Annotated in this window: 54 protein-coding genes (1 of these 54 running past the window's edge); 37 read left to right on the forward strand and 17 right to left on the reverse strand. The window is 68.4% G+C overall.

Annotated features, from left to right (window positions below; translation table 11 throughout):
• Positions 1–327: 327 nt before the first annotated feature.
• The 3 genes from FHP25_RS31405 (at position 328) to FHP25_RS31415 (ending at position 2,722) form a co-directional block, all read left to right on the forward strand.
• A complete protein-coding gene (locus FHP25_RS31405; protein WP_147850947.1) occupies positions 328–525 on the forward strand; it encodes a hypothetical protein in 198 nt (65 codons plus the stop codon).
• Between the two features lie 108 nt (positions 526–633).
• Positions 634–1,335, forward strand: a complete 702-nt coding sequence (locus FHP25_RS31410; RefSeq protein ID WP_147850948.1) for an SDR family NAD(P)-dependent oxidoreductase — start codon at positions 634–636, stop codon at positions 1,333–1,335.
• Positions 1,336–1,867: 532 nt separating this feature from the next.
• The gene (locus FHP25_RS31415) at positions 1,868–2,722 is read left to right on the forward strand and encodes a hypothetical protein (protein WP_147850949.1); all 855 of its coding nucleotides are present in this window, start codon (positions 1,868–1,870) and stop codon (positions 2,720–2,722) included.
• A 12-nt stretch (positions 2,723–2,734) separates the two neighbouring features.
• Here FHP25_RS31415 and FHP25_RS31420 read toward each other — a convergent pair whose 3' ends face one another.
• Positions 2,735–4,402, reverse strand: coding sequence for a thiamine pyrophosphate-dependent enzyme (locus FHP25_RS31420; RefSeq protein ID WP_178133922.1), 1,668 nt, complete (start codon positions 4,400–4,402; stop codon positions 2,735–2,737).
• A 132-nt stretch (positions 4,403–4,534) separates the two neighbouring features.
• Between FHP25_RS31420 and pdeM the strand changes: the two genes are divergently transcribed.
• The 6 genes from pdeM (at position 4,535) to FHP25_RS31450 (ending at position 13,313) form a co-directional block, all read left to right on the forward strand.
• Positions 4,535–5,254: a ligase-associated DNA damage response endonuclease PdeM gene (pdeM, locus tag FHP25_RS31425; protein WP_147850950.1), complete on the forward strand. Its 720-nt coding sequence runs from the start codon at positions 4,535–4,537 to the stop codon at positions 5,252–5,254.
• A 243-nt stretch (positions 5,255–5,497) separates the two neighbouring features.
• Positions 5,498–8,830 (forward strand): adenylate/guanylate cyclase domain-containing protein, encoded by a 3,333-nt coding sequence (locus FHP25_RS31430; RefSeq protein WP_147850951.1) that lies wholly within the window; start codon positions 5,498–5,500, stop codon positions 8,828–8,830.
• Positions 8,831–8,978: 148 nt separating this feature from the next.
• Positions 8,979–10,607, forward strand: a complete 1,629-nt coding sequence (locus FHP25_RS31435) for an AMP-binding protein (RefSeq protein WP_147850952.1) — start codon at positions 8,979–8,981, stop codon at positions 10,605–10,607.
• A 121-nt stretch (positions 10,608–10,728) separates the two neighbouring features.
• Entirely contained in the window at positions 10,729–11,601 is an 873-nt protein-coding gene (locus FHP25_RS31440) for an amino acid ABC transporter substrate-binding protein (RefSeq protein ID WP_147850953.1), read from the forward strand.
• A 183-nt stretch (positions 11,602–11,784) separates the two neighbouring features.
• Positions 11,785–12,636, forward strand: coding sequence for a DUF2092 domain-containing protein (locus tag FHP25_RS31445; RefSeq protein WP_178133923.1), 852 nt, complete (start codon positions 11,785–11,787; stop codon positions 12,634–12,636).
• Positions 12,633–13,313 carry a hypothetical protein gene (locus FHP25_RS31450; protein ID WP_178133924.1) on the forward strand — a complete coding sequence of 227 codons (681 nt, stop codon included), beginning with the start codon at positions 12,633–12,635 and terminating at the stop codon, positions 13,311–13,313. The genes FHP25_RS31445 and FHP25_RS31450 overlap by 4 nt, the downstream gene beginning before the upstream one ends.
• A gap of 63 nt (positions 13,314–13,376) precedes the next feature.
• Here the strand turns inward: FHP25_RS31450 and cax are convergent, their stop codons facing one another.
• On the reverse strand, positions 13,377–14,447 hold the full coding sequence (cax, locus tag FHP25_RS31455; protein ID WP_147850956.1) for a calcium/proton exchanger: 1,071 nt from the start codon (positions 14,445–14,447) through the stop codon (positions 13,377–13,379).
• 66 nt (positions 14,448–14,513) lie between these two features.
• Positions 14,514–16,220, reverse strand: coding sequence for a SulP family inorganic anion transporter (locus tag FHP25_RS31460; protein WP_231712549.1), 1,707 nt, complete (start codon positions 16,218–16,220; stop codon positions 14,514–14,516).
• Positions 16,221–16,599: 379 nt separating this feature from the next.
• On the opposite strand from FHP25_RS31460, the gene pflB reads away from it, so the two are divergent.
• From pflB to FHP25_RS31485, 5 genes are all read left to right on the forward strand, one after another.
• Positions 16,600–18,879 carry a formate C-acetyltransferase gene (gene pflB, locus FHP25_RS31465; RefSeq protein WP_147850958.1) on the forward strand — a complete coding sequence of 760 codons (2,280 nt, stop codon included), beginning with the start codon at positions 16,600–16,602 and terminating at the stop codon, positions 18,877–18,879.
• A 4-nt stretch (positions 18,880–18,883) separates the two neighbouring features.
• Positions 18,884–19,705 (forward strand): pyruvate formate-lyase-activating protein, encoded by an 822-nt coding sequence (pflA, locus tag FHP25_RS31470; protein WP_147850959.1) that lies wholly within the window; start codon positions 18,884–18,886, stop codon positions 19,703–19,705.
• A 360-nt stretch (positions 19,706–20,065) separates the two neighbouring features.
• Positions 20,066–21,634 (forward strand): aspartate:alanine exchanger family transporter, encoded by a 1,569-nt coding sequence (locus FHP25_RS31475; RefSeq protein WP_178133925.1) that lies wholly within the window; start codon positions 20,066–20,068, stop codon positions 21,632–21,634.
• 82 nt (positions 21,635–21,716) lie between these two features.
• Positions 21,717–22,928, forward strand: coding sequence for a porin (locus FHP25_RS31480; RefSeq protein WP_147850960.1), 1,212 nt, complete (start codon positions 21,717–21,719; stop codon positions 22,926–22,928).
• Positions 22,929–22,955: 27 nt separating this feature from the next.
• Positions 22,956–24,563: an L-serine ammonia-lyase gene (locus FHP25_RS31485; protein WP_147850961.1), complete on the forward strand. Its 1,608-nt coding sequence runs from the start codon at positions 22,956–22,958 to the stop codon at positions 24,561–24,563.
• A 48-nt stretch (positions 24,564–24,611) separates the two neighbouring features.
• Here the strand turns inward: FHP25_RS31485 and FHP25_RS31490 are convergent, their stop codons facing one another.
• Entirely contained in the window at positions 24,612–25,169 is a 558-nt protein-coding gene (locus FHP25_RS31490) for a DUF2478 domain-containing protein (RefSeq protein WP_147850962.1), read from the reverse strand.
• A gap of 466 nt (positions 25,170–25,635) precedes the next feature.
• On the opposite strand from FHP25_RS31490, the gene FHP25_RS31495 reads away from it, so the two are divergent.
• The 5 genes from FHP25_RS31495 to FHP25_RS31515 all read left to right on the forward strand — a co-directional run bounded on the left by FHP25_RS31495 (position 25,636) and on the right by FHP25_RS31515 (position 30,117).
• Complete coding sequence (locus tag FHP25_RS31495; protein WP_147850963.1) at positions 25,636–26,004, forward strand: ArsR/SmtB family transcription factor; 369 nt, start codon at positions 25,636–25,638, stop codon at positions 26,002–26,004.
• Positions 25,979–26,470: an SRPBCC domain-containing protein gene (locus FHP25_RS31500; protein WP_178133926.1), complete on the forward strand. Its 492-nt coding sequence runs from the start codon at positions 25,979–25,981 to the stop codon at positions 26,468–26,470. Before FHP25_RS31495 ends, FHP25_RS31500 begins: the two co-directional genes overlap by 26 nt.
• Before the next feature lie 195 nt (positions 26,471–26,665).
• Positions 26,666–29,128 carry an FHA domain-containing protein gene (locus FHP25_RS31505; protein ID WP_147850965.1) on the forward strand — a complete coding sequence of 821 codons (2,463 nt, stop codon included), beginning with the start codon at positions 26,666–26,668 and terminating at the stop codon, positions 29,126–29,128.
• 36 nt (positions 29,129–29,164) lie between these two features.
• The gene (locus FHP25_RS31510) at positions 29,165–29,458 is read left to right on the forward strand and encodes a Pepco domain-containing protein (protein WP_147850966.1); all 294 of its coding nucleotides are present in this window, start codon (positions 29,165–29,167) and stop codon (positions 29,456–29,458) included.
• Between the two features lie 248 nt (positions 29,459–29,706).
• On the forward strand, positions 29,707–30,117 hold the full coding sequence (locus FHP25_RS31515; protein WP_147850967.1) for a DUF2442 domain-containing protein: 411 nt from the start codon (positions 29,707–29,709) through the stop codon (positions 30,115–30,117).
• Between the two features lie 128 nt (positions 30,118–30,245).
• Here the strand turns inward: FHP25_RS31515 and FHP25_RS31520 are convergent, their stop codons facing one another.
• The 6 genes from FHP25_RS31520 to FHP25_RS41020 all read right to left on the reverse strand — a co-directional run bounded on the left by FHP25_RS31520 (position 30,246) and on the right by FHP25_RS41020 (position 33,144).
• A complete protein-coding gene (locus FHP25_RS31520) occupies positions 30,246–31,043 on the reverse strand; it encodes a 2-keto-4-pentenoate hydratase (RefSeq protein WP_147850968.1) in 798 nt (265 codons plus the stop codon).
• A 278-nt stretch (positions 31,044–31,321) separates the two neighbouring features.
• Complete coding sequence (locus FHP25_RS31525; RefSeq protein WP_231712550.1) at positions 31,322–31,648, reverse strand: helix-turn-helix domain-containing protein; 327 nt, start codon at positions 31,646–31,648, stop codon at positions 31,322–31,324.
• Complete coding sequence (locus tag FHP25_RS31530; protein ID WP_147850969.1) at positions 31,629–31,916, reverse strand: BrnT family toxin; 288 nt, start codon at positions 31,914–31,916, stop codon at positions 31,629–31,631. The genes FHP25_RS31525 and FHP25_RS31530 overlap by 20 nt, the downstream gene beginning before the upstream one ends.
• A gap of 203 nt (positions 31,917–32,119) precedes the next feature.
• The gene (locus tag FHP25_RS31535; RefSeq protein ID WP_147850970.1) at positions 32,120–32,446 is read right to left on the reverse strand and encodes a type II toxin-antitoxin system PemK/MazF family toxin; all 327 of its coding nucleotides are present in this window, start codon (positions 32,444–32,446) and stop codon (positions 32,120–32,122) included.
• Complete coding sequence (locus FHP25_RS31540; protein ID WP_147850971.1) at positions 32,443–32,697, reverse strand: AbrB/MazE/SpoVT family DNA-binding domain-containing protein; 255 nt, start codon at positions 32,695–32,697, stop codon at positions 32,443–32,445. Before FHP25_RS31540 ends, FHP25_RS31535 begins: the two co-directional genes overlap by 4 nt.
• 276 nt (positions 32,698–32,973) lie before the next feature.
• The gene (locus tag FHP25_RS41020) at positions 32,974–33,144 is read right to left on the reverse strand and encodes a hypothetical protein (RefSeq protein WP_178133927.1); all 171 of its coding nucleotides are present in this window, start codon (positions 33,142–33,144) and stop codon (positions 32,974–32,976) included.
• Here FHP25_RS41020 and mobA point away from each other — a divergent pair.
• From mobA to FHP25_RS31575, 7 genes are all read left to right on the forward strand, one after another.
• Positions 33,143–33,838, forward strand: a complete 696-nt coding sequence (gene mobA, locus FHP25_RS31545) for a molybdenum cofactor guanylyltransferase MobA (RefSeq protein WP_178133928.1) — start codon at positions 33,143–33,145, stop codon at positions 33,836–33,838. The genes FHP25_RS41020 and mobA overlap by 2 nt on opposite strands.
• Positions 33,839–33,852: 14 nt before the next feature.
• Positions 33,853–34,695, forward strand: a complete 843-nt coding sequence (locus tag FHP25_RS31550; protein ID WP_218578743.1) for an acyl-CoA thioesterase — start codon at positions 33,853–33,855, stop codon at positions 34,693–34,695.
• A gap of 31 nt (positions 34,696–34,726) precedes the next feature.
• The gene (locus tag FHP25_RS31555) at positions 34,727–34,978 is read left to right on the forward strand and encodes a BufA1 family periplasmic bufferin-type metallophore (protein ID WP_147850973.1); all 252 of its coding nucleotides are present in this window, start codon (positions 34,727–34,729) and stop codon (positions 34,976–34,978) included.
• Between the two features lie 118 nt (positions 34,979–35,096).
• Positions 35,097–35,945, forward strand: coding sequence for an MNIO family bufferin maturase (gene bufB / locus FHP25_RS31560; RefSeq protein WP_147850974.1), 849 nt, complete (start codon positions 35,097–35,099; stop codon positions 35,943–35,945).
• Positions 35,942–36,781: an HvfC/BufC N-terminal domain-containing protein gene (locus tag FHP25_RS31565; RefSeq protein ID WP_147850975.1), complete on the forward strand. Its 840-nt coding sequence runs from the start codon at positions 35,942–35,944 to the stop codon at positions 36,779–36,781. Before bufB ends, FHP25_RS31565 begins: the two co-directional genes overlap by 4 nt.
• A gap of 164 nt (positions 36,782–36,945) precedes the next feature.
• Positions 36,946–37,356, forward strand: a complete 411-nt coding sequence (gene dksA, locus FHP25_RS31570; RefSeq protein WP_147850976.1) for an RNA polymerase-binding protein DksA — start codon at positions 36,946–36,948, stop codon at positions 37,354–37,356.
• A gap of 33 nt (positions 37,357–37,389) precedes the next feature.
• Positions 37,390–37,797 (forward strand): hypothetical protein, encoded by a 408-nt coding sequence (locus tag FHP25_RS31575; RefSeq protein WP_147850977.1) that lies wholly within the window; start codon positions 37,390–37,392, stop codon positions 37,795–37,797.
• A gap of 43 nt (positions 37,798–37,840) precedes the next feature.
• Here the strand turns inward: FHP25_RS31575 and FHP25_RS31580 are convergent, their stop codons facing one another.
• Genes FHP25_RS31580 through tcuA form a run of 3 tightly spaced genes read right to left on the reverse strand, consistent with a single transcriptional unit; the run spans position 37,841 to position 40,702 of the window.
• Positions 37,841–38,836 carry a Bug family tripartite tricarboxylate transporter substrate binding protein gene (locus FHP25_RS31580; protein WP_178133929.1) on the reverse strand — a complete coding sequence of 332 codons (996 nt, stop codon included), beginning with the start codon at positions 38,834–38,836 and terminating at the stop codon, positions 37,841–37,843.
• A 34-nt stretch (positions 38,837–38,870) separates the two neighbouring features.
• Complete coding sequence (locus FHP25_RS31585; RefSeq protein WP_147850979.1) at positions 38,871–39,215, reverse strand: cupin domain-containing protein; 345 nt, start codon at positions 39,213–39,215, stop codon at positions 38,871–38,873.
• Positions 39,212–40,702 carry an FAD-dependent tricarballylate dehydrogenase TcuA gene (gene tcuA, locus FHP25_RS31590; RefSeq protein ID WP_147850980.1) on the reverse strand — a complete coding sequence of 497 codons (1,491 nt, stop codon included), beginning with the start codon at positions 40,700–40,702 and terminating at the stop codon, positions 39,212–39,214. The genes FHP25_RS31585 and tcuA overlap by 4 nt, the downstream gene beginning before the upstream one ends.
• Positions 40,703–40,848: 146 nt before the next feature.
• On the opposite strand from tcuA, the gene FHP25_RS31595 reads away from it, so the two are divergent.
• From FHP25_RS31595 to FHP25_RS31620, 6 genes are all read left to right on the forward strand, one after another.
• Positions 40,849–42,237: an ethanolamine ammonia-lyase subunit EutB gene (locus FHP25_RS31595; protein WP_147850981.1), complete on the forward strand. Its 1,389-nt coding sequence runs from the start codon at positions 40,849–40,851 to the stop codon at positions 42,235–42,237.
• Complete coding sequence (gene eutC / locus FHP25_RS31600) at positions 42,234–43,019, forward strand: ethanolamine ammonia-lyase subunit EutC (RefSeq protein ID WP_147850982.1); 786 nt, start codon at positions 42,234–42,236, stop codon at positions 43,017–43,019. Before FHP25_RS31595 ends, eutC begins: the two co-directional genes overlap by 4 nt.
• 68 nt (positions 43,020–43,087) lie before the next feature.
• Entirely contained in the window at positions 43,088–43,771 is a 684-nt protein-coding gene (locus FHP25_RS41025; protein WP_178133930.1) for a hypothetical protein, read from the forward strand.
• A gap of 88 nt (positions 43,772–43,859) precedes the next feature.
• Positions 43,860–45,050: an FAD-dependent oxidoreductase gene (locus FHP25_RS31610; protein ID WP_231712551.1), complete on the forward strand. Its 1,191-nt coding sequence runs from the start codon at positions 43,860–43,862 to the stop codon at positions 45,048–45,050.
• Positions 45,051–45,083: 33 nt separating this feature from the next.
• Complete coding sequence (locus tag FHP25_RS31615; RefSeq protein WP_147850983.1) at positions 45,084–46,280, forward strand: CaiB/BaiF CoA transferase family protein; 1,197 nt, start codon at positions 45,084–45,086, stop codon at positions 46,278–46,280.
• A gap of 14 nt (positions 46,281–46,294) precedes the next feature.
• On the forward strand, positions 46,295–46,705 hold the full coding sequence (locus tag FHP25_RS31620) for a VOC family protein (RefSeq protein WP_147850984.1): 411 nt from the start codon (positions 46,295–46,297) through the stop codon (positions 46,703–46,705).
• Between the two features lie 56 nt (positions 46,706–46,761).
• Here the strand turns inward: FHP25_RS31620 and FHP25_RS31625 are convergent, their stop codons facing one another.
• Complete coding sequence (locus tag FHP25_RS31625; protein ID WP_147850985.1) at positions 46,762–48,312, reverse strand: sulfatase family protein; 1,551 nt, start codon at positions 48,310–48,312, stop codon at positions 46,762–46,764.
• Positions 48,313–48,477: 165 nt separating this feature from the next.
• On the opposite strand from FHP25_RS31625, the gene FHP25_RS31630 reads away from it, so the two are divergent.
• The 5 genes from FHP25_RS31630 (at position 48,478) to FHP25_RS31650 (ending at position 53,473) form a co-directional block, all read left to right on the forward strand.
• Positions 48,478–49,788 carry an ABC transporter substrate-binding protein gene (locus tag FHP25_RS31630; RefSeq protein WP_147850986.1) on the forward strand — a complete coding sequence of 437 codons (1,311 nt, stop codon included), beginning with the start codon at positions 48,478–48,480 and terminating at the stop codon, positions 49,786–49,788.
• A 169-nt stretch (positions 49,789–49,957) separates the two neighbouring features.
• Positions 49,958–50,710 carry an ABC transporter ATP-binding protein gene (locus FHP25_RS31635; RefSeq protein WP_147850987.1) on the forward strand — a complete coding sequence of 251 codons (753 nt, stop codon included), beginning with the start codon at positions 49,958–49,960 and terminating at the stop codon, positions 50,708–50,710.
• Positions 50,711–50,723: 13 nt separating this feature from the next.
• A complete protein-coding gene (locus tag FHP25_RS31640; RefSeq protein ID WP_147850988.1) occupies positions 50,724–51,428 on the forward strand; it encodes an ABC transporter ATP-binding protein in 705 nt (234 codons plus the stop codon).
• 126 nt (positions 51,429–51,554) lie between these two features.
• Entirely contained in the window at positions 51,555–52,424 is an 870-nt protein-coding gene (locus FHP25_RS31645; RefSeq protein ID WP_218578747.1) for a branched-chain amino acid ABC transporter permease, read from the forward strand.
• On the forward strand, positions 52,421–53,473 hold the full coding sequence (locus FHP25_RS31650; protein WP_147850990.1) for a branched-chain amino acid ABC transporter permease: 1,053 nt from the start codon (positions 52,421–52,423) through the stop codon (positions 53,471–53,473). The genes FHP25_RS31645 and FHP25_RS31650 overlap by 4 nt, the downstream gene beginning before the upstream one ends.
• 20 nt (positions 53,474–53,493) lie before the next feature.
• Here FHP25_RS31650 and FHP25_RS31655 read toward each other — a convergent pair whose 3' ends face one another.
• The 3 genes in view from FHP25_RS31655 to aroC are tightly spaced (at most 52 nt apart) and all read right to left on the reverse strand, a layout consistent with a single transcriptional unit that may run on beyond the window.
• Positions 53,494–54,066, reverse strand: coding sequence for a peroxidase-related enzyme (locus FHP25_RS31655; protein WP_147850991.1), 573 nt, complete (start codon positions 54,064–54,066; stop codon positions 53,494–53,496).
• A gap of 52 nt (positions 54,067–54,118) precedes the next feature.
• Positions 54,119–54,643 carry a PH domain-containing protein gene (locus tag FHP25_RS31660; RefSeq protein ID WP_147850992.1) on the reverse strand — a complete coding sequence of 175 codons (525 nt, stop codon included), beginning with the start codon at positions 54,641–54,643 and terminating at the stop codon, positions 54,119–54,121.
• 7 nt (positions 54,644–54,650) lie between these two features.
• Positions 54,651–55,538, reverse strand: partial view of a chorismate synthase gene (aroC, locus tag FHP25_RS31665; protein WP_147850993.1) — the 3' portion only. Its footprint extends 186 nt past the window's final position; 888 of the gene's 1,074 nt are visible here — the last part of the coding sequence; its start codon lies beyond the right edge, outside the window; the stop codon is at positions 54,651–54,653.

A 55,538-nucleotide genomic window follows, 5' to 3' on the forward strand; every position in this document is an offset into this window, starting at 1 on the left:
ACTTCACTCGCCGCTCCAAGCAGAGTCGCACCAACCGCCTCGTCAAACAGCTCGCAAGCCTCGGATATCATGTCGAAATCACACCCATGGCTACGACCGCGTGAGTTCTGTTTCCTTTCAGGCACAGCGTAGCCGCCGCAACCAAATGGGGGAGGAGTGCTTCATGGTGAGCACAGGTGAATGCGAAGCATTCACCTGTGCTCACCATGAAGCACTCCTCCGTGCGCGTCGTGCAAGATTTGCTTGCCCCCTCTGTTAGAAATCGCGATTTGCCGGCGATCGCGATCGGCGGCAGACTCCCGTGCGCGTCAATTCTGGAGGCATGCCATGGGTGCTGCGCTCGAAAGCGATCGCCGCGACCCGCATTCGCCGCAGCCGGAGGTGCTGGACTACGATGCGGTGCTGGTCGCGCATATCGAGCAGTTCGAGGCCCTGGGCGTCGACATCCTCGCGCTGCAGCGCGGTCATGTCGATGACGACCCGGTGTCCTGGCGCGCGTCGTCGTCGCCTGCACGACGCGGCTGATCCGTCGCAAGAATTTCCGTCGCGGCCCTGTGAGGATTTGTCGTTTGTCGCCGGCCGGGGCGGGCGACAAGCTGCACGCCATGATGGCCCGAAGGGCAGGAGGAGATCATGGCTGCACCGCGTTTCGAGAGGGCGCTCATCGTCGGCGCCGGTTCCGGATTGAGCGCGTCGCTGGCGCGGCTGTTCGCGAGCGAGGGCCTGCAGGTGGCGCTGGCGGCGCGCAACACCGACAAGCTGGCTGACTTGGCGCGCGAGACCGGGGCCAGCACCTTCGCCTGCGACGCCAGCGACACCGCCCAGGCGGCGCGTCTGTTCGACGACGTCGCGGCCCGGATCGGCGATCCTGATGTCGTCGTCTACAATGCCAGTGGCCGCAGCCGCGGACCGGTCGCCGAGCTGGTGCCGGCGGAGGTCGAGCGTGCGATCGCGGTCAGCGCCTTCGGCGGTTTCCTGATCGCCCAGCAGGCCGCCAGGCGCATGCTGCCCAAGGGCCATGGCGCCATCCTGCTCACCGGCGCCTCGGCCAGCGTCAAGGGCTACGCCCAGTCGGCGCCGTTCGCGATGGGCAAGTTCGCGCTGCGCGGCCTGGCGCAGAGCATGGCGCGCGAGCTGGCGCCCAAGGGCATCCATGTCGCGCACTTCGTGATCGATGGCGGCATTCGCAGCGCCAGCCGTGCCGTGCCGGCCGACAAGCCCGACTCCATGCTCGATCCCGATGCCATCGCCCAGAGCTACCTGCACGTGCTGCGCCAGCCGCGCAGCGCCTGGACCTGGGAAGTCGAGCTGCGCCCCTGGGTCGAGACGTTCTGAGCGGCCGTCGCCGAGGGTCATCGTCGACACCCAGACCATCCCGTCATCCCAGGGCATTCGCATACGACCTCGCTGTCATCCCGAGCGCCCCCTTCGACAGGCTCAGGAGAGGGGATCTCCTGCGGCAAGGCGCACGGTGCGCCATTCGCGGGAGATCCTCGCTACGCTCGGGATGACGGTAGGGGCAGATGCGAATGCCCTTCCCCGCGAGAGGGGGGAGGTAGTCGAAAACCGACGGCTCCCATCCATATGCGAATGCCCTGCCCGTCATCCCGGGCGCGCAGCGCGGGATGACGGCTGTTGCGCAGGACAGTTACTCGCTCTCCCGGATGTCCTCTGATTCTCTTCGGTGACGTGCTGCGCAAAGCAGCGCGAGGCACATCCGATGCAGGCGCCATCGATATCGGTTGCGTCGCGCGGCTTGACACGCTTGGTCAAATGAGTGAGTATATAATCACTTGGCGCGCATCCGACGATTGCGCGCCGTCCCGGCCCTGGACATTGCCAATGGCATGCCGCCGGAGGTTCCACCATGGATCGCAGCGATATCCGCGATGCCATCACGCTGTTCCAGTACAGCCGCACGGCGCAGCGTGGCGGCCGGGCCGCCGAGGTCGTGCGTGCGCTTTGGCGCCTCGAGGCGACCAACGAGATCGGCTTCGCCGACCGCGGTGCCGCCAACCATGAAGGCAGCTGGAAAGCCGGCCGCCCCGGTTTCGACCTGCGGCTCAACATCAACTATATCAAGACCATACCGCGGCCGGACCAGCTTGGCGTGCTGTCGCTGCTGCTGGTTCACGAAGGCACGCATGCGGCGCTGAAATGGACCCGCCTGCTGGAGGAGATGGCGGCCCGGCTCCTGCCGATCCAGTACTATCGCGAGCTGACCGGACCGGGCGTCTTCAACGAGGCCAACGATCCACCGCGGCCAGGCAAACCCTTCGGCATCGTCCGTATCGCCAAGGGCCGATACAAAAGTTACGACCAGGAGAGCGAGGCGCTTCAGCGCGATCAGCTCATCGACTATCTGCTGTCGATCGAGACCTACCAGAAGCGGAAGTACCTCTACCCGCGATGGATCGTCGACCATCTGTCGCTGTGGGGCGGCCTGGCCAACCGGCTGCCGGCCACCAAGGGCCTCTACGTGCGCATCCTGGCGCAGAGCGTCGACCGCTACCACGTCGTGCGCATCCTCGACATCCTGGAGAGCATCGGCAGCCGCGCCGAATGGGACGCCATGATGGCCGCGGAGAAGCGGCTGCCGCGCCTGCAGCTGGCGCTCGACGACCTGACGACCACGCGGCGCCTGTCCGAGCGCATCGCGGCGCTCGAGCGCCGCTGGGGCGTGACGCTGACCGAGACGCCGCCGGTGCCGGCCCGCCGTTGACGGGTGGGCTTCTCACGCCGCCGGCTTCGCGGCGGGACGCACCTTGGGCAGGGCCAGCAGCGGCCACGGATCGGGCATCTCGCCGACCGGAACCTCGATCAGCGCCGGGCCGCCTGACGCGAACGCCTTGCGCAGGGCGGCGCGCAGCGCCTCGGGCGTCGTGGCGCGCTGGCCCATGATGCCGAAGCTGTCGGCCAGCTTCATGAAGTCGGGGTTGGCGAGGTCGACGCCGATCGTGCGGTTGCCGTAGCTCTGCTTCTGGATGCGCATCACGTTGCCGAACGCGCCGTCGTTGAACACCACGATCACGGCGCCGATGTTGTGGCGCACCGCGCTCGACAGCTCCTGCACGTTGAACATGAAGCCGCCATCGCCGCACACCGCCAGCACCGGCGCGTCCGGCCGTGCCGCCTTGACGCCGATCGCGGTGGCGACGCCCCAGCCCAGCGTGCCCTGGTAGCCGGTCGAGATGTAGGTGCGCGGCTTGTAGGTCGGGAAGGCGAGCCGGCTGACATAGCCGATCTGGGTCAGCTCCTCGACATAGATGCCGTTCTCGGGCAGCTCCGCGCGCAGCGCCGCGATGAAGGCAAGCTGCGGCGCCAGCCGCGCGTGCCTGTCCGCTGACCAGGCCTTGAGCGCGTGCATCTCCTCGCTGCGCGAGTCGCGCTTCGCGTTGTGCTGCGGCAGCACCTCGCGCAGGCGCGCCATCACCGCGGCCGCGTCGCCCACGATGCCGACATCGGGCTTGCGCAGCCGGCTGTGCTCCTCCGGGTCGATGTCGATGCGCACGATCTTCAGCGCATCGTCGACGCCCCAGATCATCTGCTGCGTCTGCAGGCGCGTGCCCACGGCCAGCACCGCGTCGGCCTCGGCCCACAGGCGGTGCGCTTCGCCCAGGCCCACGGCAAGCGGATGGCGCCAATCGACGACGCCGCGGCCCATGCGGTGCGACGCCACCGGCGCCTGCAGCATCTCGGCCACGGCGGCGACGTGCTCGGCCGCGTCAAGCGCGCCGCCGCCGACGATGATCAGCGGCCGCCTGGCGCCGCCCAGCAGCCTGGCTGCCCGCTCGACGCCGTCGTCATCGACCGGGATGGCGGTGCCGGCGGTCGGCCCCTGCAAGGCGACGGGCGCCTGCTGTGCCCACACATCCATCGAGCATTCCAGCCCGACCGGCCGCTTGCGACCGCTCCTGAGCTGGCGGAACGCCTCGGCCACCGTGGCCGGCGCCTCGGCGGCGCCATGGATGCGCTGCGCCCACTTGGTGAGCGTGCGCATGATGCCGAGCTGGTCCGGGATCTCGTGCAGCAGGCCGAGGTTGCGGCCCAGCGCCGGCAGCGGGATCTGGCCGATCACCGCCAGCACCGGCGCATTGGCGCTGTAGGCCGTGGCCAGCGCCGCCGTGGTGTTGAGGAAGCCGGGGCCAGGCACGACGCCGTAGGCCGCCGGCTTGCCCGTGGCCATGGCGGCGCCCAGCGCCATGTAGGCGGCGCCCTGCTCGTGGCGCGCATGGATGGCGCGGATCTTGTCCTGCGAGTCGAACAGCGCATCGAAGAACGGATCGTTCTGCACGCCGGGCAGGCAGAACATCGTGTCGATGCCGTTGACCGCCAGCGAGCGCACGACCGCCTGGGCCGTGCTCATGCGTTCGGCGGCAGCCGGGGCAGGGGAACCATGCATGGCGTGCTCCATCGGCGTTTCCTCATTCAGGCGCGAACCATGGCCGAACCGCTGCCGCGCGTCGAGAGGCGTTCCTGCCGACGGCGCGGCGGAACCTCTTGAGTTGCGTGCAGGGGCGCGACATGGTGGGTCATGTCGTCGATCGCGTTCGAGTTCAATGGCGCGCATGTCGAGGCCTGCCCCGACGGCGCCTTGTGGTGGCCGGACGAGCGGCTGCTGGCGGTCGCCGACCTGCACCTGGAGAAGGGCACCTGGTTCGGCGCCCGCACCGGCCAGCTGCTGCCGCCCTACGACACGCGCACCACCTTGCGCCGCGTGGCGCACGCCGTTGCGGCCCTGAAGCCGCGCGCCGTGGTCTGCGTCGGCGATTCGTTTCACGACCGCGACGCCGCCGGGCGCGTCGATGCCGATGACGCGGCGGCGCTGGCCGGCCTGGTCGGCGGCGTCGCGGACTGGATCTGGCTGGTCGGCAACCACGACCCGCACCCGCCGCGCCGGTGGGGCGGCGTCGTGAGCCGCGAGCTGGCGTTCGGCCCGCTCGCCTTCCGCCACGAGGCCGATCGCACGCCGCTCGCCCGCGCCGACGGCGAGGTCTCCGGCCACTACCATCCCGTCGCCGCGCTCACGGTGCGCGGCCGCTTCCTGCGGCGGCGCTGCTTCGTGACCGACGGGCGGCGCCTGATCCTGCCGTCGTTCGGCGCCTATACCGGCGGCCTGAACGTACTCGACCCGGCCATCGCCGAGCTGTTCGACGGCGCCTATGACGCGCTGGCGCTGGGCGCCGCGACCGTGCACCGCCTGCCCAGCCGCATCCTGCGCGCCGACCCGGCTCTGGCCGAAGCCGCCGGCTAGCGCCGATCGGCCCGGGCTTCGACGTGTACCGGACCGCGCGCCTCCCGGGGCGCTCATGGCATCGCTGCGACAGGACGAAGGGCGCGTCAGGAGCCGCGCGGTCCGTCCACGCCATCACGCGTCAAAGTTGGACAGGTGAATATTCGCTCGCGGCAGCAGCGCCGCGGCAGCCGGCGGAAGTGGCTTGCCGCGGGCCGGGCGGCGTGGCTAGCTCCGTGCAAGGCTTCTGGCCGGAGGTCGCCGATGAAGTGTCCCCGGTGTCACCAGCTGAATCGCGACGGGGCGCGATTCTGTGACGGCTGCGGCGCGCCGCTGGCGGGGCGCTGCGCCGGCTGCGACGGCGATCTGCCGCCGGGCGCGCGGTTCTGCCCGCACTGCGGCCAGCCGGCCGCCGCCGCCACACCGGCGGCAGCCTCGTCGTTCGGATCACCGCAATCCTACACGCCCCGTTACCTGGCCGAGAAGATCCTGATCTCGAAGGCCGCGCTCGAAGGCGAGCGCAAGCTGGTGACAGTGCTGTTCGCCGACCTCAAGGGCTCGATGGAGATGCTGGCCGAGCGCGATCCCGAGGAGGCGCGCAAGCTGATCGACCCGGTGCTGGAGCGCATGATGGAGGCCGTGCACCACTATGAGGGCACGGTGAGCCTGGTGATGGGCGACGGCATCATGGCGCTGTTCGGCGCGCCGCTGGCGGTGGAGGATCACGCGGTGCGCGCCTGCTACGCCGCGCTGCGGATGCAGGAGCAGGTCCGGCGCTACGCCGACGAGGCGCGCCGCCGGCATGGCGTGAACGTGCAGATCCGCGTCGGGCTGAACTCCGGCGAGGTCGTCGTGCGCGCCGTCGGCAGCGACCTGCACATGGACTACTCGGCCGTGGGCCGCACGACGCATCTGGCCGCGCGCATGGAGCAGCTCGCCAGCCCGGGCAGCATCCTGCTGACCGCATCGACGCTGGAGATGGTCGAAGGCTTCGTTGCCGTCGAGAAGCTGGGCCGCGTGCCGGTCAAGGGGCTTGCCGATGCGGTCGAGGTCTACGAGGCGACGGGGGCCGGCCCGGTGCGGACCCGGCTGCAGGCTGCGGCCCGCCGCGGGCTGACGCAGTTCGTCGGGCGCGAGCACGAGCTGGAGCAGCTTCGCCGCGCGCAGAGGCTGGCCGCCGGGGGCCAGGGCCAGGTCGTGGCGATCGTCGCCGAGGCCGGCGTCGGCAAGTCGCGCCTGGTGCACGAGTTCATCCACGGGCACGACCTGCAGGACTGGCTGGTGGTCGAGTGTGCCGCGGTCTCCTACGGCAAGTCGACGAGCTATCTGCCGGTGATCAATCTGCTGCGCAGCTATTTCGATATCCACGATCGCGACGATCTGCAGGTGATCGGCGACAAGGTGGCGGCCAAGGTGCTGGCGCTGGATGCCGCGATGGCATCGGCGTTGCCGGCCCTGCAGGCGCTGCTCGACGTCCCGGTGCGCGATGCCGCCTGGCAGGCCGTCGCGCCCGGCCAGCGCCGCCAGGAGACGCTCGATGCCCTGCGCCGCCTGGCACTGGGCGAGGCGCGCAAGCGGCCGGTCCTGCTGATCTTCCACGATCTTCACTGGATCGACGGCGAGACGCAGGCGCTGCTCGACGGCCTGGTCGAGAGCCTTGGCTCGGAGCGCGTGCTGCTGCTGGTGACCTATCGGCCCGAGCACCGGGACGGCTGGGGCGGCAAGCCGTGCTACGGCCAGCTCCGGCTCGATGCGCTGTCGGCGGCGAGCGCCGAGCGCTTCCTGCAGGCGCTCCTGGGCGACGATCCCGGCCTGGCGCCGCTGAAGCAGCTCCTGGCCAGGAACGGCAATCCGTTCTTCCTCGAGGAGACCGTGCGCACGCTGGTGGAAACCGGGGCGCTGGCGGGTCAGCGCGGCCACTACCTTCTGGCCCAGCCGATCCAGGCGATCCAGGTCCCGCCGTCCGTCCAGGCGGTGCTGGCGGCGCGCATCGATCGGCTTTCTCAAGAGGACAAGCGCCTGCTGCAGACCGCTTCGGTGATCGGCAAGGAGGTGCCGCTGGCGCTGCTGCAGGCCGTGTCGGAGCTGTCGAACGAGTCGCTGCGGGGGGCGCTCGACCGGCTGAAGGCGGCCGAATTCCTCGATGAGACGGAGCTGTTTCCCGATCTGCTCTACGCGTTCAAGCATGCGCTCACGCTCGAGGTCGCCTATGGCGGACTCCTGCACGAACGCCGCCGCGACCTGCACGGCCGCATCGTCGGCGCGATCGAGACGCAGCATCGCGATCGCCTCGAGGAGCAGACCGAGCGGCTGGCCCATCATGCGCTGCGCGGCGAGCTGCAGCACAAGGCGGTCGGATATCTGCGCCAGGCCGGCGCGCGGTCGGCCGCGCGCTCGGCGCTGCTGGATGCGCAGGACTGGTTCGAGCATGCCCTGGGCGTGCTGCAGGCGCTGCCGCCGGACCGCGCCACGCTGGAGCAGGGCTTCGAGGTCCGCCTCGAGCTGCGGCACCTGCTGGTCCAGTTCGGCGAGGCGCGCCGCAGCTTCGAGCGCCTGCGCGAGGCCGAGGCTCTGGCCGAGCAGCTGGACGACGATGCCCGTCGCGGTCGGGTGTTCGCCTTCGCGACCAACGTCCTGTCGCTGCTGGGCCGGCTCGACGAGGCGCTGGCCGTCGGCATCCGCGCGCTGCAGATCGCCGAGCGCCAGCAGAACCTGCGGCTGCGCATCCAGACCACGACCTATCTCGAGCAGGTGCACTACCACCGCGCCGAGCATGAACGGGTCGTCGAGCTGGCGAGCGCCAACCTCGCATCGCTGCCCGGCGACTGGGTCTACGAGAACCTTGGCAGCGCGACGCCGGCCGCGGTCTTCGACCGCTGCTGGGCCGTCATGAGCCTGGCCGAGCTTGGCCGGTTCGATGCGGCGGCGCCGCTCGAGGCCGAGATGCTCCGCCTGGCGGCGCCGACGCATCACGCCACCACCATCTCCCAGGCCCATTTCGCCGCCGGCCGGCTGCGTCTCGCCAGGGGCGACTGGGATGCGGCGCGCGCGCATTTCGAGCGCGCGATGGCGGTGTGCCGGTCGGGGCATATCGACCTGGGCCTTCCCCGCGCCGTTGCCGCCTGCGCCTGGGTCCTGGCGCGGGACGGCGCGGCCGGCGCGGCGATGGACCTGCTGGGCGAGGGCAGGGTGCTCGTGGCGCGCCTGGCGGCGCAGGGCAGCGGCGGCCATCTCGGCTGGGCCTACGTGTCGCTGGGCCATGCCGCGCTGCTGCTCGGCCGGGCCGGCGCGGCGCGGGAGCTGGGCGGCCAGGCGCTCGACTGCGCCGCGGCGCATCCCGGGGTCCAGGCGCATGCGCACCATCTGCTGGGCGAAGCCATGCGTGATTCCGGCGACGGCGATGCGCAGCCGGCGGAGTCTCACTATCGGCAGGCGCTGGCGCTCGCCGCGCCGTGCGGCATGCGGCCCCTGATCGCCCATTGCCACCACGGCCTGGGCACGCTCTTGCGGGATCGCGGCACGCCGCAAGCGCAGACGCATCTCGATACCGCCACGGCGTTGTATCGCGAGATGGACATGCGCTCCTTCCTCGATTGAGCGCAGATTTCCCGTCATCCCGAGCGCAGCGAGGGATCTCCCGCGAATGGCGCACCGTGCGTCCGTCGGGCGCACGCGATGACAGATTGGCGCATGGCTTCAGCCGCTTGATTGTCCGATCGGCCTGGACCTGGGTAAGCTTGCAGGCATGAACGCAGCATCATTGCCGAACCCGCCCCAGACCCTGCCGCTCCTGCTGGCCCGCGCGCCCGACGCGGCGACCGCGATCGTGTCGCCGGCCGGCGCGCTCATCTACGGCCAGCTGGCGCAAGCCAGCGCGCGGGTGGCAGCCGGCCTGCGGCGCCTGGGCGTCGCGCCGGGCGATCGCGTCGCGATCTGGCTGCCCAATGTCGATGCGTGGCTGGCCGTGTTCTTCGCCTGCGCCCGCATCGGCGCGATCGCCGTGGCGGTGAACACGCGCTTCCGCAGCAGCGAGCTGGCCGACATCCTGGGCCGCTCACGCGCCAAGGTGCTGGTGTTCTGGCCGGCCTTCAAGCAGATCGATTTCGCCGGCATCCTGGGCGACTGCGCGCCGGCCGACCTGGCGCATCTGGCCGCGGTCGTGGCCTACGGCAGCGATGCGGCGGCAGGCGACGGCGGCACGCTGCTGGGCCGGCCCGTCGTGACCTATGCGGCGCTGGCGGATCATGCGCCACTCGAGGATGTCGCGGCGACGGGCGAGTCGGGCTGCGCCCTGTTCACGACCTCCGGCACGTCCAGCCGCCCGAAGTTCGTCCTCCACGACCAGCGCACCTTGGCGACGCATGCCTGCAACGTCGTGCGCGCCTGGAACCTGTCCGCCGACAGCGTCACCCTGCTGGTGCCGCCCCTGTGCGGCGTCTTCGGGTTGGCGACCACGCTGGCGACGCTGGCCGGCGGCGGCCGGCTGATCATGTCGCCGGTCTGGGACGCGCACAGCGACGGCGCCGCCATCGTGCGCCATGGCGTCACCCACCTGTACACCAGCGACACCGCGCTGGCGCAGCTCTTGCAATTGCCGCAGGCGCCGGCGTTTGCCCGCTCGCTGCAGCATGTCGGCTACGCCGCCTTCTCGCCGGGCGAGGCCGACATCGTGGCGCGGGCCGAGGCCATGGGCGTGCGCGTGGCCGGGCTGTACGGCTCCAGCGAGCTGCAGGCGCTGCTGGCCGCCCAGGACAGCGCCGCGCCGGTGGCGGAGCGCAGCCTGGGCGGCGGCTACTTCGTGAGCCCGGCGGCGCATGTGCGCGTGCGCGATCCTGAATCGGGCCGGCTGGCGGCGCCGGGCGAGACCGGCGAGCTCGAGTTCCGCGCTCCGCACAGCGTCATGCGCGGCTATTTCGAGAATCCCGAGGCCACCGCCAAGGCCTTCACCGACGACGGCTATTTCCGCAGCGGCGATCTCGGCTACGCGCGGCCCGACGGCAGCTTCGTGTACCTGGCGCGCATGGACGACACGCTGCGCCTGGGCGGCTATCTCGTCAGCCCGGCGGAGATCGAGGCCGTGGTGCAGGAATGCGACGGCGTCGCCGAATGCCAGGTGGTGGGCATCACGATGAAGGGCGAGCTGCGGCCCATCGCCTGCGTGATCGCGCGCGCCAGTCCCGCGCCGGGCGAGGCCGCGCCGGACGAGGCCGCGATCATCGGCCATGCCGCGCACCGCCTGGCGCGCCACAAGGTGCCGGTGCGGGTGCTGATGATGGACGCCTTCCCGGTCACATCGAGCGCCAACGGCACCAAGATCCAGAAGGCGAGGCTGCGCGAGCTGGCGCTGGCCGAGCTCGAGCCGGGGCGGGCATGACGGACTGACATCGGCGCAAAAGAACCTGGAACCAACAAGTAGGTGCTGACATCGCCTCGCCCGCAACGGCAGGATGGAGCGGAGCAGCATCTCGGCTGTAACGTTCTGAGGGGAGGCAGTGATGAGGGGCTTGGTAGGTAGTGGGCGCGGTTCATGGCTTGCGGTGCTGTTGCTTGCCGTGGCCACCCTGTGGTCGGGCGCAGCGATGGCGGGCGTCCTGGACCAGATCCGCAGCAGCAAGACGATCCGTATCGCCTACCGGGAGGATGCGCCGCCGTTCTCCTACAAGGGCAGCGACGGGCAGCCGGCCGGCTTCATGGTCGACCTGTGCCGCAAGGTGGCGCAACGTATCGGCAAGCAGCTCGATGTGGCCGACGTGAAGGTGGTGTACGTGCCGGTGACCGGCACGAACCGTATCGAGGCGGTCAGCCAGGCGCGTGCCGACATGCTGTGCGAGGCCACGAGCGTCACGCTGGCGCGCCGGCAGCAGGTCGACTTCTCGCTCATGACCTTCGTCGACGGTGCCAGCCTGATGATCCGCGCCGGCGGGCCGGATGACCTCAAGGCGATGGCCGGACGCAAGGTCGGCGTCCTGGCTGGCACGACCACCGAGGCTGCCCTGCGCAACACGCTCAAGCGCGATGGGACCAACGCCGAGGTGGTGCCGCTGCAGACTCATCGCGATGGCGTCGCGCAGCTCGATGATGAGAAGATCGTCGCGTACTTCGCGGACCGGTCGATCCTCATGTACCTGGCGCCGCAGAGCAAGGCGCCCGGCCAGCTGCAGATCGCCAACGAGTATCTCACCGTGGAACCCTACGCGCTCGCGCTGCCGCGCGGCGATACGGAATTCCGTCTGGCTGTCGACCGGGCGCTCAGCCAGATCTACCGCTCGGGCGAAATCTTCGCGTTGCTTCGATCTGTCTTCGGCGCCGAGGTCAAGCCGAGCGAGATCCTGCAAGCGCTCTACGTTGTCAGCGGGCTTCCGGACTAGATGCCAGCGCCAGAGAGGAAACGTCGCCTGGGCGGCAATACGGCCGCCGGAGCGCGCGGGCATGTGGTTTCGCTGCGATTGTTCGTTTTTCGGCTAGCGTTTCTTGCCGAATACTCGTCAGGATCATGGCAACGCCACGTGAGCGGTTGAATGGACGGCCTCTCAGCGAATAAACCTCTTTGGATGAAGCGGGCCATCGCCGCGATGGCCATCGCCGGTTGCGCGCTTGCGTCATCGCCCAGCGCAGCCGCGCCGGACGTTCTCGAGGCGCAGGCGCCGGCGCCGAAGCAGGCGCCGCAGACCAAGGCGCCGACGCGCCCTGGTGCGCCGCAGCCTCCCGCCGCGTCGGCGCCAGCAGTGGATCCGGCCGCCGTCGCCGCGCTGCGGCGCATGGGCGAGCATCTCGTGTCGCTGCGCTCGTTCGAGATCCAGACCACGATCTCGATCGAGTATGTCCTTGAGAACAACCAGAAGATCCTGATCGGCGGCACCAGCCACTATCGCGTAAGGCGGCCGGACCGGCTGCGAGTCGACCTCACCACCGACACGCTCGATCGCGTCTTCCAGTATGACGGCAAGCAGCTCGTCGTCACGGCGCCCAAGGAAAAGTTCTTCGCGCGTCTGGATGCCAAGCCGACGGTCAGGGAGACGTTGTCCTGGGTGGCCCAGACCTTCGGCGTCGAGGTGCCGCTGGCCGATCTCTTCGACTGGGGCACGCCCGATGCGCCGGAAGGCGACATCCGCGAAGGCTTCCGGATCGGCAAGGCGCTCGTCGGCGGTGTCGAATGCGATCACTGGGCGTTCCGCGGTGCCGATGTCGACTGGGAAGTCTGGATCCGCGCCGGTGACTCGCCGTTGCCGCTGAAACTCTCGATCGTCACGACCGCCGACACGGTCCGGCCGCGTTACGAGGCGGTCCTGTCCTGGTCGGAAGCCGTGGAGTTCCCCGACGATATCTTCGTGCATGCGCCGATTGCCGATGCGAAGCGCATCGAGTTCCTCCCGATCGCGCCCGTCCAGGGGCAGCGCAAATGACGGCGTCCGGCCTTGCCCGCCCGCTCCGGGCCGTGGCGATCGCCGTGATCGCGTCCGGCGGTCTCTTGTTGTGGAACCTCGCGGTGCTGGCGCCGGCCGATGCCCGGCCCGGCGGCGGCGGCGGGCGCGGCGCCCGGGTCAATATCGGTCCGCGCTTCAACGCCCCGCGCCCACCGCCAAGCCGGCCGCCCAGCGCCAGCCAGCTGCCGGCAAGGCCGCCGGCCGCGGGCCAGGGCCAGCGTCCAGGGGGCCCAGGCGGGGGCGACGGGGCGAGACCGGGCGTGCCCCATCCGGAACACCCGATCGCCGGTGTCAAGCCGCCGCGCCCGGGTGCGCCGGACCGGCCGGGCGATCGCCCGCCCGTCGATCGTCCACCGGTCGATCCTCCCTATTACCCGGGCTACTATCCACCGTACTATCCGGGCTACTATCCGCCTTATCCCGGATACTGGCCGCCACCCTATCCGCCCTACGACGACGCCTATCCGGCGCCGTCGCCGCCACCTGCGTCGCCGCCGCCCGCGCCCGCCAGCGGCACCATTGTCGGCTCGGTGCCCGCCGACTGCCGGCAGGTGGGGGTTGCCAGCACGACCTATCTGCTGTGCGGCGCGATCTGGTACGCGCCGCGCTTCTCGGGCAACCAGGTCGTCTATGTCGTGGTCGACGCGCCGACGTGAATTCCCGGCAACGGCCTTATCGGCAGGCGCGCGGGCCGCGGATCAAAGCCGCCATACCGGTCGTCAGCGCGGCGCCGTGTCCGGCAGGAAGAAGAAGGTCAGGCCGAGGACAACGTAGACCGCCAGCAGCTGAATGCCCTTGAGCCAGTCGGATCGACCGTCACCGGCAACCTGCCCCGTGATCAACACTGACAGGAGCATGATGAGGACAAGCCCGGCGGGAAACGCCAGGTCCATCGGCGCCGGGCCGAGAACCAGGCTGACTAGCATCAGCACCGGTGCGACGAAGAGCGCTACTTGGACGCTCGAGCCGATCGCGATGGACAGCGAGAGGTCCATGCGGCCTTTCATTGCAGCGGTGACTGCCGTCGCGTGCTCCGCCGCGTTGCCCAGGATGGCGACGACGAAGACGCCAACGAAGGTGCTGCTGAGGCCGAAGGCACGCGCTGTCGGCTGGATAGAGCCCACCAGAATCTCGCTCATCCACGCGATCACGGCCGTGGCCGCGCCAAGCACGAGCGCGGCGCGAGGAGCCGGCCACGGGGGCGAGTGGGCCTTCTCGTCGGCGGGCGCATGAGAACCCAGGAACAGGGAAGAGTGAGTCACCAGGGTGAAAGCGAGATACAGTCCGTACACGAGAAGCAGGACGATGGATATCGAAACGCTGAGCAGAACCAGCGCCTGCGCCGCGCCGGCTCCTACCGCGGATCGATATGCAGCGGGCAGGATCAAGGCGATCGCCGCCAGCGTCAACATCACGGCCTGAGCACGCGCACCTGTCGCATTGAACCGTTGCTCGCGATGAATTATTCCGCCGGCCAGCATCGCCGCGCCGAGGACAAGCAGAATATTCCCGACGATTGACCCGGCAATCGAAGCCTTGACGACGTCATGGAGCCCGGCGCGCATCGCGGCGATGGCGATGATGAGCTCGGCCGCGTTGCCGAATGTCGCGTTGAGAAGTCCGCCGGGCCCTTCACCCAGGCGTTCGGCAAGATGTTCGGTGGCCCGACCCATCCACGCGGCCAGCGGCAGAATGGCAAGGCTGGATACGAGAAAGATAAGGAGGTGGCGCTCGGGCGCGAAGTGCTCGAGGCCGACGGCGACAGGCACAAAGAGAAGTAGCCAGTTCATCGTGACGCGTCAGCCTCTGGTTCCGAGGCTGTCCCTTTGTCGGCTGAGCACGCGTATTAGCGGTTGCTATACCTCGCGCTCCTCCGAGTCAGTCCATCTCACCGCATGTGTCTCGAGATAGCGGTCAACGGCCGCGCTGATCGTGGGAAAAAAGAACTCTTCGCCGAAGCGCGTGAAAAGTCCGAACCGTTTCAGCTTGTCCTTGACGGGGTCCTTCAATTCCGCAAAGCAAAGCTCGATATCCGCGGCGTGCAGTGTCTCGTCCAGCTCGGCCAACATGTCGGCCGCGGTAACGTCGACGCTGGTCACCGGCTCGGCCGCGACGACCAGCCAGCGCACGGGCGTAGGTGATGCCGACACGGCGTCAAGGACGCGCTCCTGGAACAGCTCGGCATTGGCGAAGAACAGGGGCGCATCCCAACGGAACAGGACGAGTCCGGGGATCAGCCGGGCATCGGGATACCGCGTGATGTCGTGATAGCCCCTGACACCCGCGACGCGGCCCAGGACCGCCGAATGCGGACGCCAGCCGTCCCACAGGAACTCGATGACGGCGATCACGATCGCCAGGCCGATTCCGGGAATCGCGCCCAGCGCGGCCACGCCGACGAGGCAGGCCATCGACAGCCAGAACTCCCATCGCTGGATGCGATAGATCCGCCGCAGATCCGTGATCTCGATCAGGCCGATGGCCGAGGCGATGACGACGGCCGCCAGCGCGGTGGTGGGCAAATGCCTGAGAAGGTCCGGCGCCGCCACCAGCAGCAGGGCCACGGCCAGCGCGCCGACGATCCCGGTCACCTGGGTCTTGGCGCCGGCAGCCTCGGCGACCGGCGTGCGCGACGAGCTGCTGCTGATCGGGAATCCTTGAAAGAATCCGGCCGCCAGATTGGCGGCGCCAAGCCCCACCATCTCCTGGTTGGGGTCGACATAGGTGCCGCTGCGAGCGGCATAGGCGCGCGACAGCACGCTGGTGTCGGCAAACGACACCAGGGCGACGGCGCAGCCGCCGATCAGCACCGGTGTGATATCGGCGTAGGTGATCCACGGTATGGCGAGCATGGGCAGGCCCTGGGGCAGGGGGCCGAGGACCGAGACGCCCGCGCGTCCGCCCAGGTCCAATGCGCCGACGGCAACGGTCGCCCCGACGACCGCGATCAGGATGCCGGGCAGCCGCTTGCTGCCCTTGAGCAGAAAAATCGTCGACAGCGTCCCGGCGCCGACGAGAAAGGTCGTCCAGTTGGTTCTTCCCTCGAGGATCGCCTCGCCGGTGGCCCACACGCTTCTCAGCGGTCCGTCGGCGTCGATCGAGAACCCGAGCAGCTTGGGCAGCTGGCTGATCAGGACCGTCAGCGCAATCCCGTTCATGTAGCCGTAGCGGATCGGCTTCGACAGCAGCTCGGTGATGAAGCCCAGCCGGACGATGCCGGCCAGGATGCACGCGACGCCCGAAACGATGGCCATCATGCTGGCCAGGGCGATTGCCCGCAGGGGATCGCCGCCGGAGAGCGGCAGGACGACGGCCAGAATGATGGCGGCCAATGAAGAATCCGGACCGAGCACAAGGATGCGGCTGGGCCCGAACAGCGCATAGGCGAGCAGCGGGACGATGGTCGCGTAGAGCCCGTAGATGCCGGGCACACCCGACGCCACCGCGTAGGCGACACCGACGGGCACCAGCATCGTCGTGAGCACCAGCCCGGCAACGATGTCGTGCCGCAGCCAGGCCGTCTCATAACGACGCAACATGTCGAGCCCCGGCAGCCAGCGCATCCAGCCGCGATCCGCGCTCCGGCGCGGGCGTGGGACGCGCAGTCCGTCCGGCTTGATGGATGGTTCAGCCTGGCTCATGCGATCGCGTCAGGGCGGCACACACCTGTGGCTCGTGCTGTCATCAATGTACTTCCGACGGATAGCATAGTTCATAGAAATATATGCCACGTCTCTCATGCCTGGCGGCAGGAAGGTGTTCGACGGTTCTGGGTGCAGCTTTGCCCGGTTGCTGTCGAGGCAGTTCGTGCAAAATCGGGATAGGAAACAGGGGCTTCTGCAAGGAAGCGGGTGTGGTTGGATTGTGCTGGCCAATCCCCGCGATGATACCCTCCGCCGGCTCTCGACACCATGGCTCGCCGTTATGCCGACGGAGTTCTGCATGCCGACGCAAACGACCATTACCGGTTCAGAGGCTGATGCGCATCGCAGATCGGCACCCGAATGGTCCGGCTTCGCGCCGGGCGGATGGCAGCACGCGATCGACGTGCGTGACTTCGTTCAGCGCAACACCGTGCCCTACCTGGGCGACGAGACATTCCTGGCCGAGGCGACGGCGCGTACGAAAGCCGTATGGTCGAAGCTGCAGCCGCTGTTCAAGGAGGAGATCAAGAAGGGCGTGCTGGATGTCGATGCCAAGACGCCTTCATCGCTCACGTCGCACAAGCCGGGCTATATCGATCGCGCCAACGAGGTGATCGTCGGGTTGCAGACCGATGCCCCGTTCCGTCGCGCCATCATGCCGTTCGGCGGCTTGCGCATGGTCGAGAGCGGGCTGACGGCGGCGGGATTCCAGCCCGACCCGATCGTCCACGAGATTTTCACCAAGTATCGCAAGACCCACAACGACGGCGTGTTCGATGCCTACACGCCGGAGATCATGGCATGCCGGCGCAGCCATATCGTGACCGGACTGCCGGACGCCTATGGCCGCGGCCGCATCATCGGCGACTATCGGCGGATCGCGCTCTATGGCGTCGACCGCCTGCTGGACGTGAAGCACGCCGAGCGTGCCCTGCTCGACGCCAAATGGCCCACCGACGACGTCATCCGCGAGCGCGAGGAGCTGGCCGAGCAGATGCGGGCGCTGGCCGATCTCGCCACCATGGCCGCAAGCTACGGCTGCGACATCAAGCGGCCGGCCGCGAATGCGCGCGAGGCCGTGCAATGGACCTATCTCGGCTATCTCGGCGCGATCAAGGAGGCGAACGGGGCCGCCATGTCGATCGGCCGTCTGTCGTCCTTCTTCGATTGCTACATCGAGCGGGACCTGAAGAGCGGCGTTCTCGACGAGGCTGGGGCGCAGGAGCTGATCGACCAGCTCGTGCAGAAGCTCCGGATCGTGCGTTTCCTGCGTACCCCCGACTACGACGCGCTGTTCTCCGGCGATCCCTACTGGGCGACCGAATGCATCGGGGGCGTCGATCTCGACGGCCGGCCGCTGGTCACCCGCACCAGCTTCCGCATGCTGCATACGCTGACGAACCTGGGCCCGGCGCCGGAGCCCAACCTGACCGTGCTGTGGTCGCAGCGCCTTCCCGATCCGTTCAAGCGCTACTGCATCAGGATGTCGGCGGCGACCTCCTCGATCCAGTACGAGAACGATGACCTGATGCGCCCGTACTGGGGCGACGACTACGGCATCGCCTGCTGCGTGTCGGCGATGCGCATCGGCAAGCAGATGCAGTTCTTCGGCGCGCGGGTGAACCTCGCGAAGTGCCTGCTGTACGCGATCAACGGCGGCCGCGACGAGCTGAGCGGCGATCAGGTCGCGCCAGCCGCGCTCCCCGTGACAGGCGACATTCTCGACTACGACGACGTGCGCGCCAGGTTCGACGGCATGATGGAGTGGTTGGCCCGGGTCTATGTCCATGCCATGAACTGCATCCACTACATGCACGACAAGTACTACTACGAGCGCCTGGAAATGGCGCTGCATGACAGCCAGATCCTGCGCACGATGGCGTTCGGCATCGCCGGATTGTCGGTCGTGGCCGACAGTCTGTCGGCGATCAAATATGCGAAGGTCAGGCCCATCCGCCGCGAGGACGGCCTTGTGGTCGGCTACGAAACGTCGGGCGAGTTTCCGACCTACGGCAACAACGACGACCGCGTCGATCTGCTGGCATCGGAGCTTGTATCGACCTTCATGTCGAAGGTGCGCAAGCATCCGACCTACCGCGGCGCGACCCATACGCAGTCCGTCCTGACCATCACGAGCAATGTCGTCTACGGCAAGAACACGGGCGACACGCCGGACGGCCGCAAGGCCGGCCAGCCCTTCGCGCCCGGTGCGAACCCGATGCACGGCCGGGACAGCCATGGCTGGCTGGCATCCTGCCTGTCGGTCGCCAAGCTGCCCTACGCCGACGCGCAGGACGGCATCAGCTACACCGTCTCCGTCGCACCGAGCCCGAACCGCAGGGAGGAGGAGGAGAAGGTGGAGCAGGCGGTCAAGGTGATCGACGCGTATTGCGCCCAGGGTGGCTTCCACATGAACCTGAACGTGCTCAACCGGGATACCCTGCTGGATGCCATGGAGCATCCGGACAAGTACCCGCAGTTGACCATCCGGGTTTCGGGATACGCGGTGAACTTCGTCCGCCTGACCCGCGAGCAGCAGCTCGATGTCATCAGCCGCACGTTCCACGGACAGGTCTGATGCCATGGTCGAGGAAGCATGGGCCCGGGACCGCCATGCGCTGAGCCGGTCCCTCTCACCTGACGCACCCGACACGGTCGAGTACCGCGACGTCGCCGGTGATTTCGGGTGGATCCATTCCTACGAGACCGGCTCGACCGTGGATGGACCCGGCGTGCGCATCACGCTGTTCGTCAGCGGCTGCCTGCTTCGCTGCCAGTATTGCCACAACCCCGATACCTGGCATCTCAAGGACGGCCGGCGCATCTCGTATGACCTCGCCGAGCGCGCGCTCGCGGCCTATGCGGCGCCCCTGCGGGTCATGGGTGGCGGCCTGACCATATCCGGCGGCGAGCCGCTGCTGCAGCCGCGCTTCACGCGGCGGCTGTTCGCGGCGGCCAAGGGGATGGGGCTGCACACGGCGCTCGACACGTCGGGCTTCCTGGGGGCGCGCGCCGACGACGAGTATCTGCAGCATGTCGACCTCGTGCTGCTCGACATCAAGTCATGGGACCCGGCGACATACGAGCGCATCACCGAGCAGGACGTGCGGCCCACGCTCGAGTTTGCCGAGCGTCTGGCGCGTCTGGGCAAGCCGGCATGGGTCCGCTTCGTGCTCGTCCCGGGCCTCAGTGACGATCCGGCCAATGTGGCCGGCCTTGCCCGCTTCGTGGCGCCGATGCGCAATGTCGAGTGGGTCGAGGTGCTGCCCTTCCACCAGATGGGCGCCTTCAAGTGGAAGGCCTTGGGGCTGGAATACAAGCTTGCGGACACGCCCACACCGTCGCCCGAGCTGGTCGAGCGCGTTCTCGGCCAGTTCCGCGAGGCCGGCTGTCGCGCCCGATGAAGGAGCGGCTCAGAGCGATGCCGGTAGCGCCGGGAGGTGGGAAGCCATTCTTCGACTGTTGAAGCAAGCAACCGAAAGGGCAGCGCGGTCGCATGGTCCGGTGCATGGGCAGGACATTCGCATATGGGAGCACCGGTGCCGTCTCCTCGCCCCGCGGCAGCGGGGAGAGGAAGGGGCCCATGCCGAAGGCATGGGAAGGTGAGGGGTAGAACGATCAGGCCATGCGGCAAGAACAGGGACTGATCGCTCGTACCCCTCACCTTCCCATCGCTTCGCGATGGGCCCCTCCCTCTCCCCGCTGCCGCGGGGAGAGGGGTGAACGGCAGCATATGCGAATGCCCTGGGTGCATGGGGAGAGTGATGATCGATGTCATTCGGACGGTGCTGGAATCGTCGCCGATGCTGGCTTTGTTTCTGGCCATAGCCGCCGGCTATGCGCTCGGGCAGGTATCCATCGCCGGTGTCTCGTTCGGCGCCGGCGCGGTCCTGTTCACCGGCCTGCTCATCGGCGCGATCGCGCCCAAGGCGGCGCCGCCGGCGCTGGTCGGCACGCTGGGTCTGCTGATGTTCGTCTACAGCGTCGGCATTCAGTACGGGCCGCAGTTCGTCGCCAGCCTGCGCGGGCCCGGCCTCAAATACATGTCGCTGGCCGCCGTCGGCGTCCTCGCGTCGCTGGCGGTCGCTGTGCTGCTGGCCAGGCCGCTCGGCGTCTCTCTCGACACCGCGGCCGGGCTGTTCGCCGGATCGGGCACCAGCACGCCGACCCTGCAGGCCGCGCTCGCGGCGGCGAAGAACCAGGATCCGGCGATCGGCTATTCGGTGGCCTATCCCTTCGGCGTGATCGGCCCGATCGTGCTGATGACCATCATGGCGGCGCTGGTGAAGCCCAAGTTCGCTCCGCCGGCGCAGAACCTGCGCGTCGCCGAGTTGACACTGGAATCGAAGCTGGAAGGTCGCACCGTCGGTGAGCTGTCTGCGATCCTGCCGGCCGATGTCCGCATCACCGCCCTTCGCCACGACCACGTCAACGCGCTGCCGGCACTCGACGCCCGCCTGCAGACGGGCGACGGGTTGCTTCTGGTCGGCAGTCCGCAGGGTATCGCGGAGGCAGGACGCCTTCTGGGACATGAGGAGCCGGGACGCCTGGGTCGCGACCGCCGCGACTACGACGTCGTGCGGGTCTACGTGTCGCGGGCCGCGTTCATCGGCAAGCCCATCTCCGCGATCGCGCTTCCCGATTTTCCCATTTCGATCGGATACGTGCGGCGCGGCGACGTCGAGCTGATCGCCTCGCCGGACCTCACGATCGAGTTCGGCGACCGCCTTGTCGTCGTGGCGCCGACGGGCAAGCATGCCGACCTGCGGCGCTTCTTCGGCGACAGCATCAAGGGAAATGCCGAGATGTCGTTCGTCTCGATCGGGGTCGGCATGGCGCTGGGGCTGCTGCTCGGCATGATCCCGATCCCGCTGGGTGGCGGCCGCAGCTTCAGCCTCGGCGTGGCTGGCGGCCCGCTGGTCATGGCGCTGGTGCTCGGCTGGATCGGCCGCAGCGGCCCGATCGGGTGGCGCATGCCGGTCGTGGCCAACCTGGTTCTGCGGAACTTTGGCCTGTCGCTGTTCATCGGCGCGGTCGCGCTGGGCGCCGGCGCGCCCTTCGTGCAGGCGGTCGCCGCGAACGGCTTGAGCATTTTGCTGGCAGGAGCGGCTGTCCTGGTCACTTTGGTCATGACCGTGCTGCTCGGCGGGCTGCTGCTGCGCATCCCGTTCGATGATCTGCTGGGGGTCTGCGCCGGATCGACGGGCAACCCCGCGATCCTGTCGGCGGCCAGCCGGATCGCGCCGACCGAACGGACGGACATCGGGTACGCGATCACGTTTCCGAGCATGACCGTGGCCAAGATCGTGGCGGTCCAGGTGCTGCTGAGCTGAGGCGGCGGTCGCTCAGGACCGCCTCGCAACGCCGTTGGAATTGCTGAAGGGGAAATCTGGCAATCGTTGGCGGGGGGAACCTGTGAAGATCGCAATACTCGGCACGACGTCGCTGGTCGCTGTTGCCGCAACGCCGTTCATGGCGATGGCAGCTGATCCGATCAAGCTGCAGCTGGGCGGCTTCTGGAATGCCTACATGGCGTTTGGCAAGATTGATCGGGACATCACGGGTGGCTCCACCGGCACCGGTTATCGCCCGGAGACGTTCCGGTATGAGGGGGAGATCTGGTTCTCGGGCGAGACCAGGCTCGACAACGGCACCACGATCGGCATCCGCGTCGAGCTGGAGGGCTGGTCACAAGGTGGCGCCAACACCTCGAGGAATGACCAGCTCGACGAAGAGTATCTCTATGCCTTCGGCAACTGGGGGCGTCTTGAGTTCGGCGCCCGGGACGCGGCTTCCTACAAGAGCGAGCGTGGCACGCCGTCAGCCCTGCCGGGCTGGGGCTTCCACGACCCGGACTTTGCCAACAACGGCAGCGGCTTCTCGAGCGCCAACAATGGCGGCCGGGATCGCGGCACCAATCCTGGCCTGGCCGCGTCCAACTCGAACAACTCCGGTGATGCCACCAAGATCACCTACTACACGCCGGTGATTGCCGGCTTCCGGGTCGGTCTCTCCTACACACCCGCGTTCAACACCGGTGGCCCGGCGGCGACGTGCTTTTTCCGCGGTGGCGGCGGCCCGGCGACGAACTGCCCGAAGAACGCCAATGCCTGGCACAACGGCATCGATGTGTCGGCCACCTACACCGGTAAGTTCGACGCCGTGTCGGTCGACCTGTACGGCGGCTACATGACGGCCGGCTTCGATCGCGGCACGACGCTCAGTCCCGCCGACAGCGGGTCGGCCCGCTACAAGAGCTGGGCGGCGGGCGGGCGCATTGGCTATGAGGGGTTCACGTTCGGGGGCGCCGTGGGCCGTGACAACAACGGCCTGAAGGGCAAGAACGCGACCCGCTGGTATTCGGCCGGGATCATGTACGAAGCCGGCGCGTGGCAGATGTCGGCCGGCTGGTGGGGCGGGCGCAACGACGACGGCACCGCCGTCGTCGGCACGCAGAACGCGCCCGGCAAGGACGAGATGGACATGTTCGAGCTCGGCGTCACCTACCTGCTGTCGCCGGGCATCAGGCTCGTGGGTGGCCTCACATACACGATGGGCTCCGGCCAGTCGAAGAGCGAGAAGGCCGACGCCTGGGCGCTGCTCCTGGGCACCTCGCTGCAATTCTAGGCAAGCACACAGTGGGAGGAAGCGATCATGAGCACTTCTGACAGGAATGACGGGTTGCTCGGGGCGTTGCCTGACATGTCGGCCGTCCCGTCGAACATCGATCGTCGCTCGTTCTTGATGCGCAGCGCGGTCATCGGCGCTTCGGCAGCGCTGACCGGCACCGCCTGGACGGTCGAGGCGCGGGCGCAGCAAGCGGCGAAGGAGGCGGGAGCGACCAAGCTGGGCGCGACGCTTTCGCCCGACCTCAACATCGTGAAGGCATCCAAGGGCCCGGTGATGACCGTGCTGGAGGAGTTCTACAAGGTCGGGCCGGGGCCTTCGAGCTCGCACACGATCGGCCCGATGCGCATCACCTACGACTTCTACCAGCGCTGCACGAAGCTGCCGGCCGAGCAGCTGGCGCAGGCGACCGGCCTGAAGGTGCACCTTTTCGGAAGCCTCAGCGCCACCGGCAAGGGCCACGGCACCGAGCGCGCCTCGCTGGCAGGCCTGGTCGGCAAGGAGCCGGCCACCGTCGATCCGCTCTTCCTCGACGAGATGATCGCGAAGCCGCAGCAGACCTACCCGGTGAAGCTCGGCGACAAGACGTTCAACCTGTCGCTGGCCGACATCATCTACGATTCGGCCAAGGGAGATTTTCCCCATCCCAACACCATGACCTGCAAGCTCATGGCCGGCGACAAGGTGCTCTACGAGCTGGAGTACTATTCGGTCGGCGGCGGATTCATCGAGTGGAAGGGCTATCAGCCGCCCAGGAAGGGGCAGCCGAAATATCCCTACGCGACGATGAAGGAGCTGCGCCAGCATGCGGAAGCCAACAAGCTCTCGATCGCGCAGGTCATCCTGGCGAACGAGATCGCGGTGTCGGGCAAGACCGAGGAGCAGATCAACGCCTTCCTGGACAAGATCGCCGGTGCGATGCTCGCGACCGTGAAGACCGGCCTGTCGCTCAAGGACGACGTGCTGCCCGGGCCGATCAAGCTGCGCTCCAAGGCGGCGACCGTCTGGGAGCGGGCCCAGGACGACAAGTATGAGGCCGACCGCGCGATCGCGATGGTCTCGGCCTTTGCGCTGGCGGCCTCCGAGGAGAACGCGCGCGGCCATCTGGTCATCACGGCGCCGACCGGCGGCTCGGCGGGTGTGATGCCGGCGGTCGTGTACGCGCTCAGCGAAAGCAAGCGCAAGGTGCCGATCGAGAAGATCCGCCAAGGCCTGCTCGCCGGCGCGGCCATCGGCTATCTCTGCAAGCACAGCGCGACCCTCTCGGGCGCGGAAGGCGGCTGCCAGTCCGAGATCGGCGTCGCCTCGGCGATGTCGGCGGCCCTCATCGCCCAGATCATCGACAGTCCGCCGCAGGTGATCGAGAATGCGGCGGAATCGGCGCTGGAGCATCATCTGGGCATGACCTGCGATCCGGTCGCCGGCTACGTCCAGGTTCCGTGCATCGAGCGCTGCGCCTTCGGGGCGGTGAAGGCCTGGACAGCCGTCATGATCGCGACCAACGAGATCGCATCACGCCATCGCGTCGATCTCGACACCACGATCAAGACGCTGGCCGACACCGGCAGGGACATGTCGGCGAAGTACAAGGAGACGAGCGAGGGCGGGCTGGCCGCGAACCTTGTTCTTTGCTGATCCGCCGCGAGGGGCGGCCCCTTCGGGTGGGGCTTTTTACGACTTCAGCTACGCGCCGGCCGTGGCGGGTTCCGGCGCGTGCGGCGCGTTGGGGGGACGAACGCTCCGCCGCCACGCGTCGATGCGATCGGCGTCGGCGGGAACGACAGTGAACAGCGGAGCGGCAAACGCCTTCCATGCCGCCAGCTGGGCAGGGGAGACGGATGTCAGCACGGGAACTTGAGCCTCGATCGCGGCGCCGAACGCGTCGCGCAGCCCGCCGCCGTTTGCCTCGAGCTTGCCGAACTTGCTCAGCAGCACCAGATCGCAGCCGGTGGCGATATCGCGGCGGACGGCAGCGGCCGCCGCGAGCGCGCCGTCGCCCGCCAGATGGCAGCCTGCTGACCCTGGCCCGAGATCCTGGAAGATCGCAAAGCGCTCGCCGCTTGCCAGGCTGCGCAAATAGCCGGCGCTGCAAGCCCGCCCCGGCAGGCCATGATCCTCGGCGATCACGCCCGCCAGGCGGGCGCAGCCTTGCCACCGCGCCGCCAGGACGCGGAACAGGTCCTGGACCACGGCGCCCTGCATGCCCTGCACCACCGCGATCTTCTTGACGGCTTCACTCATGGCGTCCTCTCGCCGGCGCTGGGGCATCGATATGTCCAATCATATATATCCTATCGCGCCAGCGTCAATTCGGCCGCTTCCGGCCAACCGGGGCGCCGCCACGACCACGATGCGTCGTCGCCGGCGACAGGCTTCGAGCGATCCGCCGCGACAGCTGGCAGGGCGCGACCGGGCGCCCCTGTACTACTGGCCTCACGAATCTCCGCGAGCCGCGGTGATTCGGGTAGCCTTCATGGTGAGCCTGTCGAACCATGAAGGCGTCGCACGGGCTGTGATGCGGCGCTTCATGGTTCGACAAGCTCACCATGAAGCGCTTTCCTCGCATTTGGTTGCGGCCAAAGGTTGCGCTGTGAAGCGACCGCCGTCCCGGGCGCAGTGAGGGCGGGCTTCCTGGAAAGTCCTTTCGGGCCTTGACGCGCCGGCCGCTGATATATAGCTTTACGGAAATATAGCCGATAGGAAATATATGTCGCTCGCGCCCGTTGACCAGCTCGACCATGTCTTCGCCGCGCTCGCCGATCCGACGCGGCGCGCGATCCTGGCGCGGCTGGCGGCGGGGGAGGCGACGGTCAACGAGCTGGTGGCGCCGTTCGCGCTCAGCCAGCCCACCATCTCCAAGCACCTGAAGGTGCTGGAGCGCGCCGGCCTGGTCTCGCGCGGCCGCGCGGCGCAGTTCCGCCCGGTGCGGCTGAACGCGGCGCCGCTGGCCGATGCCGCGCAATGGATCGGCGGCTACCGCCGCTTCTGGGAGCAGAGCTTCGATCGTCTCGACGCCTACGTGCAGGACCTCAAGCGCAAGGAGAAACGCAATGCCAGCCAGCGCAAGCGCAAGTGAGCCGCTCGCCGACCGCACCTTCGTCATCACGCGCACCTTCGATGCGCCGGCGCGCCTGCTGTTCGAGGCCTACAGCAAGCCCGAGCACCTCTTGAAGTGGTTCGGCCCGGTGGGCTGGCCGCTCACCCTGTGCGAGGTCGATTTCCGCGTCGGTGGGCGCTTCCGCTTCGCGATGACCGGCCCCGGCGGCCAGCAGGACACGCCGTTCGGCGGCACCTATCGGGAGATCGTGCCCAACCGCAGGATCGTCTTCGACAACGCCTTCGAGACGCCGGGGGCGCCGCAGATGGTCATGACCGTCACCTTCGAGGAGAAGGACGGCAGGACGACGCTCACCCTGCACACGCTGTTCGCCTCGGTGGCCATGAAGGAGGAGTATCTGGGCCTCGGCTTCGAGGAGGGCACCAACTCCGGCTTCGACCAGCTCGCCGACGTGGTCGCGGCGCTGGCTGGGCGCGCAGGTTGACGTCGCGCCATCCTCTGCGCGCCTTACGCCACCCTGATTTCAGCGCAAGGCGCTCAGGCGACGTGGCGTGGGCACGCGGCGGCGGCCGTCGCGGCGGCGTCTGAAAACAGAGACAAAAGACGCCTGGCCGTTGCCGATGTGCTACAATACGCGCAGGCAATCCGCAGCACCCTATGACTGCGGAAAAGAGGTTTCATGGCCGCCTCGCTCCGCCTGCGGATACTCTCGGCACCGCCCACCGAGACGCCGCCCCCGCCTCTTCTCCTGGTCGACGGTCCTGTCAGCATTGGCCGCCGGTCCGACAACGGCTGGGTGCTGCCTGATGTTACCGCCAGCATCTCCCGCAAGCATGCCACGGTGGAGCTGGAGGGAGGCGTCTGGCATCTTGTCGACGAGTCGGCCAACGGCACGCTGCACAACGGCCAGGTTGTCGGTCGCGGGCATTCGCGGCTGCTGGCGGCGGGCGACGTCATCACGATCGGCGCCTACGAGATCATCGTTGAGCACGCGGGCGACGGCCTTCCCGCGGCCTCTCAGGACTCGCGGGTGGCGACGGATCCACCGCGATGGGCGCATCCGCACGGCGCAGAGGAGGTTTGGGCCGGCGACGACGGCGCGCCGCCGCAACCGTCGTCTGGTCCATCACCCTTTGACCCGCCACGGCAATCGCCGCCCGACTGGGCACGCTCCACCGAGGTGTTCGGCGATTTCGGCGCGCATGGACGTGCCCCGGGTGGCGGCGGCGAGGCACAAGATGCGCCGCCCCCCGCGGCGTTTGGCGGCACCGATACGCCGGCTGGTCCGCCATCCGCCGAGCCGAAACCGTCCGGCAACCGCGATGAGCTGCCGCCGCCATTCGGTGCACCCGCCGCCGATGCCGATCGAAAGGCCCAGCCACCCCAGCCGGCAAGTGGTGCCGGCGCCACCGGCAACGATTCGCCTGCCAATGCAGGTGGTGAAGCGATCTTCGGGGCGAATGACTGGGTAGGCGGCGATGGTGAGCATGCGCCTGCCTGGTCGGAGCTCGATGCCGTCGCGGCGCCCAGGATCGACGCCGCCCGCGGCAGCAACCCCTTGCCGCCGGATCGCGGTGCCGCCGGGATGCTGCGACAGTCCGATCTGGATCCCATTGAGCGATCTCTCGCCGGCCGGGCACCCGCAGCAACGGGGGCAGGGGATCAGCCGACCCCGCCGGCAGGGTCCGTCGAACGGATTCTCGATGTCTTCATCGCATCCATCTCGAAGGGTGCCAGCGCGTCGCCGCTGGTTGTCGGGACGCGCTTCGTCCTGACGGCGGTGGTCAGGCTCCCGGGCTCCGGCACCACCGGAAGCGCAAGCCGCCCACTGGCGCTCATGGCGGCAGCGCCGGCCATGTTCAAGGTCGATGCGCGTGGTTGCCGCCTGCTCTCCCGGGGTACGGTCCTGGTCGATATCGAGAGTGACGATGATTCAGCGCCGGCCTCGTTCATCTTCGAGGTCGAATCCGCGAGCGAATGCTGGGTGAGCCTCGCGCTTTATCAGTCCGGCAATCGTGTGCATCAGGTGTCGTTTTCCGGGTACGACCTGAAGGGCGCGCAGCACAGCTACCGGTTTGCCGCCGGGAGCGACGTCGAGCTCACGCTGTCGGTGCGCGCTGCCGACAACATGGTCGAGGGCGACAGCCCCTATCACCTGCGCAATCTGTCCAGCTTCGAGTTTGGTCCATTGAAGCAGCCGGAACCGGGGCTGCTGTCGAAGCTCAGGGACCAGCTGCAGAGCCTGCAGAGAACGGACGCTCTGCCTGATGACGCCGAGGAGGAGCTGCGCGTCATAGGCCTTGAGCTGGCCGACCTCCTGCCGGCCAGCCTGCGCGATCTCCTGAGCCGGGAGCCCCCGAAGGCGATCTACCTGTCGCATGCAACCGAGTTCGACTTCCCCTTCGAGCTTGTGTGCCTCGAGGCCGACAACAGCACGTTCTTCCTGGGCGATCGGGTTTCCATCTGCCGGTGGTACAAGAACGTTCGCGCCGCGCCGCGCCACGACAGCCGGCAGGTCTCGAGCGCGGCCGTGCTTTGCGGGCAGACTCCCTATGCCGCGCGCGATTGCGCAGTGCTCTCTCAAAAATGCCGGACCGTTCCATTCAGCGCATCCGACGACGTCTACCGCGCGGTGTTCGGGAAGAGCGATTATGACCTGCTGCACTTCATCGGGCATTGCGGGGGCAGCGACGCATACGGGGCCTTCCTGGAGCTGGAACGCGGCAAGCTCGACATGATGCGGATCGGCCGGCTCCCGGCCGAGCGGGAATTCGGCAAGACCGGGCCGGTCATCGTGCTGAACGGATGCGGGACGACGAATCCGTATTCAGCCCTGTCGGGCCCGCGGTCCTTTCCGCGCCGCTTCCTCGAGGCAAACGCGAGCATGGTGATCGGCACGCTCTGGCCGGTGCATGAGAGCGTTGCGCACCATTTTTCGTCGATCTTCTACGAGCATCTGCGGTGGTTCCCCCTCGCCGAGGCTCTGCGCCGGGCGAAGATCGAGGTCGCCAACGCGGAAAGCGACGTGGATGGCAGAACCCTGACCGCGCAGGAGCGCGTCCGTCATCGCGTCTCGGCCCGAGGCTATTGCGCCTACGGGCATCCCAACATGAGGATCGAGTTCCTCTCTCCTGCGGCGTAGCGGATTTCGATGCCCTTCGTGGAAAAGGAGACGACAATGCTGGTGTTCGCCCGCGAGGTTCCCGAGGGTGAAGGCTTCCTCGACAAGGACAAAGGCAGCCGCCTTCTCTCGTACTCCCTGCCGGTCGAGACAATCCGTAGGAATCTCGCGGAATTCCTCGCGGAGCTGGACGCGATCCTGCCGGAGCAGGAGGCGAAGAGGCACGGGTTCGGCCTCAACAGCTTCCAGGTGGCGGTGTCGATCAACGGAAAAGGCCAGGTCGGCTTCCTGGGAACCGGGGGCGAGCTGGGCGGATCCGCGACCCTCACGCTGAGCTTCACGCGAGGGTGAGTGGTCTGGCGAGGCATTCGCTGTAAATCCCTGCGGGGCGGATTGACGCCGTGCCCTTGAGCGCCGCGAGGTCGAGCTTGCTCCAGTCCGGGTTCTGTCGCGGGGCCATGCGCTGTCGATCCTGCATTGTCCCGATGGCCCGCCGGCGCTGCGGGAGAGCTACGGCTTCAACGGCCCCGAGCTGAACAGGATCGAGGTTGAGCTGGCTGGCGTGGTGACAACCTTGTGCGCAGAATGGAGAACGATTCATGGCCGCTTCTGAACAGGACATACGGCAGGCCGAAAAGCGGATGGCAGCCCTGCGGGAGAACGGCTTCGCCGTGTCCGCGCGCTATGATCGCCGCGCGGCTCGCATCGTCGTCGACCTGAACACCGGCGTTCAGATCGCCTTTCCACCCCGCCTGGCGGAAGGGCTTGCCGCGGCATCCCCGGCCGAGCTTGCAGAAATCGAGATCAGCCCCGCTAGCCTTGGCCTGCATTGGCCGAAGCTCGACGCGGATGTGTACGTGCCGGCGCTCCTGCAAGGCGTGTTCGGCTCCAAGCGCTGGATGGCAGCGCAGCTTGGTGCGGCCGGCGGTCAGGCCCGGTCACGCGCCAAGGCGGTTGCGGCGCGGGAAAACGGCCGCAAGGGTGGACGACCGCGCAAGGCAGCCGGCTGATGGCTGGGCGTCCTACCCAGAAACAAGGAGCCTGCACCGACGCGTACGGCAGTCGCCCCTGAGGGTGGGCTGAGGCAGCCAAATACAATCGCCCCTCACCGGCACGGCAGGGCTCGCCTTGCTCCCCGTCAAAACTCATACTTCACCGTGACCTCGCCCAGCCCCTCGATACGGCCGACGGCGGTGGTGCCGACGGGCACGAACTGGCAGGCGACCATGCTGCCGGTGGACACGATCATGCCCTTCCTGAGCTGCTTGCCGTGCTCGGCCAGCTTGTTGGCGACCCAGGCCAGCGAATTCACGCAATGGCCCATCACGTCGCCCGAGCTGCCGCTGGCCACGACCTCGCCGTCGAACGAGACCGTGCCCTTGAGAGCGGCGAGGTCGAGCTTGCTCCAGTCCGGGTTCTCGGCCGCCAGCAGCGAGCCCCAGTTCCAGCCCAGGTCGATGATCAGGTGCAGCGCCGACAGCCGGCTGTAGTCGGCGCCGCGGTCCTCGATCAGCTCGAAGCCGGCGCGCGCCGAGGCGATGTAGGGCGCGATGCTCTCCTGGTCATAGGGCTTGCCCGGGGCCGGCGGCGGCACGTCGGCGTTGACGGTGAGGATGATCTCCAGCTCCAGGCCCAGCCGCGTGTGCTGCGTTGCCTTCAAGGTCACGGCCTGCTCGAAGACACGGTTGCGGCGGATCGGGCCGTAGGCCGGGCTGCGCAAGCCGGTCTGCTCCCAGATCGCCGGGGCCGTGAGTCCGATCTTGTAGCCTGCCACCGCGCCATCCTCGGGCACGATGCGCTCGAGATAGGCATCCTGCGCCGCGTAGGCGGCGCGCTCGTCCTGCGGCATGCGCGTCTTGGGCCACCAGCCGACCGTCACGCGCGAGCGGCGCACATCCATCAGGTAGTCGGCGATCTGTTCGGCAGTGGCAGCCATGGCGTTCCCTCCGTTGCGCGGGGCCATCCTGCCATCGCGTGCGCGGCGCCGCCATGCCCGGCGCGCGGGCAGCCTGGCCCCCGGCGCTGATCATGACGCACCGGGACGCATGCCGGACCGCGCGCCTCCCGGCGCGCTCATGCAAAGGGCGGGCGATCAAGGCTCGGATATGTTGCCCTGATGATCAGGGCGCCGGCTTCACCGCTTCACGGTGCCGTCCTCAGCAAGGAATTCATCTGAGGGTGCGCCCCGATGCGAATTCCTTCCGGCCATGCCTTCTAACGCGGCCCTGCCCGCAAGGCCTTCCGTACACCGTCAGGGTCTCCAGCGATGGCCCTGAGATAGGCGCGTGCCGCCGCGTCTGGGTCTTTGCGCGACTGCTCCCAATCACGCAGCGTGCCGATTGGAATGTGGTAGCGCGCTGCGAACTCCTGTTGTGAGAGATTGAGAGCACGGCGGATGACCCGCACCGGAGGGGTGCGCTGCATCCTTGCCATTCGTTCCGGTGTCAGCGGCTGTGCATCGGGATCAGCCAGCGCGGCGGCGAGAACCTGCTCGTCCGTCATCGCATCAACCCGGCTCCAATCATGCTTTGTTTTCTTCATGATACATCCGTCGTTCATAGGGGGCCGCTGACCGTGCAGAAATGATGCGGATCGTCTCTCCTCTCATCGTGTAAGCCACCGTCAATAGACGACCGTCGACCGTGCCAATGATCAGAAAACGATCCTCGCCATAAGCGCTGCTCCGGTCGTCAATGTCGATTGCGAAGGAGTCTTGAAAAACTTCCCTGGCCATGTCGAACGTGACGCCATGCTTGGCCTCGTTCTCGGCGGCCTTGCCATCATCCCATTCAAAATTTTCATCATGCATGAATGTACGGCTTAGCCGTAGCTTTTTCAAGCGTCAAGTCTGTCGGCGCACGGTTGAGGATGCAGAAGCTGGCTTCGTTATCACATCACCGCCTCCAGCCGGCGCGCGACTGGAGGGTGGCTGGAAGCTGGCAGGCTGCGTCCTCCATGCGGCAGGTCACCTCGCGCGATGGCTCTCGCGATGACGTGGCGCACGCCGCTCTACTACTCGAACAGCGTGGCAGCCTTTCCCAGAACCTCATCCATGATGGTTTCCGGCAGCGCCTCGACCTTACGGCCGTTGCGGGCCTTCAGATCGAGCACGCGCGGTTGATCGCAACGAACGACCCCGGCTGTCTTCGTGCCGACGAGGGCGACCGCAAAACCGATGCGGCGCGCGAAGTCGCCGCCGGTTGTGATCGGCAGGACCACCGGCAAGCCGGTCGCGCGGTTGAAGTCGCTGGGCGACACGATAACCACGGGGCGATGCCCACGCTGCTCACGGCCGAGTGTTGGCTCGAGGTCGACCATGTAGATGTCGCCGCGTTTCACAGCGGCTCACGACCAGCTGGCGCCGCATCGACCCATTCGCGGTCTTCGGCCGACTGCGGCTGCGAATAGTCAGACACGGCGAGCAGCTCGGCCATCGTGTAGCGACGCCGGGCAGGTCTCATGACCAGCTCACCGTCGACAACGTCGAGGGTTACGGCCTTGTCAGCGCTCAGGCCGAGTGTCTCAAGCAGCGCCGGGGGCACGGCGAGCATCACGGAGCCGCCGACCTTGCGCAGACGTGTGGTGTACATGGCCGCCTCGCACGAAGATTACATATTTATATAACTCGAGGTGCGCACAAATCAACAGGCCTCCAGTCGCCTCTCGACTGCACGACAGGGGGCGCCTTGCTCTCCCTGTCAGAACTCGTGCCTCACAATGACGTCGCCCGTGCGTGCCACCGTCGATCGGAATATTTTCTTCGGCGCTTTTCGTACCCTTGCCGCGCGCCGCCGGCATGCGTATCTGGCACGGACATTCGCTTGGCCGGGGTGCTTGGGATGCGAGAGCTTGACGACGGGATGCCATCACGCCGCCGCCGCGGCGGGCGAAACCGCGCAAACCCCGCAGGATTTTGGGGCATGAGCCAACGCCTTGATGTGATTGGCGAAACCAATTACCGAAACGGCGCAGGCCGGGTCCATGCCGCCGCCGCCGGCGGCGCCAGCGGAAATGGCGCCAACCGCCGCAATCGCCATGCCCCGCATCCATCCGCCGCTTGAGCGTCCGATCCGGGTCGGCGCGCTGGTCGGGGCCATCCTGGCCGGCGGCGAGGGGCGCCGCCTGGGGCCCGGCGTCGAGAAGCCGTTCCGCCACCTGTCGGGCACGCCGCTGATCGAGCACGCCATGGCGCGCCTGCGGCCGCAGGTTGCCGGGCTGGTGATCAGCACCCATGGCGATGCCGCCCGTTTTTCACGCCTGGGCGTGCCGGTGGTCAGCGACAGCGTCGCCGCCGATGCCGACGGCCGCCGGCCCGGCCCGCTGGCCGGCGTGCTGGCGGCGATGGAATGGGCGCGCCAGGCGCATCCGTTCTCGCCCTGGCTGCTCACAGTGCCGGTGGACGTGCCGTTCCTGCCGCTCGACCTCACCGCCTATCTCGCCGGCCACATGCATGTGCCGGAGGCCGACATCCTGTCGGTGCGCTACCGCGGGCGCGTGCATCACGCCATCGCGGTGTGGTCGACCGAGCTGCTGCCGGCGCTGCGCAAGGCGGTGATGGAAGAGGGCGCTCGCAGCATCGAGCGCTTCGCGGCCGGCCACAACACGTCCGTCTTCGACTGGCCGCGGCGGCGCGGCGATCCGTTCCTCAACATCAACACGCCGGCCGACTGGGCGCGCGCCGAGGCGATCGCGCGCGCCGAGGCGGCAGGCGCATCACGGGGCGCGTCGTGACGAGGGGCGCGGCCATGCAGGCACAGGAGATGAAGGTCGACATGCAGAGCGGACACCCGCTGGATATCGCCACGCAGCTGACGCCGGAAGGTGACGGCCGCCTGTCGGGCCGGACCACGGCAGACTACTGGAACATGACAGGCCCGTATGGCGGCATCACCGCGGCGATACTGCTGCGCGCGGTGGTCGACGACCCCAGGCGGCTGGGCAACCCGGTGGCGCTCACGGTCAATTTTTGCGCCGCCATCGCGGCCGGCGCGTTCGAGGTCGTGCTGGTCGAGCAGCGACGGAGTCGCTCGACCCAGCACTGGTCGGTCGAGCTGCGGCAGGCCGGCGCGACGACCGCGACCGCGTCGGTCGTGTGCGGCCTGCGCCGCGAGACCTTCGCGCACGCTCCCGTGACGCCGCCGCGCCTGCCGCCGATAGAGGAAGTTGCGCCGGCCGACACGAGCGGGCGCATGAACTGGCTGCAGCGCTACCGCTTCCACTTCGCCGAGGGCGCGCCCGTCTTCGGCACGGTGCCGCTGGCGCAGCTGGGGAGCGCGCGCTCGCTGCTGTGGCTGTCGGATGCGCCGGCGCGACCGCTGGACTTCGTCTCGCTCGCCGCCATGGCCGATGCCTTCATCCTGCGCCTGCTGCAGGTGCGCGGCACCTTCGTGCCGGGCAGCACGGTGTCGCTGACCACCTACTTCCATGCCACGGCCGAAGAGCTGCAGGCCCAGGGCAGCGCGCCGCTGTGCGGCGTGGCCGACGCGCGGCGCTTCAACGCCGGCTTCCACGACCAGACGATCGAGCTTTGGGGCACCGGCGGCACGCTGCTGGCCTCGGGCGTGCAGGTCGTCTGGTACAAGGAATAGCTTCGTAGCGTGCCTGTTAAGGAGAAGAGCGATGAAGACCACACACCTCGTTTTGGCATCGGCGATCGCCTCGCTGGCGGCGCTGCCGGCCATGGCCCAGAAGGCGGGCGAGACCGAGAAATGCTACGGCATCGTCAAGGCCGGCAAGAACGACTGCCAGACCGCGACGTCGTCCTGCGCCGGCACGGCCAAGACCGACGGCCAGAAGGACGCCTGGATCGCCGTGCCCAAGGGCACCTGCGCCAAGATCGTCGGCGCCTCGACGACCCCGCCCGGGAAGTAGGGCGGACCGCGCTCCCGTCATCCCGAGCGCAGCGAGGGATCTCCTGAGGATCGAGTCTCCGTTCGCGGGAGATCCCTCGCTGCGCTCGGGATGACGGTCACGATCACAAAGGCCCCGCATGGACCACGCCCCGCCATTGCCCGCCGGCATCGGCCTGCGTGCCCGCCATCTCGACGAGATCGCAGCGCGCGCGCCGGAGGTCGGCTTCCTCGAGATCCATGCCGAGAACCATCTCACCGGCGGGCCGGCGTTGCGCAAGGTCGAGCGCCTGCGCTGCGACCATGCGATGAGCGTGCACGGCGTCGGCCTGTCGCTGGGCAGCGCCGACGGCCTGGATGCGTATCACCTCGGCCGCGTGGCGGGCCTGGTGGCGCGCCTCGAGCCGCAATTCGTGTCCGAGCACCTGGCCTGGAGCGTGGTCGCGGGCACCTACCTCAACGACCTGCTGCCCTTGCCGTACACCGAGGAGAGCCTCGACGTCGTGGCGCGCAACGTCGAGCGGCTGCAGGCGACGCTGCAGCGGCCCGTCATGATCGAGAACCCGTCAGGCTACGTCGTGTTCCGCCAGTCGTCGATCCCCGAGCCAGAGTTCCTGGCCGCGCTGGTGGCGCGCACCGGCTGCCGCCTGCTGTGCGACGTCAACAACATCTTCGTGTCCGGCTGCAATCTCGGCTTCGATCCGGCCGCCTATCTCGCGGCCCTGCCGCCGGCGGCGATCGACGAGATCCATCTGGCCGGCCATGCGCGCAACGATGCCGACGGCGAGGTCATCCTGATCGACGACCATGGCGCGCGGGTCGACGCGGCGGTGTGGGCCCTCTACCGCGCCGCCATCGCGCGGTTCGGCCGGCGGCCGACCCTGATCGAGTGGGACACCGACGTGCCGGCGCTGGACGTGCTGCTCGACGAGGCGGCGCGCGCCGACCGCGAGGCCGCGGCCGCCATGGCGACGGGGGAGGCGGCATGAGCGCGATGGACGCAGGCGCGATGGACGCAGGCGCGATGGACGCAGGCACGATGGACGCAGGCGCGATGGACCTGGGGGCGCTGCAGCGCGCCTTCCGTGCGCATCTGCTGGGGGAGGCGGTGCCGGAACTGGTCGTGGCCACGGTGAGCGACCGCATCCCGTCGGCCGCGCGGCTGCGGGTCCATCGCCATCACGTGCTGGGCAGCCTCACGGCGGCGCTGGGCGCCACCTTCTCGACCGTGCGTGGCGTGGTGGGTGATGATTTCTTCGCCGGCATGGCGCGTGCCTTCATCATCCAGGCGCCGCCCCGCGGGCCGGTGCTGAGCGAGCACGGCGCCGGCTTCCCCGGATTCGTCGACAGCTGGCCGCCGGCCGGCGGGCTGCCGTACCTCGCCGATGTCGCGCGGCTCGACTGGGCCCTGACCTTGGCCTACAACGCGCCGGCGGCGCGGGGGCTGACCGCCGATCGGCTGGCGTCGCTGCCGCCTGAAGCGCTCGCGGCGCTGCGGCTGGCGCTGCGAGCCGGGGTGGCGCTGGTGTCGTCGGCGTATCCCCTCGACCGCATCTGGGCCCTCAACCATGGCGGGCAGGTCGAGGGCGTGGACCTGGATGCCGGCGGCGTCGACCTGCTGGTCTTTCCGCGCGCCGAGGATGCCGCCTTCGTGCGGCTCGAAGCCGGGGTCGCGGCGCTGGCGGCGGCGCTGGATCGCGGGCAGCCTCTGGGGGCGGCGGTCGAGCACGCCCGGCTGCGGCAGCCGGGGCTTGACGCCGGGGCCGCCCTGGGGCGCCTGCTGAGCCTCGACGCGCTCTCGGCGTCTGCCGACAACCCATTGTGATAATTGGATGAATCCGATTTGGCCTGTCTTGTTGCAACGCACTACAACCAGTCCCGGAGGCAAACGGAAAAGCTTGTTTCCGCACCCGTGGTCCCGTATTACTCCGCGCGCCCTGGGGCCCGCGACATGCCGTGTGGTACAGCGTAGAAGCGAGGGGTTGCGCAATGATGTTGCCGCAGAACTACCGGCCGACGGACAAAGAGCCGTTCATGAATCCGATGCAGCAGGAATACTTCCGGCAAAAGCTGCTGATCTGGAAAGGCGAGCTCGTCGAGGAATCGAACCAGACACTTCAAAACATGACTGAGGAAAGCCTCGCCCAGCCGGACCTCGCGGACCGGGCGACAGCGGAGACCGACAGAGCCCTGGAGTTGCGCACCCGCGATCGTTATCGCAAGCTGATCTCGAAGATCGATGCCGCGCTGCGGCGCCTGGAGGAGGATACCTACGGCTATTGCGAGGAAACCGGCGAGCCGATCTCGCTGAAGCGCCTGGAGGCACGGCCGATCGCAACCTTGAGTGTCGAGGCGCAGGAGCGCCACGAGCGCATGGAGCGCACCAAGCGCGACGATTGAGCTGCTGGTCATCTCCAGCACACGGAGCAGGCGATGAAGATCACAACCCTTTCGCTCGCCATGGCCGCGGCATTGATGCTGGCCGGTCCGGCCGCCCTGGCGCGCGATGGCCAGCCGCTCGTGGCGCAGGCGGCGCCCGCCGACAAGCTCACCGGCATGGCGGCGTGGACGGCGCTGGTCGGCAACACGGTGGTGGGCAAGATCGAGAGCAAGGACTTCGCCGACTACTACCTGTCGGACGGCACGGTGAAGTCGATGATGGACGATCAGGTCGCGGCCGGGAAATGGTCGCTCGAAGGCGACAAGATCTGCTTCGTCTACCCCGACGAGCCCAAGGAGTGCTACGCCATCGAGGTCGCCGGCGAGACCGCCACATTCGTCGACAAATCAGGCGGCAGCATCCGCGCCCAGATCCTCAAGGGCAACGCCAAGAACATGTGACGCCCGCCTTCATGGTGAGCCTGTCGAACCAGGCGGCGGACGCCTACTCGAACTTGATGTCGAGCTCCTTGACCTTGGCGGCCCAGAAGGCGTGCTCCTTGCGCACCGCTGCAGTGAACTGAGCCCGGGTCTGCGTCGCCGGCGGCAGCTCCAGGCCGTCCTTGGCCAGGGCCTCCTCCATCTTCTTCTCGGCCAGCGCCGTCTTGGTCTCCTGCTCGATGCGGTCGATCACGGCCTCGGCCGTCTTGGCCGGCACGAAGAGGCCGTGCCAGCCCTTCACCACCAGGCCGGGGAAGCCGGCTTCCTCCAGGGTCGGCACGTCGGGCAGCGCCTTCACCCGCCGATCGCCAGTGACCGCCAGCGCCTTGAGCTTGCCGGCCTTGATCTGGCTCACGGCCGGCGGCAGCGAGCTGAAGTTCATCGTGATGACACCGCTGATGACGTCCAGCAGGGCCGGGCCGGTGCCCTTGTAGGGCACATGCGTCAGCTCGATGCCGGCGGCATGGGCGAACAGCACGCCGGCGAGATGGTTGCTGCCGCCGACGCCGGACGACGAGAAGGTGAGCTTGCCCGGCTGCTGCCTGGCCAGGGCCGCCAGCTCCTTGGGGGTGCTGGCCGGCACGTCGGGATGCACCGCCAGCACGTACTGGTAGTCGGTCGTCTGCACCACCGGCACCAGGTCGTCGACCGTGCTGATGGTGAAGTTCTTGAGGATGTGCGGGTTGAGCACGATGTTGCTGCTGACCGCATAAAGGATGGTGTTGCCGTCGGGCCGGGCGCGCGCCACGGCCTGCGTGCCGATGCCGCCGGCGGCGGCGCCCTTGTTGTCGACCACCAGCGGCTGGCCCAGCCGCGGCGAGACCAGATGCGCCAGCTCGCGCGCCACGATGTCGGCGCCGCCGCCGGCGGCATAGGGCACCACCAGGGTGACGGGCTGGGTCGGCCACTTGGCCTGCGCGCCGGCACGGCCGGACGACAGTCCGGCGGCGCTCAGCGCGCCGGCGCCGGCGACGAAGCGGCGGCGGGTCGTGGCGGTCATCCGATCCTCCCTGATTGATTGCTTTGGCTGGAGCCTATATCGGCGGCGCGGCCGCCTCGACATGAATCGCCAGCCACAGCGTCGCAGCGCCGGCTTGCGTCCAGGCGACGCGGTGCCGGCGATGCGGCTCGATCCAGAGATAGTCGCCCGGCTCCAGGCGTCGCGGCGCCGGCTCGTCCTCGAGCTGCAGCCCGGCGGCGCCGCGCAGCAGCAGCACCCATTCACCCTGCGGCTGGTCGTACCAGAAGCCCGGTGGGCTGGCCTGGCCGCAGGACACGATGCGCTCGACCCGCACGCCCGGCCGCGACAGCAGCACCTCGAACCGCTCGGCCGCCGGGTCGGGCGCGAGGTCGGCGAGGATGTTGCCGGCGCCGCTCATGCCGCCGTCATGGCCGCCTGGCCGGCGCTGTCGCCGGCGATCTTGCCCAGCACGGCACCCGACACCAGGCCGGTGCCGCCGGGGTAGTTGTGGTAGAAGAGGCCGCCCACCAGCTCGCCGGCGGCGTAGAGGCCGGGGATGGCCGCGCCATCGCTGTGCTGGACCTGGCAGGCGGTGTCGACCTTCAGGCCGCCGAAGGTGAAGGTGATGCCGCAGGTGACGGCGTAGGCCTCGAACGGCGGCGTGTCGATCACATTGGCCCAGTTGGTCTTGGGCACCGCCAGCCCACGGGTGCCGCGGCCGTCCTTGACCGCGGGGTTGAACGGCACCTCGGTCATCACCGCGTCGTTGTAGGCCCGGATCGTCTCCAGGCAGCGCGCCGCGTCGACGCCCTCGAGCTTCCTCGCCAGCTCCTCCAGCGTGTCGGCGCGCACCTTGGTGATGCGGCGGATGCGGTACTCGTCGCGCAGCTTGTCGATCACCTTGGCGTCGAAGATCTGCCAGGCGAACTGCTCGGGCTGCGACAGGATCACGCCGCCGTACTTGGCGTAGGTGTAGTTGCGGAAGTCGGCGCCCTCGTCGACGAAGCGCTCGCCCCTGGCATTGACCATGATGCCCAGCGGGTAGGAGTGCTTCTGGAAGTTGTCGCCCACCTCCAGGTCGCCGAACGGCGGCGCGTTGAGGTCCCAGCCCACGGCGTGGCAGCCCGACCAGTGGCCGTGCGGCTGGGCGCCGATGTCCAGCGCCATGCGGATGCCGGCGCCGGTGTTGAAGCGCGTGCCGCGCACCTTGGCCAAATCCCAGGTCGGCCCGAGATAGCGGGTGCGCATCTCGGTGTTGGACTCGAAGCCGCCGCAGGCCAGCACCGTGGCGCGGGCGCGGATCTCGAAGCGCTTGCCCTTGTGCCGGGCGACGGCGCCCAGCACCACGCCGTCGCGCTCGATCAGGTCGGCCGCCGCCGTCTCGTAGCGCAGGTCGATGCCCTGCTGCCTGCAGGCCTTGTGCTCGAGCTCGACCAGGCCCGGTCCGCCGCCCCAGGCCTCGACCGCCAAGCCGCCCCAGAACTTGTACTTGCCGTCGACCTTGAAGGCCTGCCGCCCGTAGCTGGGCTGGAAGCGCACGCCCTTGCTGCGCATCCACCGCATCGTGGGAAAGCTCTGCTCGACCAGCAGCTCGGCCAGCTCGGGGTCGCTGCGGTACTGGGTGACCCGCATCAGGTCGTCGAGGTACTGATCGGCGGTGTAGACCCCGAAATCGACGTTGCGCCGCTCGTCGTCGGTGAGGTCGTAGAGCTGCGCCAGGTCGTCGACGCCGTTGAAGACCACGCGCATGGCGCCGGCCGTGTAGCGGCTGTTGCCGCCGGAATCGTCCTCGGGCGCCGCTTCGAGCATCACCACCCGGGCGCCGTGCTCGCGCGCGGCCAGCGCCGCGCAGGCCGCCGCGTTGCCGGCGCCCACCACCAAGACGTCGCAGTCGATGTCCGACATTCCAGGTCTCCGCATCACGTGTCAGCCGTCAAAATCCTCGAAGGCGCGGCAGCGTGCAACCGCTATCCCGACCCCCGCATTGACGGGGCGGGAGGCGCTGTGGGCATGATGCGGCCGGCAGTCGCTCACGGTCGCAGGCGGTCGCAATGCCCTATCGTCATCAGGTCGGCGCCACGACGTGGACGTTCAGGGACCTCAAGGACCTGCTCGCCAAGGCGACCCCGATACGCTCCGGCGATCATCTGGCCGGCATCGCCGCGGCCTCGGCCGAGCAGAGCGTGGCGGCCCGCATGTGCCTGGCCGAGCTGCCGCTGAAGACCTTCCTCAACGAGGCCGTCGTGCCCTACGAGGCCGACGAGGTGACCCGCCTCATCGTCGATACGCACGACGCGGGCGCCTTTGCCGCCATCGCCCACCTGACCGTCGGCGACTTCCGCGACTTCCTGCTGTCGGACGACTGCGATGCGCGCGTCCTGGAGGGCATCGCCGGCGGCGTCACGCCGGAGATGGCGGCAGCGGTGTCCAAGCTGATGCGCAACCAGGACCTGATCCTGGTCGCCAGCAGGCGCCGCGTCGTGACGCGCTTTCGCAACACCATCGGGGAGCCGGGCGTGATGGCCGTGCGGCTGCAGCCCAACCACCCGGCCGACGACCTCGCCGGCATCGCGGCGGCGACCCTGGATGGCCTGCTGTATGGCTGCGGCGATGCCGTCATCGGCGTCAATCCGGCGTCCGACAGCATCCCGGTGCTGGCGCGGATCTCGGACCTGCTCGACAAGCTCATCGCGCGCTACCGCATCCCCACGCAAAGCTGCGTTCTCACTCACGTGACGACGACGATCGACCTGATCGAGCAGGGCGTGCCCGTCGATCTCGTCTTCCAGTCGGTGGCGGGAACGGAGAAGGCGAATGCGTCGTTCGGCGTGACGCTGGCGCACCTGAGGGAAGGGATGGAAGCGGCCCGCGCGCTCAAGCGCGGGACGGTCGGCGACAACGTGATGTATTTCGAGACCGGCCAGGGCACGGCGCTGTCGGCCGGGGCGCACCATGGCGTCGATCAGCAGACCTGCGAGGCGCGCGCCTATGCGGTCTGCCGCGCCTTCGAGCCGCTGCTGGTCAACACCGTGGTCGGGTTCATCGGGCCGGAATATCTCTACGACGGCAAGCAGATCATCCGCGCCGGCCTGGAGGACCATTTCTGCGGCAAGCTGCTGGGCCTGCCGATCGGCTGCGACGTCTGCTACACCAATCACGCCGAGGCCGACCAGGACGACATGGACACGCTCCTGACGCTGCTCGCCACGGCCGGCGTCAACTACGTCATCGGCGTCCCCGGCGCCGACGATGTGATGCTGAACTACCAGTCCACGTCGTTCCACGATGCGCTCTATGTGCGCGATCTCCTGGGCCTGAAGCCGGCACCCGAGTTCGCGACCTGGCTCCAGGATATCGGCATCACCGGCGGCGATGGCCGCCTCCTGAAGCCGGGCGGCGCGCACCCGTTGCTCCGCTTCGCGCGGGAGGTCTCGGCATGACGGCGGATGGGGATCCGCTGCGCAGGCTGGCGGCGTTTACGCCCGCGCGCATCGCGCTGGGCCGGGTCGGCGCCAGCTTGCCGACGCGCGAGGTGCTGAGCTTCGCCCTGGCCCACGCCCAGGCGCGTGATGCTGTCCACGCGCCATTGGACGCCGCGGCGATGGCGGGGCAGATCCAGGCGCTGGGGCTTCCTACGGTGCAGGTCTGGAGCGCAGCCGCGTCCCGGGGCGAATATCTGCGCCGCCCCGACCTCGGGCGACGGCTGAGCGCCCCGTCCGCCGAAGACCTGGCACGGCTGAAGCATCCGGCCTGCGACCTGGCCATCGTCGTCGCCGACGGCCTCTCCAGCGCCGCGATCCATCTTCAGGCCGGGCCGTTCCTTGCCGCCTTCAAGCGCCATGTCCAGGCGCGCAGCCTGCGCCTGGCGCCCGTCGTGATCGCCCAGATGGGCCGGGTGGCGCTGGGCGACGAGATCGGGGCGCTGCTGAACGCACGCGCCGCCGCCATCCTGATCGGCGAACGTCCTGGCCTGTCGTCCCCGGACAGCCTCGGCGCCTACCTTACCGTCAACCCGTCGCCCGGGCGCACCGACGCCGAGCGCAACTGCATCTCCAACATCCGGCCCGAAGGCCTCTCCCATGAGCGGGCGGCCTTCAAGCTCGACTGGCTTGTGGGCGAGGCGCTGCGGCGCGGCATCACGGGCGTGGGCCTGAAGGATGAAAGCGACCTCGTGCTGCTGGTGCCGCCAGGGCCACGCACCGCGCTGACCGACGATTCCTGACAGGACCAGCTGCCGGTTGGCGCGCAACTTGCATGTTTTTCAGGCAGATTGAGAGGTGAGCAAACGCCATGGGTGACCGCTACGATCGGCGTGCCTTCGCGCCACAAGTCGAGATGCTGCTGCGCCGGCCGGGGATCGGCCACAACGGCGGGCCGCCCTTCGACATGTCGTGGGAAGCCTGGACGTGGCGCCGGGCCGTCGCCAAGGCCTGGAAGGCACCCAAGCCGGAGGTGGCGATGCTGCGGCTGGCCAAGGCGGAGAGGCTGGGCATCACCTACCGCGAGCTCACAGCCGTGATCCTGGATACCGGCAGCCATCTGTCGACCGCCATCCTGCCGCTGGGCCTGGTGGCGCGCCTGAGGCGGGCAGGGGCGGGGCTCCAAGCCGAGCCGCGGCCGGAGATGGCGGCCAAGATCGCGCGCTTCGGCGGCCGTCTCTTCCTGCTCGCCGACCCGCTGCTGCACGGGGTACAGGACGACGCGGCCCGCGCGGCGATGGCCGCCGAGCTCAACCGCGCGCTGGACGGCAAGGTCGCGGCGATCGGCATCGCCGAGGCTGCGCCGGCCGGTCGCCGGGATCCGCGCGCCGGGGCGGTGCTGAAGCTCCTGCGCGATCATGGCGTGCCGAAGCAGGAAGCATTCTTCGTCGGCACCGGCTTCGCCGACGTGGCGCTGGCCGAGGCCGCCACCTTGCCGCTGTTCAAGTGGGCGCATGAGTGGTTCGGCGGGGCGCCGGGCGTGCCGTCGACCTGAGCGCCTCGGTTTTTGCAGAGGCTTTCATCTGGCATGACTGTCCTGCCGTCGCTAGGGTCCGCCTCGTCGAGACGGCAAAGAGGGCGGTGTGATCGGGGCGGCGAGGAGCAGCCGGCGGGCTGTGATCATGGGCCTGGGCGGGCTGGGCATGACCGGCCTTGCGGGCTGTGCCGCGACGAGCGGCACGATGGCCGTACCGCCGCTGGCGCCGCTGCGCATGCAGGCCGAGCGCATCACGCGCATCAGCGTCTGCCTGCGTCCCTTCCGTGCCGCCGGTCCGCGACTGGACGTCGAGACGGTCGCCAACAAGCGCGTGGTCCACAACTACGGCCATGGCGGCAGCGGCTGGTCGCTGGCCTGGGGCTCGAGCACCATCGCCGCGCGTCGGGCGCTGGAGGGCGGCACGCGCGATGTCGCGGTGATCGGCTGCGGCGCCCTGGGCCTGACATCGGCGCTGCTGCTGCGCCGCGCCGGCGCCAGGGTGACGATCTACACCCAGGAGCGCGGTCCCCAGACCCGGTCGGCGCGCGCCACCGGAACCTGGTCGCCCGATTCGCGCATCGCCGACGCCGACAGGGTGGCGCCGGGCTTTCCGGCCCTGTGGGAGGAGATGGCGCGCACGTCCTACGCCATCCATCAGACCTATGTCGGCCTGCCGGGCGAGCCGGTGTCATGGAGCGATCGCTTCGTGCTGCTCGACAATGCCCCGCCGGGGCGGCCGGCGCCGCCGCCGGCGGCCGAGACGGTTCATTTCGCCAGCTACGGCGGCCGCCTGCTGGATATCGTGCCGCACTACCGGATGCTCGCCGCCGGCGAGCATCCGTTTCCGGTCGCGCGCGTCCGGCAGGGGACGTCCATGCAGTTCAATGTCGCCGCCCTGATGCACCAGCTGACCACCGACTTCCTGCTGGAGGGCGGCCGGATCGAGGCCATGACCTTCCATACGCCGGCCGATCTCGGGCGGCTGCGGGAACCGGTGGTGGTGAACTGCACCGGCTATGGCGCACGGGCGCTGTGGAAGGACGAGTCGATCACCCCGGTGCGCGGCCAGATCACCTGGCTGGCGCCGCAGCCGGAGGTCCGCTACGGCCTCTACTATCGTCACGTGTCGGTGCTGCCGCGGCCGGACGGGATCGTCGTGCAGCAGATCGGCGACAATGAGATGTTCGGCTACGGCATCGCCAACGAGATTCCTGACCGCCAGGAAGCGGAAGCGGCGGTCGCGACGATCGCCGAGCTTTACGGGCGCGTGCCGACGCGCACGGCGCAGTGGCTCTGAAATTTTGTCCCTGGCTCAACTCGAGGACGGCAGATGACGTTGGCTCCGTTGCCGCTGAGCGGTGTTCGCGTGGTTGAGTTCTCGCACACGGTGATGGGGCCGACCTGCGGCATGGTGCTGGCCGATCTCGGCGCCGACGTCGTCAAGGTCGAGCCGGTCGACGGCGATCGCACGCGGCGGCTGAAAGGTTTCGGTGTCGGCTTCTTCGGCTTCCTGAACCGCAACAAGCGCGCGATCGCAGTCGACGTCGAGACGCCGGCGGGCCGGGATGCCGTCGACGCGCTCGTGCGCCGCGCCGACGTGCTGATCGAGAATTTTGCGCCCGGCACCATGACCAGGCGCGGTTACGGGCCGCAGCGCTGCGCCGAATTGAACCCGCGGCTGATCTACTGCGCCCTGAAAGGGTTCCTTGCCGGCCCGTACGAGCACCGCGGCGCGCTCGATGAGGTCGTGCAGATGATGGGCGGCCTGGCGTACATGACCGGGCCGGTCGGCCAGCCGCTGCGCGCCGGCGCCTCGGTCATCGACATCATGGGCGGCACCTTCGGCGCGCTGGGCGTACTGCTGAAGCTGCGCGAGCGCGACCGCACGGGCAAGGGCGGTCATGTCGAGAGCGCGCTCTTCGAGTCCGTGGTGCTGCTGATGGGCACGCACCTCGCCGCCTCGGCCGTCCTGCGGCACCCCGTGCCGCCCATGCCCGAGCGGCTCTCGTCGTGGGCAGTCTACGAGCCGATGGACACCGCCGACGGCGCGCAGATCTTCATCGGTGTCACCAGCGACGGCCAGTGGCGGCGCTTCATCGACGTCTTCGGCCTCGAGGCGCTGAAAGGCGATGCACGCCTGGCCACCAACAACGATCGCATCACGGCGCGACCTTGGCTGCTGCCCATCCTGCGCCAGGCGATCGCGGCGCGGCCAATCGCCGAGGTCGAGCGCCTGGCCGAGCAGGCCGACATCTCCTATGCCCGCGTGGCGCGGCCGCAGGACCTGCTCGACGATCCGCACCTGGCCGCCACCGGCCAGCTCGCCGCCACGACCATGCCGGGCGATATCGTTGCGCGCCTGCCGCTGCTGCCCCTGCGCCTGGATGGCCGGGCGATGGGCAAGGACCGCGATCCGCCCCTGGTGATCGGCCAGCACACACGCGAAGTACTGCGCGAGCTGGGCTATGCTGATGCCGACATCAGCCGGCTCGCCGCTGCCGGCACGATCGCAGCCGTCGGCGCCTGATCAGGAGGCTCACCATGCTCGACCACATCACGCTGCGTGTCACGAACTATGCCAAATCGAAAGCGTTCTACGCCGCGGCGCTGGCGCCGCTGTCCTACAGCCTGATGGTCGACTTCGAGCACGAGGGGGCGAAGGTCGCAGGCTTCGGCTGGACGCGGGCGGACGGCAGCCAGAAGGTCGACTGGTGGATCGTGGAACCACCGGCGGACGCCACTCCCTTGCTGTCCGGCCCCACGCATCTGGCGCTGCTTGCCAAGGATCGCGGCGTGGTCGACGCCTTCCACGCGGCTGGCCTAAAGGCGGGCGGCGAGGACAATGGCGGTCCCGGCCTGCGCCCTCACTATCACGCGGATTACTACGGCGCCTTCATCCTGGACCCCGACGGCAACAACGTCGAGGCCGTGTGCCACGCGCCTGGCGCGTAGCGGACCAAGGTCGGTGTCGAGAACGTCAACACCGATTTCGCGGCCTTCGTCCGCCGTCACACGCTGGCCACCGCTTCCAGCCGCGGTGAGCGCGCCGGCGGCAGGTGGTCGTAGAGATCGGCGATCAGGTCCTTCTTGCGGGCCTGCCATGCCGGGTCGGTCCACAGGTTGCGGCGCTGCAGCGGATCGTGGCGGCAGTCGTACAGCTCGCCAACCGATCCGTCGCCTGGATAGAGGGTGCTCTGCTCGTAGACCGTGCAGACCAGCCCGTCGCGATAGATCGTGCGCAGGTGCATGGTGATGCCCTTGAACTCGGAATCCCATTCCGTGATGATGCGTTCGCGGCGCTGGGCATCGGCCTGGGCCGGACTCGTGGGCAGCGCCCGGCTCTGCATCCACTGGGGTGCCTCGAGGCCGGCGATGGCGCAGAAGGTGGGCGCGAGATCGATCTGGCCGACCGGGTGATCCACCGTCGCCGGCGCAACGCCGGCACTCGTCGCCGGCCGCCAGATGAACGGCAGGCGCATCAGCGAGTCGACATGGTAGGGCCCCTTGAACAGCAGGCCGTAGTCGCCCTGCAGCTCGCCGTGATCGGTGGTGAAGATCACGTCGGTGTCATCGCCCCAGCCGCGCCGTGCGACGGCCGCCCATACGCGACCGCAGACCTCGTCGATCAGCTCGTTCTCGACATGGGTCAGCGCGTTGATCTCGCGCAGCTGGTCGGCGGTGACGGATGCCGGCACGAAGTCCGGCGGCGCCTCGAAATTGGTGACCAGGCGGCCTTCGTACCAGTCGAGCCAGTGTTTCGGCTTGTCCCGCAGCAGGGCCACGGCGTCGGCGCGCGTTGCCGGCCAGTTGGCCGGCAACGCTTCGTCCTGCCAGCGGTGACGGTGGATTTCCGACTGCGGCGGATCCCAGGGATGGTGCGGATCGGGAAAGCTCACCCAGCAGAACCAGTCGGCATCGGCCGGCAGCGAGTCCAGCCAGGCGATGGCCCGGTCGGCGACCCAGTCGGTGTGGTAGAGGCTGCGCGCGATCGGGTTGTGCTGCACCTGGATCGCGCCGGTATCACCGCCGCCGGCAGCGTTCTGCTCCAAGCTGGGGATCTTGAGGATGGGGTAGAAGCCGGCGGCGGCGTCAGGATGGGTCTTCGCCAGCCACACCGGATAGTGGAGCAGGCCGCCGCGCCCGGTATGGGCTGCCAGCTCCATGCGCTCGAAGCCGCGATGCGGGCCGGTCTCGCCCAGCGTCGCCATGCGGTTCTCGTAGAAGCGGCGCTGTGGGTCGAGGAACGGCTCGAAATGCGCCTTGCCGAACAGCGCCGTGCGATAGCCCGCGCTCTCATGGAGGTGGCGCGCGACGCTGGGCGCGTCGGCCGGCAGCGGCACGCCGTTCATCCACACACCATGCGTGCGCACATGCTGGCCCGTGGACATGGTCGCGCGGGCCGGCATGCAGACCACGCTCTGGGCGTGCGCGCGCGTGTAGCGGATGCCTTCGGCGGCCCAGCGGTCCACCACCGGCGTGCGCGCCACCTTGCCGCCGTTGCAGCCGAGCGCGTCGTAGCGCTGCTGGTCGGTCGTGATGAAAAGGATCTTGCGGCCCATGTCGTTCCCCCCCCTCAAGCGGCCGCATGATGGCGCATCGCGAATGGGCATGCCATGGCGTGATGCCGCCGATTTACCGGTCCGCCCCTCTTGACAAGGAGGCCAGGTTGCCCGTGTGATCGCCGCCAAGAAATGAATGAGAAGGCTTCAATCTGGGAGGGTGTGATGTCGCTACGTGCCTTGGCGCGCGCTGCGTGCTGCGTGGCTGCGACGATCGCAATGGCGGCGACGATGCCGGCGGTCCACGCGCAGACGAAGAAGTTCAAGATCGGCGTGGTGTACGACTACACGGGACCCTTGGCCGGCGGCGGCTCGGACCTGCATGCGCTCGGCGCCAAGATCATGATCGACCACTTCATCAAGCAGGGGGGCGTCGAGGGCTACCAGATCGAGGCCGCCTACGCCGATGCGCAGAGCAAGCCCGACGTGGCGATCAACGAGGCGGTGCGCCTGGCCGAGCAGGAAAAGGTCGACATGCTGCTGGGCTTCTTCTCGTCGGCCCAGTGCGTGCCGGTGGCGGCACGGGCCGAGCAGCTGAAGAAATTCATGTGGATCACGACCTGCATCTCCTCGGCGGTGCTGGAGAACCGCAATCTGAAATACGTGTTCCGCCCGCAGCCCAGCGGCCGGCAGTTCGGCCTGATGTCGACGGACTTCATCGCCCAGAACGCCAAGGCGAAGTTCGGCAAGGAGCCCAAGGATCTGCGCGTCGCCATCATCCATGAGGACGGCTCTTACGGCGTCGACGTCTCCAAGGGTAACGAGGAGGGCGCCAAGAAGGCCGGCTTGAACGTCGTGCTGAATGAAGGCTACTCCGCCACCGCGCCTGATCTCTCGGCGCTGGTGACCAAGCTGAAGCGCGCCCGGCCGGATGTTGTGTTCCACACCGGCTACAACCCCGACATCACGTTGTTCCTGCGCCAGGCGCGCGAGCAGGGGCTGCGGTTCAGCGCCCTGGTGGGGCACGGGGCGGGATATGGCGTCTACGCCAAGCTGAAGGAGTCGCTGGGCAGCGACGTCAACTACGTCTTCAACGTCGATCCGATCTCGATCTGGCTGGCCAACGAGAAGGCGCTGGCGCCGGCGCTGCCGCCGCTGGTCAAGATGATCGGCGCCGAATACGAGAAGGCGCGGCCGGGCACGACGCTGAAATCGGCTCATGTCGGCATGGCGGCGAGCAACACCTATGTGCTGCTTTCGGAGGTGCTGCCGCGGGCGATCAAGAAGCACGGCGGCATTGATGCCGACGCCCTGCGCAAGGCGGCGCTCGAGGTCGACCTGCCCGAGGGCGGCTCCATGCTCGGCTTCGGTGTGAAGTTCGAAGGGGAAGGGCTGATGGCGGGACAGAACGCTCGCGCCTTCCCGGTGATCACCCAGTACATCGACGACAACGCGTATGTCGTATGGCCCAAGAGCCTGCAGCTGCGCGAACCGGTCCTGCCGCTGCCGCCATCGTCACCGTACGCGGCGAAGTGATTCCATACGCGGAGCTGTCCTCCCCAGCTTTGCTGGGGAGGTGCCCCGAAGGGGCGGAGGGGAGGCGTGGCGATCTTGATAACAAAGACCACGTCTGCTCCCCCTCCGGCCTTCGGCCACCTCCCCCAACGAAGTTGGGGGAGGATATGCTCATGCTCATGAGGCCCTCGTGCTGAACGTCGAAGGACTGGTGAAGCGCTTCGGCGGCTTCACGGCGGTCAACGGTGTCTCCTTCAAGGTCGAGCCGGGCGAGATCCTCGGCCTTATCGGCCCCAACGGTTCGGGCAAGAGCACGATCTTCAACATGCTCTCAGGCACGCTATCGCCGACGGCGGGCTCGATCCGCTTCGAGGGCCGCGAGATCGCCGGCGTATCGCCGCACAGCATCATCAACCGCGGCATCGGGCGCACGTTCCAGATCCCGCGTCCGTTCCGCCGGCTGTCGATCTTCGAGAACGTGGCCCTGGCCGGCTTCTACGGCCAGGGCAGCCACTCGCAATCGAAGGCGTTCGCGGCCGCCGAGCAGGCGCTGGCGCTGGTCGGCCTGCCCGGCGACCGCCATGCCAGGGTCGACGGCCTGGGGGCTGCGGGGTTGAAGAAGCTGGAGCTGGCCAAGGCGCTGGCGACCGGGCCCAAGCTGCTGCTCGCGGACGAGAGCCTGAGCGGACTTGACGAGCACGAGATGGACCAGGCCGCCGATATGCTCGACCGCATCCGCAAGGAGCTGGGCATGACGATCATCTGGGTCGAGCACATCATGGGCGTGCTGATGCGCATCGTGGATCGGGTCATGGTGTTGGACCATGGCGAGAAGATCGCCGAAGGCCTGCCCAGCGCCGTGGCGCATGATCCGCGCGTGGTCGAGGTCTATCTCGGCACCGACTCCGCGGCCGTGCAGGCGCTGGCCGCGGCGCGCGGCTAGAGCGGCAACGGCGATGCTGGAGCTGAAATCCGTCGGCGCCGGCTACAGCGCATTCCAGGCCCTGTTCGACATCTCGCTCGACGTGCGGCACGGCGAGGCCGTGGCCGTGATCGGCCCGAACGGCGCCGGCAAGACGACCTTGATGCGGGTGATCTCTGGCCTGATCCGACCGCAGAAGGGTGCCATCGCCTTCGAGGGCAGGGACCTGGCGCTGACGCCGGCCCATCGCATCGTCGAGCTCGGCATCGCGCATGTGCCGGAGAACCGCCGGCTGTTCGCGCGCATGACGGTCGAGGACAATCTGCGCATGGGCGCCTTCATGCCGGCGGCACGCGCCAGGTTCCGACAGCGGCTGGACTTCGTCTTCGACCTCTTTCCGCGCCTGCGCGAGCGGCGCGACCAGATCGCCGGCACCATGTCGGGCGGCGAGCAGCAGATGTGCGCCATTGGCCGCGCCCTGATGTCGGAGCCCAAGCTGCTGCTGCTCGACGAGCCGTCGGCGGGCCTGGCGCCGGTGATCGTTCAGCAGGTGTTCGATCTGGTGCGGCGCATCCGATCCGGGGGGCTGACCGTGCTGATCGTCGAGCAGAATGTGCAGCAGGTGCTGAAGGTGGTCGATCGCGCCTACCTGCTGGAGGCCGGCGGCATCCGCACGGCGGGCACGTCGGCCGAGCTGCTCGAGAGCAAGTCGATCCGGGAAGCCTATCTGGGTGTGTGAGGCGGGCGATGACCAAACCACCCCATCATCCCGAGCGCGGCGTATCTGGCGGGCGTCACCGTCATCCCGAGCGCAGCGAGGGATGACGGCGACGATCGAGAAGCTTGAAGCATGGAGCCTTGGCTGATGCAGATTTTCGACATCTATCTGCTCGAGGCCCTGATCAACGGCATCCTGCTGGGCGGCGTGCTGGCGCTGCTGGCGCTGGGCCTCAACCTGATCTTCGGCGTCATCGACGTGGTGTGGATCTGCTACGCCGAGTTGATCATGATCGGGATGTACGCGATCTACTTCCTGTTCACGGTCTATCACCTGCCGTTCCCGCTGGCGGCTCTGATCGCCGTGGCGGCCGTCGGCGCGCTGGGGGCGCTGCTGCACTACCTGGTGATCGAGCCGCTGCTCAACGCGGCGCCGATCAACCAGCTGCTGGCGACCGGCGGCGTGCTGTTCTTCCTGCAGAGCGCGGCGACCGTGGCGTTCGGCATCGACTTCCGCAATGCCGGCATCCGCCTGCCGGTGCTCAACGTCGCCGAGATGTACATCAGCTACGCACGCCTGCTGGCCTTCGGCGCGGCGCTGGTGGCCATGGTCGTGGTCTACCTGTTCCTGACGCGCACCTATATCGGCACCGCGATCCGCGCCATCGCCCAGGACCGCCAGATCATGCCGCTGATGGGCGTCGACAGCCGCCGTGTCTATTTCGTGACCTCGGCGGTCGGCGGCGCGCTGGCCGGGCTGGCGGCAACGTTGCTGGTGCTGCAGTACGACGTGCACCCCTTCGTGGGCCTGTCGTTCGGGCCGATCACCTTCATGATCTGCGTGCTGGGTGGGCTGGGCAACATGATCGGTGGCTTCGTCGCCGCCTTCATCTTCGCCGAGATCATCTCGCTGGGCGGCCTCTACTCCGACCTCGAGTGGGGCTATGTGCTGGCCTTTGCCTTCTTCATCGTGATGATGTTCGTGCGGCCCCAAGGGCTGCTGGCGCGGCGGTCATGACCATGCGTTCCTATTTCCCCTGGGTAGCCGGCGCGGTGCTGGTGGCGGTGCCGTTCGTCTACCATTCGCCGTATCCGCTGCACATCATGATCCAGATCCTGATCTGGTCGTTCGCCTACACGTCATGGTCGGTGATGGGGCGGTTCGGGCTGGTGTCGCTGGGCCACGGCGGCTTCATGGGGATCGGGGCCTATGTCACGGCGTTGCTGTGGAACCATGTCGGCTTGTCGCCGTGGCTGGGCATTCCGGTCGCTTTGCTGGCCGCCGGCGCGCTGGCGCTGATCGTCGGCTGGCCATGCTTCCGCTTCCGCATCACCGGCCACTACTTCGCCCTGGTGACGCTGGCGCTGAGCGGCATCGTGCTGCAGGTGATCACGGCGACGCGCGACTACACCGGCGGCTCGCTGGGCTACACGCCGGAGCGTCACAAGGCGGGTGAATCGGCGCTGCTGGCGCTGCAGTTCACCGACAAGGAAACCTGGTACCTGATCGCGCTGGGCGTCTGGGCGGCCGGGCTCTACATCTGGCACCTGGTCGATCGCAGCATGAGCCGCTACGCGCTGGAGGCGATCTCGGAGGACGAGGACGCGGCGGCGGCCACCGGCGTGAACGTGACGAAGGAGAAGCTGCGCATCACGGTGCTCAGCGCCGTCATGACGGCGTTCGCTGGCGCTCTCTATTGCCAGTACCAGATGTTCATCTCGCCCGACACGGTGAGCGGCATCTCGGTGTCGCTGCAGATGGTGTTCGCGGTCGTCGTCGGCGGCATCTACGTGTCCCTGGGGCCGACGGCCGGCGCCATCATCACGCTGCTGCTGGCCGAAACCCTGCGCATCTCGTTCGGCACCAAGGCCGTAGGCTGGGACAATCTGGTCTACGGCGTGCTGCTGGTGCTGTTCATCATCTTCCTGCCCAAGGGCATTCTCGGCAGCCTGATGGAGGTCCGCTGGCTGCGCCGGCAGGCGACGTCCGTCATCCCGGGTGGAAGCGAGGGAGCTGCCGCGAACGGAGACGCCCTTCGACCAGATCCCTCGCTGCGCTCCGGATGACAGCAGGTGCGTTGCTGCCGCTACCGGCTCATCGCATGGTATTCGGCGTTGGGGATCATCTCCGTGCCATGCGCCATACGGTTGGACATGTTGAAGAACGCGACGACATCGCAGATGTCGTAGATGTCCTGCGGCGTGAAGCCGTGGGCCTTCAGCCCGTCACGGTCGGCATCGCCGACATCGAACGGCGTCGCTGTGAGCTTCCAGGCAAAATCGAGCATGGCGCGCTGGCGGGCCGGCAGGTCGGCAACGCGGTAGTTCATCACCAGCATCTCGCCGAGCTGCGGATCGCCGGCGTACTGGCGCACGGCCTGACCGTGCGCAACCAGGCAGTAGTAGCAGCGGTTGGCGCTCGACACGACGACGGCGATCATCTCGCGCTCGAGCTTGCTGAGCCCTGAATCGCCCAGCATCAGCTCGTTGTACATGGCGATGAAGGTGCGGGCCTTCCTGGGGTTCTGCGATACCGCGCGGATCACGTTGGGCACCATGCCGAGCTTCTCGCGGCACTTGGCCCAGTACTTCTTCAGGTCCTCTTCCGTCGGCTCGCCGACATCGATGTCGAGCTTCCACAGATGGTCGGGTTGCGGCATGACGGTCTCCTCCTGTACGGGCCCGATAGGGCAGGGGCGAGCCGGGCGCAGCTCAGCGGTGCGGCCGCAGCGACGGCTTCCAGGCGTGCATGGCCTCGAGCACGGTGCGCATCGGGGTGTCGAGGCCGGCGGCCCGTACGGCGATCGCCGAGCCGCCGCCGGGAACGCTGGTGAGGTTGTCGTCCAGGTTCCACAGCGATACGCGGGCCTTGGTGAAGCTCTCGGCATCGACGCCAAGCTGCAATGTCGGCCGGACGCCGCGCACCCGCGCCCACTGGATGGCGTCCCAGGGCACCAGCATGTCGCGGCCGAAGCCCAGCCGCACGCCGTCGCGATCGATCACGACCTGCGGTCGGCGGTCACGGAACCGCAGTATCGAGCGGACGACGTAGTAGAGGATCGCCACCACGCAAAGCAGCATCAGCCACGACGGACGCTGGCTGAGCGGCGCTTCCCCCATCAGCGCCGCCGCCCCGTAAATGCCGGCGATCACCAGCAGCGCCACGCCGATGGCGGCCAGGGTCATGTGAAACATCTGGCTGTGGCGAACTTCCAAACGGCGCGGCTTGGCGGCCATGGCGACCTCAGCCGCCGCACTGCGCGCGATGGCGCAGCAGGTGGTCGGCCAGGACGCAGGCGATCATCGCTTCCGCCACCGGCGCGGCCCGCAATCCCACGCAGGGGTCGTGGCGGCCCTTGGTGCGCAGCTCGACCTCCTTGCCGAAACGATCGATCGATCTCACCGGCGTCAGGATCGAGCTCGTCGGCTTCACGGCCATGCGCGCCACGATGTCCTGGCCGGTCGAGATGCCGCCCAGGATGCCGCCGGCGTGATTGCTGAGGAAGACGGCCTTGCCGTCCGCCATCCGCATCTCGTCGGCGTTCTGCTCGCCCGATAGAGCGGCCGCCGCGAAGCCGTCGCCGATTTCCACGCCCTTGACCGCGTTGATGCTCATCAGCGCGCGGGCGATATCGCTGTCGAGCTTGTCGTAGATCGGCGCGCCCAGGCCGACCGGCACGCCCGAGGCGGTGACCTCGATCACGGCGCCGACCGACGATCCTGCCTTGCGCACCTCGTCGAGATAGCCTTCCCAACGCTGCGCCGCCTGGCGGTCAGGGCACCAGAAGGGATTGTCGGCGATGGCCTCCCAGTCCCAGCGGTCGCGGTCGACCTTGTGCGGGCCGATCTGCACTACCGCGCCGCGGATGCTGACGCCGTCGCCCAGGACCTTGCGCGCGATCGCGCCGGCGGCCACGCGCACCGCCGTCTCGCGCGCCGATTGCCGGCCGCCGCCGCGGTAGTCGCGCACGCCGTACTTCGCAAGATAGGTGTAGTCGGCGTGGCCGGGCCGGAACTGGTCCTTGACCTCGCCGTAGTCGCGCGAGCGCTGGTCGACGTTCTCGATCAGCATCGAGATCGGCGTGCCGGTGGTCACGCCCTCGAACACGCCCGACAGGATCTTGACCGTGTC

The organism is Vineibacter terrae, from assembly GCF_008039615.1.
GTDB lineage: Bacteria > Pseudomonadota > Alphaproteobacteria > Reyranellales > Reyranellaceae > Vineibacter > Vineibacter terrae.

Coding starts and splice junctions, on each gene's coding strand:
- FHP25_RS31660 (WP_147850992.1), bottom strand. CDS start 54,643: ATGGCCGCCAAGCCGCGCCGTTTGGAAGTTCGCCACAGCCAGATGTTT.
- FHP25_RS31620 (WP_147850984.1), top strand. CDS start 46,295: ATGCTCGACCACATCACGCTGCGTGTCACGAACTATGCCAAATCGAAA.
- FHP25_RS31540 (WP_147850971.1), bottom strand. CDS start 32,697: ATGTACACCACACGTCTGCGCAAGGTCGGCGGCTCCGTGATGCTCGCC.
- pdeM (WP_147850950.1), top strand. CDS start 4,535: ATGTCGTCGATCGCGTTCGAGTTCAATGGCGCGCATGTCGAGGCCTGC.
- FHP25_RS31490 (WP_147850962.1), bottom strand. CDS start 25,169: ATGAGTGAAGCCGTCAAGAAGATCGCGGTGGTGCAGGGCATGCAGGGC.
- FHP25_RS31415 (WP_147850949.1), top strand. CDS start 1,868: ATGGATCGCAGCGATATCCGCGATGCCATCACGCTGTTCCAGTACAGC.
- FHP25_RS41025 (WP_178133930.1), top strand. CDS start 43,088: ATGGGTGACCGCTACGATCGGCGTGCCTTCGCGCCACAAGTCGAGATG.
- FHP25_RS31520 (WP_147850968.1), bottom strand. CDS start 31,043: ATGGCTGCCACTGCCGAACAGATCGCCGACTACCTGATGGATGTGCGC.
- FHP25_RS31585 (WP_147850979.1), bottom strand. CDS start 39,215: ATGAGCGGCGCCGGCAACATCCTCGCCGACCTCGCGCCCGACCCGGCG.
- FHP25_RS31420 (WP_178133922.1), bottom strand. CDS start 4,402: ATGCATGGTTCCCCTGCCCCGGCTGCCGCCGAACGCATGAGCACGGCC.
- pflB (WP_147850958.1), top strand. CDS start 16,600: ATGCCGACGCAAACGACCATTACCGGTTCAGAGGCTGATGCGCATCGC.
- FHP25_RS31550 (WP_218578743.1), top strand. CDS start 33,853: ATGCAGGCACAGGAGATGAAGGTCGACATGCAGAGCGGACACCCGCTG.
- FHP25_RS31615 (WP_147850983.1), top strand. CDS start 45,084: ATGACGTTGGCTCCGTTGCCGCTGAGCGGTGTTCGCGTGGTTGAGTTC.
- FHP25_RS31435 (WP_147850952.1), top strand. CDS start 8,979: ATGAACGCAGCATCATTGCCGAACCCGCCCCAGACCCTGCCGCTCCTG.
- tcuA (WP_147850980.1), bottom strand. CDS start 40,702: ATGTCGGACATCGACTGCGACGTCTTGGTGGTGGGCGCCGGCAACGCG.
- FHP25_RS31580 (WP_178133929.1), bottom strand. CDS start 38,836: ATGACCGCCACGACCCGCCGCCGCTTCGTCGCCGGCGCCGGCGCGCTG.
- FHP25_RS31525 (WP_231712550.1), bottom strand. CDS start 31,648: ATGAAGAAAACAAAGCATGATTGGAGCCGGGTTGATGCGATGACGGAC.
- FHP25_RS31445 (WP_178133923.1), top strand. CDS start 11,785: ATGAAGCGGGCCATCGCCGCGATGGCCATCGCCGGTTGCGCGCTTGCG.
- FHP25_RS41020 (WP_178133927.1), bottom strand. CDS start 33,144: ATGGCGATTGCGGCGGTTGGCGCCATTTCCGCTGGCGCCGCCGGCGGC.
- FHP25_RS31405 (WP_147850947.1), top strand. CDS start 328: ATGGGTGCTGCGCTCGAAAGCGATCGCCGCGACCCGCATTCGCCGCAG.
- FHP25_RS31640 (WP_147850988.1), top strand. CDS start 50,724: ATGCTGGAGCTGAAATCCGTCGGCGCCGGCTACAGCGCATTCCAGGCC.
- FHP25_RS31505 (WP_147850965.1), top strand. CDS start 26,666: ATGGCCGCCTCGCTCCGCCTGCGGATACTCTCGGCACCGCCCACCGAG.
- FHP25_RS31500 (WP_178133926.1), top strand. CDS start 25,979: ATGCCAGCCAGCGCAAGCGCAAGTGAGCCGCTCGCCGACCGCACCTTC.
- FHP25_RS31655 (WP_147850991.1), bottom strand. CDS start 54,066: ATGCCGCAACCCGACCATCTGTGGAAGCTCGACATCGATGTCGGCGAG.
- dksA (WP_147850976.1), top strand. CDS start 36,946: ATGATGTTGCCGCAGAACTACCGGCCGACGGACAAAGAGCCGTTCATG.
- bufB (WP_147850974.1), top strand. CDS start 35,097: ATGGACCACGCCCCGCCATTGCCCGCCGGCATCGGCCTGCGTGCCCGC.
- FHP25_RS31515 (WP_147850967.1), top strand. CDS start 29,707: ATGGCCGCTTCTGAACAGGACATACGGCAGGCCGAAAAGCGGATGGCA.
- FHP25_RS31630 (WP_147850986.1), top strand. CDS start 48,478: ATGTCGCTACGTGCCTTGGCGCGCGCTGCGTGCTGCGTGGCTGCGACG.
- FHP25_RS31430 (WP_147850951.1), top strand. CDS start 5,498: ATGAAGTGTCCCCGGTGTCACCAGCTGAATCGCGACGGGGCGCGATTC.
- FHP25_RS31575 (WP_147850977.1), top strand. CDS start 37,390: ATGAAGATCACAACCCTTTCGCTCGCCATGGCCGCGGCATTGATGCTG.
- FHP25_RS31460 (WP_231712549.1), bottom strand. CDS start 16,220: ATGCGCTGGCTGCCGGGGCTCGACATGTTGCGTCGTTATGAGACGGCC.
- eutC (WP_147850982.1), top strand. CDS start 42,234: ATGACGGCGGATGGGGATCCGCTGCGCAGGCTGGCGGCGTTTACGCCC.
- FHP25_RS31440 (WP_147850953.1), top strand. CDS start 10,729: ATGAGGGGCTTGGTAGGTAGTGGGCGCGGTTCATGGCTTGCGGTGCTG.
- FHP25_RS31530 (WP_147850969.1), bottom strand. CDS start 31,916: ATGCATGATGAAAATTTTGAATGGGATGATGGCAAGGCCGCCGAGAAC.
- FHP25_RS31475 (WP_178133925.1), top strand. CDS start 20,066: ATGATCGATGTCATTCGGACGGTGCTGGAATCGTCGCCGATGCTGGCT.
- FHP25_RS31495 (WP_147850963.1), top strand. CDS start 25,636: ATGTCGCTCGCGCCCGTTGACCAGCTCGACCATGTCTTCGCCGCGCTC.
- FHP25_RS31450 (WP_178133924.1), top strand. CDS start 12,633: ATGACGGCGTCCGGCCTTGCCCGCCCGCTCCGGGCCGTGGCGATCGCC.
- FHP25_RS31485 (WP_147850961.1), top strand. CDS start 22,956: ATGAGCACTTCTGACAGGAATGACGGGTTGCTCGGGGCGTTGCCTGAC.
- pflA (WP_147850959.1), top strand. CDS start 18,884: ATGGTCGAGGAAGCATGGGCCCGGGACCGCCATGCGCTGAGCCGGTCC.
- FHP25_RS31410 (WP_147850948.1), top strand. CDS start 634: ATGGCTGCACCGCGTTTCGAGAGGGCGCTCATCGTCGGCGCCGGTTCC.
- FHP25_RS31625 (WP_147850985.1), bottom strand. CDS start 48,312: ATGGGCCGCAAGATCCTTTTCATCACGACCGACCAGCAGCGCTACGAC.
- FHP25_RS31595 (WP_147850981.1), top strand. CDS start 40,849: ATGCCCTATCGTCATCAGGTCGGCGCCACGACGTGGACGTTCAGGGAC.
- FHP25_RS31555 (WP_147850973.1), top strand. CDS start 34,727: ATGAAGACCACACACCTCGTTTTGGCATCGGCGATCGCCTCGCTGGCG.
- mobA (WP_178133928.1), top strand. CDS start 33,143: ATGCCCCGCATCCATCCGCCGCTTGAGCGTCCGATCCGGGTCGGCGCG.
- FHP25_RS31510 (WP_147850966.1), top strand. CDS start 29,165: ATGCTGGTGTTCGCCCGCGAGGTTCCCGAGGGTGAAGGCTTCCTCGAC.
- FHP25_RS31645 (WP_218578747.1), top strand. CDS start 51,555: ATGCAGATTTTCGACATCTATCTGCTCGAGGCCCTGATCAACGGCATC.
- FHP25_RS31565 (WP_147850975.1), top strand. CDS start 35,942: ATGAGCGCGATGGACGCAGGCGCGATGGACGCAGGCGCGATGGACGCA.
- FHP25_RS31650 (WP_147850990.1), top strand. CDS start 52,421: ATGACCATGCGTTCCTATTTCCCCTGGGTAGCCGGCGCGGTGCTGGTG.
- cax (WP_147850956.1), bottom strand. CDS start 14,447: ATGAACTGGCTACTTCTCTTTGTGCCTGTCGCCGTCGGCCTCGAGCAC.